General features: G+C 37.6%; 70 protein-coding genes and 1 tRNA gene (1 of these 71 cut by a window edge). 19 read left to right on the top strand and 52 right to left on the bottom strand.

What is annotated here, in order from left to right; translation table 11 throughout:
- The 15 genes from QZU81_RS00665 to QZU81_RS00595 all read right to left on the bottom strand — a co-directional run.
- Positions 1–509 (bottom strand): hypothetical protein (locus tag QZU81_RS00665; RefSeq protein WP_295588939.1); only part of this gene is annotated, 509 nt, incomplete at its 3' end.
- 35 nt (positions 510–544) lie between these two features.
- Positions 545–1,294 (bottom strand): hypothetical protein, encoded by a 750-nt coding sequence (locus QZU81_RS00660; protein WP_295588937.1) that lies wholly within the window; start codon positions 1,292–1,294, stop codon positions 545–547.
- A 428-nt stretch (positions 1,295–1,722) separates the two neighbouring features.
- A complete protein-coding gene (locus QZU81_RS00655) occupies positions 1,723–2,283 on the bottom strand; it encodes a hypothetical protein (RefSeq protein ID WP_295588935.1) in 561 nt (186 codons plus the stop codon).
- 5 nt (positions 2,284–2,288) lie between these two features.
- Positions 2,289–2,483, bottom strand: coding sequence for a hypothetical protein (locus QZU81_RS00650; RefSeq protein WP_295588933.1), 195 nt, complete (start codon positions 2,481–2,483; stop codon positions 2,289–2,291).
- A 425-nt stretch (positions 2,484–2,908) separates the two neighbouring features.
- Positions 2,909–3,871: a hypothetical protein gene (locus QZU81_RS00645; RefSeq protein ID WP_295588931.1), complete on the bottom strand. Its 963-nt coding sequence runs from the start codon at positions 3,869–3,871 to the stop codon at positions 2,909–2,911.
- A gap of 162 nt (positions 3,872–4,033) precedes the next feature.
- A complete protein-coding gene (locus tag QZU81_RS00640; RefSeq protein ID WP_295588929.1) occupies positions 4,034–4,348 on the bottom strand; it encodes a hypothetical protein in 315 nt (104 codons plus the stop codon).
- 372 nt (positions 4,349–4,720) lie between these two features.
- Complete coding sequence (locus QZU81_RS00635; RefSeq protein WP_295588927.1) at positions 4,721–6,412, bottom strand: hypothetical protein; 1,692 nt, start codon at positions 6,410–6,412, stop codon at positions 4,721–4,723.
- 13 nt (positions 6,413–6,425) lie between these two features.
- Positions 6,426–6,929 carry a hypothetical protein gene (locus tag QZU81_RS00630; RefSeq protein ID WP_295588926.1) on the bottom strand — a complete coding sequence of 168 codons (504 nt, stop codon included), beginning with the start codon at positions 6,927–6,929 and terminating at the stop codon, positions 6,426–6,428.
- Between the two features lie 23 nt (positions 6,930–6,952).
- Positions 6,953–7,507, bottom strand: coding sequence for a hypothetical protein (locus tag QZU81_RS00625; RefSeq protein WP_295588925.1), 555 nt, complete (start codon positions 7,505–7,507; stop codon positions 6,953–6,955).
- Positions 7,508–7,541: 34 nt separating this feature from the next.
- Entirely contained in the window at positions 7,542–7,676 is a 135-nt protein-coding gene (locus QZU81_RS00620; RefSeq protein ID WP_295588924.1) for a hypothetical protein, read from the bottom strand.
- Positions 7,669–7,893, bottom strand: coding sequence for a hypothetical protein (locus QZU81_RS00615; RefSeq protein ID WP_295588922.1), 225 nt, complete (start codon positions 7,891–7,893; stop codon positions 7,669–7,671). Before QZU81_RS00615 ends, QZU81_RS00620 begins: the two co-directional genes overlap by 8 nt.
- A 1-nt stretch (position 7,894) precedes the next feature.
- Positions 7,895–8,173 carry a hypothetical protein gene (locus tag QZU81_RS00610; protein ID WP_295588921.1) on the bottom strand — a complete coding sequence of 93 codons (279 nt, stop codon included), beginning with the start codon at positions 8,171–8,173 and terminating at the stop codon, positions 7,895–7,897.
- A gap of 202 nt (positions 8,174–8,375) precedes the next feature.
- The gene (locus QZU81_RS00605; RefSeq protein WP_295588920.1) at positions 8,376–8,534 is read right to left on the bottom strand and encodes a hypothetical protein; all 159 of its coding nucleotides are present in this window, start codon (positions 8,532–8,534) and stop codon (positions 8,376–8,378) included.
- A 674-nt stretch (positions 8,535–9,208) separates the two neighbouring features.
- The gene (locus QZU81_RS00600; RefSeq protein WP_295588918.1) at positions 9,209–9,655 is read right to left on the bottom strand and encodes a hypothetical protein; all 447 of its coding nucleotides are present in this window, start codon (positions 9,653–9,655) and stop codon (positions 9,209–9,211) included.
- Between the two features lie 80 nt (positions 9,656–9,735).
- A complete protein-coding gene (locus tag QZU81_RS00595; RefSeq protein ID WP_295588916.1) occupies positions 9,736–10,332 on the bottom strand; it encodes a hypothetical protein in 597 nt (198 codons plus the stop codon).
- Between the two features lie 63 nt (positions 10,333–10,395).
- Here QZU81_RS00595 and QZU81_RS00590 point away from each other — a divergent pair, with 63 nt between their 5' ends.
- Positions 10,396–10,743 carry a hypothetical protein gene (locus QZU81_RS00590; protein WP_295588915.1) on the top strand — a complete coding sequence of 116 codons (348 nt, stop codon included), beginning with the start codon at positions 10,396–10,398 and terminating at the stop codon, positions 10,741–10,743.
- A 35-nt stretch (positions 10,744–10,778) separates the two neighbouring features.
- Here the strand turns inward: QZU81_RS00590 and QZU81_RS00585 are convergent, their stop codons facing one another.
- The 6 genes from QZU81_RS00585 to QZU81_RS00560 form a co-directional block, all read right to left on the bottom strand.
- The gene (locus QZU81_RS00585; protein WP_295588914.1) at positions 10,779–11,108 is read right to left on the bottom strand and encodes a hypothetical protein; all 330 of its coding nucleotides are present in this window, start codon (positions 11,106–11,108) and stop codon (positions 10,779–10,781) included.
- Positions 11,109–11,122: 14 nt separating this feature from the next.
- Positions 11,123–11,383, bottom strand: coding sequence for a winged helix-turn-helix domain-containing protein (locus QZU81_RS00580; RefSeq protein ID WP_292827564.1), 261 nt, complete (start codon positions 11,381–11,383; stop codon positions 11,123–11,125).
- Positions 11,384–11,431: 48 nt separating this feature from the next.
- Positions 11,432–11,959 carry a trans-aconitate 2-methyltransferase gene (locus tag QZU81_RS00575; RefSeq protein WP_295588911.1) on the bottom strand — a complete coding sequence of 176 codons (528 nt, stop codon included), beginning with the start codon at positions 11,957–11,959 and terminating at the stop codon, positions 11,432–11,434.
- Positions 11,952–12,794 (bottom strand): pantoate kinase, encoded by an 843-nt coding sequence (locus QZU81_RS00570; RefSeq protein WP_295588909.1) that lies wholly within the window; start codon positions 12,792–12,794, stop codon positions 11,952–11,954. Before QZU81_RS00570 ends, QZU81_RS00575 begins: the two co-directional genes overlap by 8 nt.
- Positions 12,795–12,870: 76 nt before the next feature.
- A complete protein-coding gene (locus QZU81_RS00565; protein WP_295588908.1) occupies positions 12,871–13,377 on the bottom strand; it encodes a flavodoxin in 507 nt (168 codons plus the stop codon).
- An 87-nt stretch (positions 13,378–13,464) separates the two neighbouring features.
- Positions 13,465–14,688, bottom strand: a complete 1,224-nt coding sequence (locus QZU81_RS00560) for an FprA family A-type flavoprotein (RefSeq protein ID WP_295588907.1) — start codon at positions 14,686–14,688, stop codon at positions 13,465–13,467.
- Between the two features lie 88 nt (positions 14,689–14,776).
- Here QZU81_RS00560 and QZU81_RS00555 point away from each other — a divergent pair, with 88 nt between their 5' ends.
- Positions 14,777–15,445 carry a histidinol phosphate phosphatase domain-containing protein gene (locus tag QZU81_RS00555; RefSeq protein ID WP_295588905.1) on the top strand — a complete coding sequence of 223 codons (669 nt, stop codon included), beginning with the start codon at positions 14,777–14,779 and terminating at the stop codon, positions 15,443–15,445.
- Positions 15,442–15,906 carry a DUF2115 family protein gene (locus QZU81_RS00550; RefSeq protein ID WP_295588903.1) on the top strand — a complete coding sequence of 155 codons (465 nt, stop codon included), beginning with the start codon at positions 15,442–15,444 and terminating at the stop codon, positions 15,904–15,906. Before QZU81_RS00555 ends, QZU81_RS00550 begins: the two co-directional genes overlap by 4 nt.
- On the opposite strand, the gene QZU81_RS00545 is transcribed toward QZU81_RS00550, so the two are convergent.
- The 5 genes from QZU81_RS00545 to metG are packed head-to-tail and all read right to left on the bottom strand — an operon-like array spanning position 15,898 to position 21,674.
- Positions 15,898–16,566 (bottom strand): 2,5-diamino-6-(ribosylamino)-4(3H)-pyrimidinone 5'-phosphate reductase, encoded by a 669-nt coding sequence (locus QZU81_RS00545; RefSeq protein WP_292825828.1) that lies wholly within the window; start codon positions 16,564–16,566, stop codon positions 15,898–15,900. The two genes, QZU81_RS00550 and QZU81_RS00545, sit on opposite strands and share 9 nt — an antisense overlap.
- Before the next feature lie 8 nt (positions 16,567–16,574).
- The gene (locus QZU81_RS00540) at positions 16,575–17,588 is read right to left on the bottom strand and encodes a glycosyltransferase 4 family protein (RefSeq protein ID WP_295588900.1); all 1,014 of its coding nucleotides are present in this window, start codon (positions 17,586–17,588) and stop codon (positions 16,575–16,577) included.
- A 36-nt stretch (positions 17,589–17,624) separates the two neighbouring features.
- Positions 17,625–18,089, bottom strand: coding sequence for a hypothetical protein (locus tag QZU81_RS00535; protein WP_295588898.1), 465 nt, complete (start codon positions 18,087–18,089; stop codon positions 17,625–17,627).
- 4 nt (positions 18,090–18,093) lie between these two features.
- Positions 18,094–19,671 carry a DUF530 domain-containing protein gene (locus QZU81_RS00530; protein ID WP_295588896.1) on the bottom strand — a complete coding sequence of 526 codons (1,578 nt, stop codon included), beginning with the start codon at positions 19,669–19,671 and terminating at the stop codon, positions 18,094–18,096.
- Positions 19,672–19,682: 11 nt separating this feature from the next.
- Positions 19,683–21,674: a methionine--tRNA ligase gene (gene metG / locus QZU81_RS00525; protein ID WP_295588895.1), complete on the bottom strand. Its 1,992-nt coding sequence runs from the start codon at positions 21,672–21,674 to the stop codon at positions 19,683–19,685.
- Between the two features lie 158 nt (positions 21,675–21,832).
- Here metG and priL point away from each other — a divergent pair, with 158 nt between their 5' ends.
- A complete protein-coding gene (gene priL, locus QZU81_RS00520; protein WP_295588892.1) occupies positions 21,833–23,167 on the top strand; it encodes a DNA primase large subunit PriL in 1,335 nt (444 codons plus the stop codon).
- Here the strand turns inward: priL and QZU81_RS00515 are convergent.
- A complete protein-coding gene (locus QZU81_RS00515; RefSeq protein ID WP_295588890.1) occupies positions 23,161–23,676 on the bottom strand; it encodes a hypothetical protein in 516 nt (171 codons plus the stop codon). The genes priL and QZU81_RS00515 overlap by 7 nt on opposite strands.
- A 168-nt stretch (positions 23,677–23,844) precedes the next feature.
- Between QZU81_RS00515 and QZU81_RS00510 the strand changes: the two genes are divergently transcribed.
- On the top strand, positions 23,845–24,426 hold the full coding sequence (locus tag QZU81_RS00510) for an N-acetyltransferase (protein ID WP_295588888.1): 582 nt from the start codon (positions 23,845–23,847) through the stop codon (positions 24,424–24,426).
- Between the two features lie 5 nt (positions 24,427–24,431).
- On the opposite strand, the gene QZU81_RS00505 is transcribed toward QZU81_RS00510, so the two are convergent.
- Positions 24,432–24,572, bottom strand: a complete 141-nt coding sequence (locus QZU81_RS00505) for a hypothetical protein (RefSeq protein WP_292851758.1) — start codon at positions 24,570–24,572, stop codon at positions 24,432–24,434.
- A 243-nt stretch (positions 24,573–24,815) separates the two neighbouring features.
- Here QZU81_RS00505 and priS point away from each other — a divergent pair, with 243 nt between their 5' ends.
- Together priS and QZU81_RS00495 are read left to right on the top strand one after the other, a co-directional pair.
- Complete coding sequence (priS, locus tag QZU81_RS00500; RefSeq protein WP_295588885.1) at positions 24,816–25,793, top strand: DNA primase catalytic subunit PriS; 978 nt, start codon at positions 24,816–24,818, stop codon at positions 25,791–25,793.
- Between the two features lies 1 nt (position 25,794).
- A complete protein-coding gene (locus QZU81_RS00495) occupies positions 25,795–26,052 on the top strand; it encodes a hypothetical protein (RefSeq protein ID WP_292851751.1) in 258 nt (85 codons plus the stop codon).
- Here QZU81_RS00495 and QZU81_RS00490 read toward each other — a convergent pair whose 3' ends face one another.
- The gene (locus tag QZU81_RS00490) at positions 26,053–26,637 is read right to left on the bottom strand and encodes a thymidylate kinase (RefSeq protein WP_292851748.1); all 585 of its coding nucleotides are present in this window, start codon (positions 26,635–26,637) and stop codon (positions 26,053–26,055) included.
- Positions 26,638–26,651: 14 nt separating this feature from the next.
- Complete coding sequence (cofH, locus tag QZU81_RS00485) at positions 26,652–27,770, bottom strand: 5-amino-6-(D-ribitylamino)uracil--L-tyrosine 4-hydroxyphenyl transferase CofH (protein ID WP_292825858.1); 1,119 nt, start codon at positions 27,768–27,770, stop codon at positions 26,652–26,654.
- A gap of 185 nt (positions 27,771–27,955) precedes the next feature.
- On the opposite strand from cofH, the gene comD reads away from it, so the two are divergent.
- The 4 genes from comD to QZU81_RS00465 all read left to right on the top strand — a co-directional run bounded on the left by comD (position 27,956) and on the right by QZU81_RS00465 (position 30,450).
- Complete coding sequence (gene comD / locus QZU81_RS00480; RefSeq protein WP_295588883.1) at positions 27,956–28,447, top strand: sulfopyruvate decarboxylase subunit alpha; 492 nt, start codon at positions 27,956–27,958, stop codon at positions 28,445–28,447.
- Between the two features lie 4 nt (positions 28,448–28,451).
- A complete protein-coding gene (gene comE / locus QZU81_RS00475; RefSeq protein WP_292851739.1) occupies positions 28,452–28,988 on the top strand; it encodes a sulfopyruvate decarboxylase subunit beta in 537 nt (178 codons plus the stop codon).
- Between the two features lie 105 nt (positions 28,989–29,093).
- Positions 29,094–29,354: a MarR family transcriptional regulator gene (locus QZU81_RS00470; RefSeq protein ID WP_295588881.1), complete on the top strand. Its 261-nt coding sequence runs from the start codon at positions 29,094–29,096 to the stop codon at positions 29,352–29,354.
- 457 nt (positions 29,355–29,811) lie between these two features.
- The gene (locus QZU81_RS00465; protein ID WP_295588879.1) at positions 29,812–30,450 is read left to right on the top strand and encodes a hypothetical protein; all 639 of its coding nucleotides are present in this window, start codon (positions 29,812–29,814) and stop codon (positions 30,448–30,450) included.
- A 48-nt stretch (positions 30,451–30,498) separates the two neighbouring features.
- Here QZU81_RS00465 and hdrA read toward each other — a convergent pair whose 3' ends face one another.
- The 7 genes from hdrA to QZU81_RS00430 all read right to left on the bottom strand — a co-directional run bounded on the left by hdrA (position 30,499) and on the right by QZU81_RS00430 (position 37,831).
- Positions 30,499–32,808, bottom strand: coding sequence for a ferredoxin:CoB-CoM heterodisulfide reductase subunit HdrA (gene hdrA, locus QZU81_RS00460; RefSeq protein WP_295588877.1), 2,310 nt, complete (start codon positions 32,806–32,808; stop codon positions 30,499–30,501).
- Positions 32,805–33,746: a ferredoxin:CoB-CoM heterodisulfide reductase subunit HdrB gene (hdrB, locus tag QZU81_RS00455; protein ID WP_295588876.1), complete on the bottom strand. Its 942-nt coding sequence runs from the start codon at positions 33,744–33,746 to the stop codon at positions 32,805–32,807. The genes hdrA and hdrB overlap by 4 nt, the downstream gene beginning before the upstream one ends.
- Positions 33,743–34,336 carry a ferredoxin:CoB-CoM heterodisulfide reductase subunit HdrC gene (gene hdrC, locus QZU81_RS00450; protein WP_295588874.1) on the bottom strand — a complete coding sequence of 198 codons (594 nt, stop codon included), beginning with the start codon at positions 34,334–34,336 and terminating at the stop codon, positions 33,743–33,745. Before hdrC ends, hdrB begins: the two co-directional genes overlap by 4 nt.
- A gap of 8 nt (positions 34,337–34,344) precedes the next feature.
- Positions 34,345–35,598 carry a methanogenesis marker 16 metalloprotein gene (locus QZU81_RS00445; protein WP_295588872.1) on the bottom strand — a complete coding sequence of 418 codons (1,254 nt, stop codon included), beginning with the start codon at positions 35,596–35,598 and terminating at the stop codon, positions 34,345–34,347.
- A gap of 11 nt (positions 35,599–35,609) precedes the next feature.
- Positions 35,610–36,380 carry a phosphosulfolactate synthase gene (comA, locus tag QZU81_RS00440; RefSeq protein ID WP_295588870.1) on the bottom strand — a complete coding sequence of 257 codons (771 nt, stop codon included), beginning with the start codon at positions 36,378–36,380 and terminating at the stop codon, positions 35,610–35,612.
- A 151-nt stretch (positions 36,381–36,531) separates the two neighbouring features.
- Positions 36,532–36,819: a UPF0058 family protein gene (locus QZU81_RS00435; RefSeq protein WP_292825885.1), complete on the bottom strand. Its 288-nt coding sequence runs from the start codon at positions 36,817–36,819 to the stop codon at positions 36,532–36,534.
- A gap of 283 nt (positions 36,820–37,102) precedes the next feature.
- Positions 37,103–37,831, bottom strand: a complete 729-nt coding sequence (locus tag QZU81_RS00430) for a UPF0280 family protein (protein ID WP_295588868.1) — start codon at positions 37,829–37,831, stop codon at positions 37,103–37,105.
- A gap of 35 nt (positions 37,832–37,866) precedes the next feature.
- Between QZU81_RS00430 and QZU81_RS00425 the strand changes: the two genes are divergently transcribed.
- The 4 genes from QZU81_RS00425 to QZU81_RS00410 all read left to right on the top strand — a co-directional run bounded on the left by QZU81_RS00425 (position 37,867) and on the right by QZU81_RS00410 (position 41,574).
- A complete protein-coding gene (locus QZU81_RS00425) occupies positions 37,867–39,243 on the top strand; it encodes a 2,3-diphosphoglycerate synthetase (RefSeq protein WP_292851720.1) in 1,377 nt (458 codons plus the stop codon).
- Positions 39,244–39,322: 79 nt separating this feature from the next.
- Positions 39,323–40,039 carry a methanogenesis marker protein Mmp4/MtxX gene (gene mtxX / locus QZU81_RS00420; protein ID WP_295588865.1) on the top strand — a complete coding sequence of 239 codons (717 nt, stop codon included), beginning with the start codon at positions 39,323–39,325 and terminating at the stop codon, positions 40,037–40,039.
- A gap of 9 nt (positions 40,040–40,048) precedes the next feature.
- The gene (gene uppS / locus QZU81_RS00415; RefSeq protein WP_295588863.1) at positions 40,049–40,813 is read left to right on the top strand and encodes a polyprenyl diphosphate synthase; all 765 of its coding nucleotides are present in this window, start codon (positions 40,049–40,051) and stop codon (positions 40,811–40,813) included.
- A complete protein-coding gene (locus tag QZU81_RS00410; RefSeq protein WP_295588861.1) occupies positions 40,813–41,574 on the top strand; it encodes a TatD family hydrolase in 762 nt (253 codons plus the stop codon). The genes uppS and QZU81_RS00410 overlap by 1 nt, the downstream gene beginning before the upstream one ends.
- Here QZU81_RS00410 and QZU81_RS00405 read toward each other — a convergent pair.
- From QZU81_RS00405 to QZU81_RS00390, 4 genes are all read right to left on the bottom strand, one after another.
- Positions 41,571–41,939 (bottom strand): hypothetical protein, encoded by a 369-nt coding sequence (locus tag QZU81_RS00405; protein WP_295588859.1) that lies wholly within the window; start codon positions 41,937–41,939, stop codon positions 41,571–41,573. The two genes, QZU81_RS00410 and QZU81_RS00405, sit on opposite strands and share 4 nt — an antisense overlap.
- Positions 41,940–42,224 (bottom strand): hypothetical protein, encoded by a 285-nt coding sequence (locus tag QZU81_RS00400; RefSeq protein WP_295588857.1) that lies wholly within the window; start codon positions 42,222–42,224, stop codon positions 41,940–41,942. It lies immediately after the preceding gene.
- A 151-nt stretch (positions 42,225–42,375) separates the two neighbouring features.
- On the bottom strand, positions 42,376–42,852 hold the full coding sequence (locus QZU81_RS00395) for a hypothetical protein (RefSeq protein WP_295588855.1): 477 nt from the start codon (positions 42,850–42,852) through the stop codon (positions 42,376–42,378).
- Between the two features lie 17 nt (positions 42,853–42,869).
- Complete coding sequence (locus QZU81_RS00390; protein ID WP_295588853.1) at positions 42,870–43,262, bottom strand: hypothetical protein; 393 nt, start codon at positions 43,260–43,262, stop codon at positions 42,870–42,872.
- Positions 43,263–43,359: 97 nt separating this feature from the next.
- On the opposite strand from QZU81_RS00390, the gene cobM reads away from it, so the two are divergent.
- Positions 43,360–44,112: a precorrin-4 C(11)-methyltransferase gene (gene cobM / locus QZU81_RS00385; protein ID WP_292825914.1), complete on the top strand. Its 753-nt coding sequence runs from the start codon at positions 43,360–43,362 to the stop codon at positions 44,110–44,112.
- A 253-nt stretch (positions 44,113–44,365) separates the two neighbouring features.
- On the opposite strand, the gene QZU81_RS00380 is transcribed toward cobM, so the two are convergent.
- The 3 genes from QZU81_RS00380 to QZU81_RS00370 form a co-directional block, all read right to left on the bottom strand.
- Positions 44,366–44,743, bottom strand: a complete 378-nt coding sequence (locus QZU81_RS00380) for a hypothetical protein (protein ID WP_295588851.1) — start codon at positions 44,741–44,743, stop codon at positions 44,366–44,368.
- 54 nt (positions 44,744–44,797) lie between these two features.
- Complete coding sequence (locus QZU81_RS00375) at positions 44,798–44,923, bottom strand: hypothetical protein (protein ID WP_295588850.1); 126 nt, start codon at positions 44,921–44,923, stop codon at positions 44,798–44,800.
- Positions 44,924–44,995: 72 nt separating this feature from the next.
- The gene (locus QZU81_RS00370) at positions 44,996–45,796 is read right to left on the bottom strand and encodes a hypothetical protein (protein ID WP_295588849.1); all 801 of its coding nucleotides are present in this window, start codon (positions 45,794–45,796) and stop codon (positions 44,996–44,998) included.
- 400 nt (positions 45,797–46,196) lie between these two features.
- On the opposite strand from QZU81_RS00370, the gene QZU81_RS00365 reads away from it, so the two are divergent.
- A complete protein-coding gene (locus QZU81_RS00365; RefSeq protein ID WP_295588848.1) occupies positions 46,197–46,640 on the top strand; it encodes a hypothetical protein in 444 nt (147 codons plus the stop codon).
- A gap of 219 nt (positions 46,641–46,859) precedes the next feature.
- Here QZU81_RS00365 and QZU81_RS00360 read toward each other — a convergent pair whose 3' ends face one another.
- Entirely contained in the window at positions 46,860–47,312 is a 453-nt protein-coding gene (locus QZU81_RS00360) for a hypothetical protein (RefSeq protein ID WP_295588846.1), read from the bottom strand.
- A 145-nt stretch (positions 47,313–47,457) separates the two neighbouring features.
- Here QZU81_RS00360 and QZU81_RS00355 point away from each other — a divergent pair, with 145 nt between their 5' ends.
- Both QZU81_RS00355 and QZU81_RS00350 read left to right on the top strand, forming a co-directional pair.
- Positions 47,458–47,982, top strand: a complete 525-nt coding sequence (locus QZU81_RS00355; RefSeq protein WP_295588844.1) for a macro domain-containing protein — start codon at positions 47,458–47,460, stop codon at positions 47,980–47,982.
- A 231-nt stretch (positions 47,983–48,213) separates the two neighbouring features.
- On the top strand, positions 48,214–49,407 hold the full coding sequence (locus tag QZU81_RS00350; protein ID WP_295588843.1) for a hypothetical protein: 1,194 nt from the start codon (positions 48,214–48,216) through the stop codon (positions 49,405–49,407).
- Positions 49,408–49,475: 68 nt separating this feature from the next.
- Here the strand turns inward: QZU81_RS00350 and QZU81_RS00345 are convergent, their stop codons facing one another.
- From QZU81_RS00345 to QZU81_RS00315, 7 genes are all read right to left on the bottom strand, one after another.
- Complete coding sequence (locus QZU81_RS00345) at positions 49,476–49,928, bottom strand: hypothetical protein (protein WP_295588842.1); 453 nt, start codon at positions 49,926–49,928, stop codon at positions 49,476–49,478.
- A 5-nt stretch (positions 49,929–49,933) separates the two neighbouring features.
- Entirely contained in the window at positions 49,934–50,878 is a 945-nt protein-coding gene (locus tag QZU81_RS00340; RefSeq protein WP_295588840.1) for a methionine synthase, read from the bottom strand.
- Positions 50,875–51,189, bottom strand: coding sequence for a DUF1894 domain-containing protein (locus QZU81_RS00335; protein ID WP_292825934.1), 315 nt, complete (start codon positions 51,187–51,189; stop codon positions 50,875–50,877). The genes QZU81_RS00340 and QZU81_RS00335 overlap by 4 nt, the downstream gene beginning before the upstream one ends.
- A 1-nt stretch (position 51,190) precedes the next feature.
- Positions 51,191–51,649, bottom strand: a complete 459-nt coding sequence (locus QZU81_RS00330; protein WP_292825936.1) for a DUF1890 domain-containing protein — start codon at positions 51,647–51,649, stop codon at positions 51,191–51,193.
- 10 nt (positions 51,650–51,659) lie between these two features.
- Positions 51,660–52,742, bottom strand: coding sequence for a hypothetical protein (locus tag QZU81_RS00325; RefSeq protein WP_295588837.1), 1,083 nt, complete (start codon positions 52,740–52,742; stop codon positions 51,660–51,662).
- 40 nt (positions 52,743–52,782) lie between these two features.
- Positions 52,783–52,855 (bottom strand) — tRNA-Ala (locus QZU81_RS00320).
- A gap of 49 nt (positions 52,856–52,904) precedes the next feature.
- Positions 52,905–53,322 carry the 3' end of a DUF354 domain-containing protein gene (locus QZU81_RS00315; RefSeq protein WP_292825942.1) on the bottom strand. It continues 614 nt past the right edge of the window, so 418 of the gene's 1,032 nt are visible here — the last part of the coding sequence; its start codon lies off the right edge, out of view; the stop codon is at positions 52,905–52,907.

Raw genomic sequence — 53,322 nt, 5'->3', positions numbered from 1 at the left:
ATTTCAACACCGCTGTCACTTAAAATTCTCTCACCGACAGGCTGTTCTTCTTCAAAGTTACTTAAATAATTTTTATAGATTTCATCGCCTTCAGCAGTGAGTTCCATAATGTATCTTAAAACATCATCTCTTGAATAGCTGAAATAAATATCCAACGTTTCACTGATTCCCATCAGCTCCAATTGCATGTTCAAAAGCTGATTGCAGTATTTTAAAACCCATTTCTGGTCATTGGCAACATTGACGATAAAACCTGTAATTGCCGAATCGTTAATGTATTCCGCCACATTCTGGTTTGACCTTTCATTACCTGCCTGTGACTGAGGAGTGACGAAAGTCCTTAGAATGTTGTTTCTAAATATTTCAGTCTGCCTTGTATAGTCTGACTGGTAGTTGTTACCCCCTAAGATTTTTGATTCGATTCCTGGAGGTACAATAGCCACATTTGAATTTGCAGTGGTTCCGTAATCTGCATATAAGTTTTCTTTTGCTGTTGAAGAGAGCTCCATGATTATTGGCTGGCCGTTAGCGTCAAGTGAAGGCTTTACTTCAATGATGTTGTCCTTGTTCTTTCAACCTGGTTTCTTTCGAGATTGCATTTGTGGTAGATATCATCAAGACAATTCAGGATAATGCTTTGTGCTTCCGAGTAGATTTCATTGTACATAAAGTTAATGACTTCATCAGGTTCGTATTTAACAGTTAATGTTCCCTCCTCAATACTGACATAATTGTCAAACTCCTCAGCGGGTCCGTTGACAATGTCCTTTGGCATCTCATGCAGGTACAGCTGCACCTCATTGTCATCATTGAACTCCTTTTTCAAACCATAGCCGTGAGCACCGATTTCAAGAAATATTGGCTTTATGTATTTTCCTATGGATTTGTCCCATCTCTGCACCGGTTTGATTAGGCCTTCACCGTCAACCATTCCACCCTGCAGGATGTTTTTAGCAATTTGGCGAATGTCAATTTTTCGAGCCCAAAGAATTAATGTAAGTTTCTGCTCTTGGGAGAGTTTGTTTTCCTTATCAACAAGTACCACATTAACATTGGCCTTATCAATTCTATTTTTCAAAATTCCTGAAGTGTAACCGTCAAGCTTGACAGCATAGCGAGCATTAGCTATTGTTTTGTTGATGACTGGAGGAAGAGCATCCGGCAAATCAAGGCCAGTGTTTATTCCATCGACTCTAGGTTGCCTTTCACTTTCACCCCAATAACTGCGTTTGGTGTTATACTGCTCTACACGATTATTCAATAATCTTGTCCTAATATAATCAGTAATTCCCATGTCAACCATTTCCATTACAATTTTTTATTATATTATTTATTATATTTTTTATATAAATAACATAATAAATTAACTTATCGGCAAAATATGTGAAAATCATCATAATTCAATGATATTAAAAATGAATTTAAACTACAAGTAAACCATTGAATTCAATACATTCTTGAGTAATCTTCAAAATAATATAAATTAACCACATAGTTATAAATCATCCATATCAGAATTATTCACCAAAGGTTCTGAAAGATAATTAATAACATTTAAAATTTTAATTTTACCCCAACCACAGAAAATATCAAAATATTATATGATTGCATTGTAAACTAGTTCCAATGCAATCAATACTTGCTTAAATCATTACAACTATTTACAAAATTTTATTCAGAGACTGTTCCTCTTCTTAAAAAATATCTATTAATCATATCCATTTATAGGAGAGAATCATCAACAACAAAGGACTCAATGAAAGCATCAAATTCATTTGTTGTCATTTCTTTTTCCACATTCTCCAGAACAATATCATTTTCATCAACCCTTAATGTAAATGGAACTAATGCAAAATTCATCAACTCGCAATTTGATAAAATAAATGATTTATCATTATCAATATCCACATATCCAAAATGTTTTGTTAATGAATTGATTATATCAAAATAATCATTCCACTTAGAAATGATAACTCCATACTCTTTGTAATTAGATTCGTTGATTTCAATGCGTGGAAGATCAATATTTATTAAATCATCATCAAACAATCCAAATTTATAATTAATAGATATTTTTTTGCCATCTCCATAAACAAGTGTTCTTTTACATGCAAAATCTTTGTTCAATGGAGCTAATGCAAAATTAGAATACATGTTTATGCAATCATGATTCAAAAATCCAAAATCAAAACAAAATCTTGATGCACCGTGTTTTGTTAATGCTTGTTTTAAGTCAAAATAGTTTGTTTTAATAAATCTATAATTATCGAGTAATATTGCCACGAATATCATTCCCCTACAAATTGTTTTGAAATTTTACTTACAATTGAATCACTTAATGAATCATCAAAGAGCTTTTTCAATCTTAATTCAACAAATACTATCATTAATACGTTAAATATTCCATTTGTTTTAAATACAAATGAATTCAATTTTTCAATGCAATCATCAAACATACTTACAAATAATCCGCATTTTACCATTTTTATCAATCCCAATTTTATGAAAAATAGTTAAATCAATAATTCATGGAACTGATAAAACAATGCTTTCAAAAAAAAGTAGTAATATTTATATTAGTAATTAACTAAAAATAAAATCATGCTTTTAGGTGATTTAATGAAAGCAAAGTTTTATCCAAGTAAGTAATCCCATGTGCCTAATTTGGATTATTTACTTGTTTAAACCAATGATTTTTTTTATTTTAAACTATTTGTTACAAAAATTCTTAAAAATTTTTGCCTACAATTAACTTTTTTTGCTAATTGCAATAATACATATTAAACAAAATATTATATAAATGTTTTGATAAAATAACTGTTATAACCTGTTATAACAATAAAAAAAGATAAATTAATAACAATTTTAAAAAAATAATATGTTATAACAAGTTATAACATAAAATAAATTAATTATTAACTTTCTTATCAATATCAATAGCTTTTCTTAATCTCTTGATTCTTTGTTCCGAATTATATAACTGACGTTCTAATTCTTTTTTATGTTCCAACTCTTCCTTTAATCGGATTTCATAACCAGTGCCAATTTCAATTAACTTATCCAATATTGTAAACAAATCCCCCATATCCTCACAATATTTGTGAACTAACTTAACCAAATCATCATTAGTTATCTTGAAAATATCTTGAATAACAACATTAAAATCTTGATCTAAACTCCAATAATAAATGATTGGAAACGCATCCACATGAAATTCAGTAGCCCCCAGATTAACAATATTAACACCAACATGCTTATTTTCATCAAAAGTTCCATCATCATTTTCAAAACAATAAACATCATTAAAATTTGCATCCAAATTATTATTCAAAGCTATTTCAAGAACAATTGCATCTTCTTCTAATGAATGAAGAAAAGAATGAGTATAATTATTATAAACAAAATCTTTTGTAATTAAATCAACATCACCATATGATTTATCATGAACTAAAGCAGCAATGAGTTCATAATTTTCAACCATTTCATTATCTACAACCTCATCATCAAATTTACTTTTAGCATGCCTATTAAGTATCCCAACTTTATGAATAGGTAAAGGAAAATCTTTAAATCTTTCATAATCAACTGGTTCATACGCATCATCTTCTAATGCATGATGGATTTCACCTTTAGATAACACACAAACAATTGTTTTTTCGTAATATCCTTTTGATTCAAATGCATATTTGAAAATATAATCTTTAACCATTAAATCAATTGCACTACTAACTGAATTAAATCTTTTGTCAATGAATTTCAAGAATGTTCTTTTAAAATCCTCACTTGGTGCATAAGTTAATGGTTTTCTTGTTTTTGCCCCATCGTCATATTTGGCAAATGGTGATTTATGTTTATTCATTTCATCATTCATAATATCAAATCTTTTATTGAAAGTATACCTAAGTGCTCTGAACATTAAATAACCATTTCATTTTTCACTTTTTTCAGAACCTTTTCATTAATATATAAAAATATAAATCTCTTTATATATAATAAATATGATTATTTTGCATAACTCTAACTTATTTATTATTTAACCTCTTAATAATTCTCTTCTGCCTCGCCAGATTAACTGGCGCTGCCTTTTTCTCAACTCCTTATATTGCCAATACATCTGTGATGTGACGTATCCATGCTGCCTTCTAAACTCATCTATCAGGACAATTCCTGCCTGTACAATAGCTGCTTCGCCTTCATGCCAGCAGTAATATGGATGGTGGCAGGCAACATCGTGTTCTGAAGCCAATCCTGTTTTGCAGTTGTTACAGTAATCTACAAACCACATCTCTTCCTCCCTTTCTCTTTTTTCTTTTTTGGCTTCAATTATCTGTTGTTTTATAGATTTCATAATAATCAATTTTTATAAAAACCTTAAAAACCATGAAAACTATTGAGAACTTATGGGATGGTTTTTTTAAAAACTCTTTGAAAATCTTTAAATCAAATAATAATGATTCTCCTTAGTTTTCACAAAAATGAAATTTTAAAAAACCATATTTTTCCAGAGTATGCGGGGACACTTGTTAAACTTGCCCCAGCTTATCCTCAAAACCTTAGTTTTTTAATAAAATCCTCATCATCAAAACCAACACAAAATCCTTCAATTACTCTAAAAACAACTGTAAGCAATTTTTTATAAAAACTTTTTAAAAAGTTTTTTAAAGTTTACATGGTTTTTATAGTTTTTTAGTTTTTTTGGTTTTCATGGTTTTTTCAGTTTTTATGGTTTTTTATCTATCCATGTTGGTTTTTTAACCGTTGGATCAAAGTTCATAATACTTAACCCCTCAACAAATTTATCTTCCTTCATAATGTCTACAACCCATTCGCCAATTTCATAGCAGATGTTTTCATATGTTGAATCGTCAATGTGCTTTAAGTCATAGTTTATGGATTCAACTTCACTTTTGGCCAGATCATATACATTGGATCTGCCGACATGATCAGTAATCTGTAGAAATCCCTTGTCTGCCAGTTCATACATGTATTTCCTTGCTGATGCCTTGCTCAGTCCGAGGCTCTGAAGTGAGAAGTAATCGTTGGTTGTGATTCCCATATCCAGCACTTCCCTATCCTTGCTCATTCTCCACTCATCAATATTATTTCTAATATCGTTGAGGACTTCAACCGCTTTGGGAGCAAGGTTGGCTGATATGCTTTCATTGTATGGCTTAAGCAGGCTCATAAACAGCTGCACATCTGCAATATTTGTCAATATCACCTTCTTGCCACCAATGTCATAGACTTCATGGTTGTAATAGTTCAAGGCCGTTATTGTTTTTAAAAGTCTATTGAACTTGTCAAAATCCCTTTTATAGAAAGAAGAGTTTTTAAGGAAGTTTATGACAAAATACACATATGGATTAATCACCACAATATCTTCAAAGACTTCTTTAAGGTGCAGCAGCATGTATGGCACTAGCTCAGCTTCCCTTTCATATTGTTTTAGAATCTTGTAGCTTCGTCCATGCTTGAATTCCAGTGCACTGTTTCTTTGATTGAATATCTTTTGGTTATCCATTCTTGGAGTGATAAAGATACTTCTGCTCATTTCCTGGTCATCAAAATAATGGTTAGGCACTGTAGTATATGTAAGACAGGGTCTGCCGACAAGCTCCAAATCTTTTACATCCCATCCTCCTTCACCATCGGAAATGTTTAAAGGCTTGTTTAGAAAGCCGTCGGATTGAAGTTCCTTCATTAGGTTTTTAGACTCTTCCATGAATTCATGGTCGTTGCTTCCACCCATATCACCATAGTTAACGATTTTACCGTCATAGAAATATTTGTCCTTTTTGGCACGGTTGAAGAGTGCCGCTTCAGTGATTTTCTTTTCATTGACAACAAATCTTTTAGGAATCAGTTTCAGTGCGGTTTGCTGAATGTGGGATTTGCCGCTGCTTGCCTCACCCAGACATATTACTGATACCGGATTTTGCAAAATGACTTGGCCTGCATATACAGTAAATGCATAAAGGATATTGTTGCGTTCACCTGCTGTAAACCATTCAACAATGCTTCCAATATAAATCAATGGACAGTCCAACGATTGCAGTTTAGTGATAGCCTCCTTTAATTTGGAGGCATCTTTTTCCTGTTCGGCCTGCTTTTTGTCAGCTATTTCCTGCTCAATTACCGATAGTTCATTTTCATAGTTAAGCTGCAATAGCTGTTTTAGTTCACTGAACTGGTTGTTGACCTGTCTGGGTTTGAGGTCACCTTTAGGATTTACGATTTGTTTGAACTGCCTTGCGACATTACTTTGGGAAGATAATGTAGCTGGAGATTTATTAGTATACTCTCCGATTTTATTACCGTACCTGTTTTTAAATACATATGTAACCTTATCATTCTTTCTGTTGATGATTAGGGTTATTGTATCCTTTGTCGGTAATTCAGCTACATTACTCATGTTTATACTCCATTTACTTTACTTGGACATCACGTACAATGAAACTGTAATAGATGTAGCTTCCGGATTTCTCTTTAACCTGTATGGTCATTTCATCTAAGCTATTGACGAATTCACGGTATTCTGCAAGGTTGACGTTTCTATGAATATTGGATCTGCCTACTGAACCTGCATTTTCCAATTCTAAGATAGAGGTTATGAAGTCAAAGAGCACACTTCCTTTTCTGATGTTTTTGTGAAGGTCACCATCATTTTTAAGATTCACGTTTATTTCAACGTATAGTTTTTCGCTGTCTTTGAAAATAAATAACTTGAAACGGTTTACGGTTTTTTCCTCACCGTCATCATCGAAAGTGTATGATGTGACTGATGACATTTCAGGCCTGCCGGTTATTAAAGTTCCATCTTCAAAGTCTCTTAGTTCGGCTTTTTCATATCCGTCCGGTATTTCAACTATTTCTTCAAAGTCCAATTCTGTTCCGGTAAATATGGTTTGTTTTGTGTTTTCAAAACTCATTTTAATTCTCTCCTAAAAAATTTTTAAGAGGAGTTATCCTCTTTTAGAAATTTTGATTGAGTTACAATCTTTTCTGCTGTCATTTCTTCTGCTGATGTTTCACCTGCACCTATCAGTTCAGCTATTGCACGATTGGTTGCACGGGTCTTTGCAGTTGACATTATTGTGTGGTCTGACACTTTGTCTTTTCGTTTCTCAGACCTTGAGCATAGTGCATCTGATTCTACACTTCTGCCGTTAGGCAAGGTTGCGCGCACGCAGTAGTATGCTTCTCTGATTCTGCCCATTTTGGTTCTCTCCAAATCACGGTCAATGATTTCAGTATCAACATTGAATGCACGAGATAGCTTTTGCCATGCTGATTTTTTCTTGAAGTGTCTTTTCACTTTAACGTAGTTTCCGTCTTCGTCTTTTTCCTTGACTATGATTTCCTGATAGTCACTGTCATTGAGTAATCCTTTACAGAGTTTTTGATAAGCGTCCCACTGTTCAATAGCTACACCAACATCCGGGACATTATCAGCAGCAGCGACAATTTCACTCACTTGTGGTTCTTCTATTAGTTCTGCTTTTACCATTTTTTATCACCTTGAAAAATTTGGGAGGATTAATTTATAATCCTCCTGTACTTGTTGCTATTCCAATCCAGCCGATAGCCACGGCAAATAACATGCTTCCAATAAAAATCATTTTTGGATTGGGATCCATCGGTTCTTCTTTTGGATATAATCTAGCTGGTTTAGGCATACTGACCAACTCTCCTGATGCAGACCTCAATAATAAAATTCAAGTTAATTATTGTAGTTCTGCCATCGTTTTTGTGAATAACAACTGTTTTACTGTCCGGAAAATTCAATTCATCTGATTTCATTACCGCACAATACGGATTTTCATTTGCAGATACAAATGCAATGAAATGTCCTTCATCCAAATCCTTTTGCATTTCAAGAATTGCCTTTTCCATGTCAGTCACTCCTGTTTTTCCTGAATCCTACAATGTAGGCTTCTCCTCTTATGAACTTGATGAATCCTGTATCCCCAGCTGTTGCATATTGGATTAACGGCAATAGCTTGGAGTGTATTGCTGTTTGGTATGCCTTTTTTCCACCGTCCACCAATACGATACCCTCATCATCGATATAGAGGATTTCCTGTTCGACATCACCTTTGGCAATTTTGACCTCACCACTGTGAGTTAAAATGCCGCAGAAATTGTCTTCAAATTGATTAATTGAGGTTGTCATAATTAATCAACCTCAATTAATGCAATAAGTGAATAGCCATTCATTTGAATTCACCCAAGTTTTCAATTCTATCAAAGACCAACCATATTCTAGCCCAGATGTCTTTTGGGACTAAAACATGGGTTTCTCCATTTACTTCTTGTTCCAACATTATTTTCAGACTCCCGATTTTATCTTAAATTTTTAGTTCGTCTTAACGTGTTTAATCAAGTTTCATTATCTTGATTCTGTATGACTCGAAGAATTCCCTTTCATTTCTGATGTTTTCTGTTTGTGAAATTTCGTCAATGGCTTCTTCAAGTGCCCTGAAATTATTGAAAATTATTATTTCGTTAGGCCGGGGTTTTATTACTTCACACATGTTTTTGTATCTCCCTTTTTGCCCATCATCTTGGATGGGACTATACTCTCAACAATCTAAAACACACAAGTGGCCAGAAGTCTTTGAAAATAAAAATAGTATGTTGGTAAAATCAATATTCAATTCTCAATCTCAATATTTAGAATAAAATAAGTTTTGCTTTATTTAATTTGAAAATCTTTATATATTCCTTAAAATAAACTAGATATTGGGTTAAGTTTTGAAAAGTATTAATTTTTAGCTTGTTTCGTCGCATGCATAATTATTTTTATTTTTCTACTTGCCCACTTGTATTATACCTATTTTTTCATAATCTTTTTTCACTGTTTTTTTTTGATATTTTACCTCCTTAAACTGGTTTTAAAGCCTTACTAAAAAAAAGTTGTACGAGAGTGGAAAATTGCTCCCACTTCGTAAAATTGCTCCCAGTTAGTAATGGCTAATACTAGTCTGTAATTTTGGCTATTTAAACATTTCTATTTGATAAAATATCAAAATTGTTTAATTATTACAATGTTATACTTGAAGATAAGGCATGTATTTTTCCAAAATTCTATAAACAATTTGACAAAAAAATATGACAAGAAATAGTAAAATATATAAATCAAACTCATGATGAAACCATCATGTTGAAAAATTGTAGTTAAAAAAAATAAAAAAATGGAAAAGAACTTTTAAGTCTTATTTCTCAAAGCTCTTTTGATATAATCAACTTCACTCTTAAGACCATCCAGTTCAGCATTCAATTTTTGATTTTCACTCTCCATTGCCTGAAACTCTGGAGATTTGATGGATAACCTCTCAACATCAAGATTGATTGTGACTGCACCCATATGCTCAATATATTTTTCCCTTAAACGCAAAGGGTCTTCCATGAAATAGGAAGTTCTGGTCTGATCCTTTCCTCTGCCCTGAAGCTCATCGATTTCATCCATGCTCAAACCGTCATTATAAAGCTGGCTTGCATGAAACTTCCTCAGCATGTGGGAACGGAAGCGGTTGTAGGAACCTGCCTTTCCAAGGTTCAGCTTGTTGTTGATTTTGCCGAAAGTATTGTTCATGTGAGTGGAACTGATATTAAAAAGAGGAGTTGAATTTGTAAGTTCCCTCTCATCTATCACAAGATAGTGAATTATTTCTGCTGTGGACTCAGGACTTGAAAAAGTGGTATAGTACTTGTTGGTTTTCTGTCTTCTTAACCTCAGGATGGAACCACATCATCACGACCGTGCAACGCTTCAATAACATCATCTATATTGTCCTTGTGATGATACCCATAGGTTGCATCAATGAAATCCTGAATGGTAATGTTTAAAGTTTCCCTTTTTGCACATCCGCTGCTGGTCATGAAGAGAATTATCGCCTTCATCAACGGATTGACCATCTTCAGGATATGCCTAAGCAGTTCCTTGTCGGGCAAATCATTATAAGAAATAGGCATAGGCTTTTTGACATTTTTCTGATTTAACTTTGGCATTTTGCCGATTTCAATATCAAAACCTTCTTCATATACAGTCATAACCCTACTGACATAATTTTTAACTGTTGTGGCGAGATGACCTTTTTTCATCAGATGGTTTCTGAATGCCAGAAGTCTTGCTCTCAATTTTGAATGTTTCCATTTGACTTCTTCTCGCTCTTCCTTTTCAGCTTCTTCTAACAACTGGTAGAATGGTTTTTTATGGTATCTTGAATACAAACCAATGGCGGTGGCGTAGCTTTCATATGTTACATCTTTAAGACATCTCTCATCACAAAAGCTTCTTAAAAGTTGCTCATCTTTTTCGTGCATATCCATATTTATTACTCCTATATAAAATCTCTTTTTTCCAAGAGCATTTGAAAAGTAATAAATATTTTGATGAGTGTTGCCCGTGAAAGTGGAAATGCTGAAAAAGCATTCTATGGTCTTCGAAACTGCATATGGAAATGCGACGATGTGCAGGACGAACTGGCAGTTGAGATGAGAAAAAGGGCTGTTGAACTGGCAGATGAACTGATTGAAAGAGATACTGAAGATAAGGAGATCCTCATCCTTATGAAAGCTGACTTTTTAAGAAGAAGCGGTCAGTTTGACCGGTTGGTTGAGGAATATGAAAACATTGCATTAGACGGTGAGAATTCAAATAAGGTCCTCCGCTACCAAATCGAAAAGGCCAAAGAAAAGGATGACAAATGCTACACTACAGAAGAGATTTTTTCCAAATAAGAAATCTCTTTTTTTACTTTTTTTTAAAATAAGAATTAAACATCAAGGCTTTCAATGAAAAGGGAATTTCCGCACTCCCAAGCAAAGGCCTCCTGGCCCAAAATGTCATTGTTTGCCCTGAACCACTTTTTGAAGATGTCTTCAGGCAAACTTGATGAGGAAAAAATAGTCAGAAGAAGCTCATCAAAGCATCTTGACTTGTAGAACGATTTTGCCTTTGTAACATACATGCTGTCAAAGCCGTCATTACCTAATTTTAAAACCAGATCATCCAGAAGGTCGTCCAGTTCAATAGGTATCAGCTCGTCATCGGCATATCTGTACTTCGGAATGTGAAAAACGTATTTTTCACTTAGCTCAATCATCCTAACACCAAATTCTAGTCCATATAATCGGCAATGTCTTCGCCGACATCGGTGAGGCGGTAGAGCCTTCCTCTTTTTGCATCCTCGTTGATGCACTCGGCAATGCCTGATTCCTTAAGTTCGCGCAATACTTTTGAAATATGATTTTTTCTGATTCCCGTATCTGCCGCAATTTCGGTCGGCATTTTCACTTCATCCTTTAAAGATTTTACGGCCTTTGACCTGTAGGATGAAATGCTTACATATGCATATTTTTTTAATGCTTCATCATCCATAATAACACATCCTACTCATATTATATTCACAAGAGTATATAAAATTAATCATTTTAGTGATGGGGTCCAAAGCCCGAATTCCTTGATTTGAGGAGGTATTCCTGAGTCATGGTATGAGTCAAGATATCCTTTATCTGATTTGTAGTCCTCTCCGCTGGTTTCAGATGAGTTTACAAACTCAAGTATTCCCCTGTTTCTTATGATGGTGTGTTTTGGCTTGAATGTCGATGACCAGATGTAAAATACCTTGAAGACTGTGTCGGGATGGTATCCTCCGCCAAGATCTATCGCAAGGATGTCGCATTTCGGGATTTTCCTATAGACTTCAAGCAATGTTTCATGAAGGCGGACGTCGGCATTGATGAATTCCATGTTTTCACAGGCAAGTTCATTCATCTTCTCCTCGGCTTCGGGAGAGTTGTCTATCGCTATTATCCTTGAGTCCCTGAAGCTTTCGAGAAGCACCCTTGTGGTGTTTCCGACATGGCATCCCAGTTCTATTATTGAATCGCCGTTTATGGCCGAATCGAGGATTTGCCTCCTGTATTCCTTCACGTCGTAGCAGAGTTTAATCATAAATTATACCATTGTTGTTCAGTTTATCTATATGCAAGCCTTCAACATCCATGTTTTTGAATGCATCTTCATCATATGCAAATGCAAATACTGTATTTCCAAGCATTGCCATGGAACTACCTAAAATATTGTCCATGGAATTAAAATAATCAATTTGATTTTTCACTTCATCCGTCGTCAGTTTTGTCTCTTCGGAAAACCTGGCAGAAAATCTCAAAAAGTTTTCCAAAGTGGGTTCTTCCTCAAACATTTCCAGATACTTCACTCCTGCCTCGGAAATGACTTTTTTGTGCTTTGGGTCACTGATGATTTCGGATGTCTTTATCGGACCGAACGTTTTCCATGCCACATGAACGTCATGACTGAATGACTTTATCTCTCCGATTCCCGGAGCGCCCGGCTTTGTCCTCAATACCATACCATGACCGGTCTGGGCTATGACATCGCCCAATCCGGCGCCCAGATTGACTTCTGCCATGTGGGCAATCTGTCCGCAGAGTTCAAAAGAGTAACTTAAATCCAAAAATTCGTTCAAAGCCAGTGCCAGGCTCAATGCTGAAGCTGCTGATGTTCCGAATCCTGCACCTATAGGAAGCTGGATATCCTGAATGACCTTAAAGTTTTCATCATCCAAATTAAAAATGTTTAAAACCTCGCGGATGACTGTATCGTCTCCCTGATTGACTTCAAAACCAAAGGTATCCGATTCCACAATAGTTGTTCTAACCCCTCTGGAAAGCAAAAATCCAACACCGCAGGAACCGTTCTTTAACTTGGAGTCATGATTTTCAATATTGAAAAAGCCAGTGATATGGCCCGGAACAAAAACACTCATAAATATAATTTAGTCAATTGAAATTTATTAAATTTGTTATAAAAAAAGAAAAAAGATTAAAAAATCTTTTTTAATATCATTCTTTAATCCAGGATTCAACCTGGCCTTTTGCGTCATAGACGTTTGCGCCCGGAATTGAAAGGCCCTTTTTGATTTCAGCACCTTCGCATAACTTGGCAAGGTCCCTTTGGCTGGAGCCGAAACCTGAGCCCTCATGGGTGACGAAAGGCTTTACGACTTTGCCTGCAAAATCCAATTGCTCAAGCTGTGTAAACATCGGCATCGGGAGTGTTCCCCACCAGTTCGGAAAACCAATATATATTGTATCATATTGTGAAATGTCGTCTAGCGTTTGCTTGATTTCAGGCCTTGCATCGGCTTGCTGTTCCTTTTTGGCAACGTCGATGCATTTCATATAGTCTGCAGGATATTCTTCTGCAGGTTCAACTTTAAACAAGTCTGCACCGTCCAGTTCCTGGATGTATTCGGCAATCACTTCGGTGTTTCCCTTTTCGATGTTTTTGAGCACTCCACCGAAGTAGTTTTCACCGCTTCTTGAAAAGTAAATTACTAAGCTTGACATGATATAACCTCTGTATATTAACATATATTAATGTTGTTGATTGCAACAATCAAAAGATTGAAAAAATAATAAAAAAGAATAAGGGAATTATTCTTTAATAGATCTTGCGAGTTCTGCACCTTTCTCGAATGCTTCAGCCAAAACATCCTCATCAGGTACGAACAGTACGTCCAAAGTGTCGGTTACAGTGAATCCTGCTTCCTCAAGGTCACGTTGGAGTTTAGCAATAGCTCCTCCACCCCATCCTTTGGATGAGAATATCAATGCGCTTTTTTCGCTGCCTGTTCCCTTGAAGTTGACGCAGTCAAGCCAGTACATCATGTTTCCTATTCTTGGGAAAGGCTTGTTCATCATTGTAGGGGCACCAAGCGCAATGGCTTTGGAGTCCAAGATGTCAGTGATTACGTCATCAGGACCGTCTTCCTGCATGAAGTACATTGCAACCTCAACGCCTTCGCTCATGATACCTTCAGCGATTTGGTAAGCCAATTTCTCGGTTGAGTGGTGCATGGTGTCAAAGATAACGGTAATCTTGTCCTTGCATACTCCTGATCCCCATTCGGAATATTTCTCAACGATTGGAGCAGGGTTTTTCCAGATTTGACCGTGACATGGAGCAATCATTTTGATTTGTTCCAGAAGACCACTGTTGGTGAGCTCATCCAATTTCATTCTGAGCATCGGTGAGCCTAAAGTCACAAGGTTTGCATAGTATTTCTGAGCTTCCCTGAGCAGGTATTCTGTATTGTAGTCTTCATCGAACCTTTTGGAGTGAGCCACATGCTGTCCGAATGCGTCATTTGAAAATAAAATGCCTTCTTCAGCCAGGAATGTGAACATGCTGTCAGGCCAGTGAAGCATAGGAGCTGATACGAATTTCAGGGTTCTTCCACCGATGTCCAGCTCATCGCCTGTTGCAACTGCATTAATTTCTAAATCACCAAAATTGTGATATTGTGCTTCTAAAAAGTTAATACAATTTTGTGATGCATAGATTTCTGCATCAGGGTTGTATTTGGCAATTGTGTCTCTTAAAAATGTGGAATGGTCCATTTCAGAGTGGTTTTGGACAAACACGTCAATCTTGAAGTCTTTTCCTTCTTGCTCGAATGCGTCTTTTACTCTTGCATCGAACTGCTCGAACATTCCTCTGTAAACGTTATCGATCAATACAGTTTTTTCCTCACCAAATACCAGATAAGCGTTGTATGTAGTACCTGGGATTCCATATCCGTGGAAGGTCCTACTGTGCCAGTGGATTACTCCGACCCAGTAAACACCGTCAGCCATCTTTACTGCTTTTGCTTTCATTTTCTATACCTCAATATAATTTAAGTTATATAGATTTATATCCTATGTATTATATAAAATATTATATTTAATGCTAAGAGGTTATATTTTGAACAAAAGAATCGATTTACATATGCACAGTCTATTCAGCGACGGGGAACTACTGCCCTCAGAACTTGCAAGAAGAGCTTTGAAACTGAACCATGAGGCCATTGCCATCACAGATCATGTCGATTGGTCAAATGTGGATACAATTCCTGCAATTCAGGATGCCATTGACGACATCAATGCCAACTGGGACATCACTGTCGTTTTGGGAGCGGAAGTGACACATGCTCCCGTCGAATCCATTGACGGAATAGCTGCAAGGGCAAAGGAATTGGGCGCAAAGATAGTAGTTGTTCACGGTGAAACTTTAAACGAACCTGTGACTCCGGGAACCAACCGCGCTGCAGTCGAATCCGAAAACATTGACATTTTAGGACACCCTGGCCTGATTACAATTGAAGAGGCCGAGCTTGCAAAGGAACATGACATCTATCTTGAGATTTCAGCACGAAAAGGACACTGCCTCGGAAACGGACATGTAGCAAACGTCGCACGCGAAGTGGGAAACAAGCTCCTGGTAAACACAGATACCCACTCACCGGACAACATCATAACATTCGAAAAGTCCTATGAAATAGCTTTGGGAGCTGGACTTACACATGACGAGGCGATGAAGGCTATTGTCGACAATCCCCGCGAACTTCTAAAAAGCAAAGGAATAAAATTATGAAAGCATCCAAACTTCTAAAGATAATTCGTGAAAACCTGAAGGACTATCCTATCGACTATCTCAAAAACAAGGTAACCGATGAGAGATACAAAGACCCCTTAACCAAGAAATTGGCAAAATATAACTCCGGCGTTTATGATGAAATATATGAAATAGAGATAACAGACGATTTTGAAGTCAAGGACAATGTCATAAAAAAAATGCGCTCAGACATCGGCTTTTATTTCGACAGGTATGGTGGAGGCGACGATGAAAACAAGCGATTCACAGAATACGTTTCACTTTACCTGGCCCTGATAGCAAAAAGGCCGCTTCACCCATACAGCAAAGACAAAAAGGATGACGTCTACTATTTTGACGGAGACTTCTACTGCAAGGGCAGAATGAAATATATCCATGACGAAAAGTCACTCTGCAGATACTGCGTTTGCAAGACTGTGGGATTCAGTGGATTATTTTAAAACTTTATATTTTAAAATAAAGTCTTTATCCAAAGAATATGAGTCAATCAGCTCCAGTCTAATGGCTTCATCCATCGTATCAAAGCCGTCACCATCAAAGAATGTCTTTGCATTTGCCCCTCCGACAATCATCGGAGCTACACAGATGCTTATCTCATCTATAAGGCCTGCCTTGATCATTGAAAAGTTCAAGGTCGATCCGCCTTCAAGCATTAGCTTATCTATGCCCTCTTCATGAAGATAGCTCATCAATGCGACAAGGTCAACCCTTTCACCGCCTGAAAAGAAAAATTTCACTCCCCTATTTTTAAAGGTTTCATACTTTTCTGACTGCTTCAGGTCATCCTTATATTCATTGGCGACTGCAATGATTGTTTTTGCATCGGAATTTGTGATTCTGGCATCGATTGGGGTTCTGCATTTGCTGTCGACCACAACCCTGACCGGATTGTCCTCGGGCTTTGCATCAATCTTATGCACTGTAAGCCTCGGGTCATCCGCAAGGACTGTTCCGATACCAACCATTATTCCGTCACATTCCTTTCGGATTTCATGAACCCTTTCCAAATCCTTCTTTCCGGAAATGTTTGAAGAGCCTGTTGCGGTTGCGATTTTACCGTCCAGTGTCATTGCCGCATTCAATATTACATATGGCCTCATCATTTCACCTATATGTGATAGAACATCTCCTTGATGTGCAGGAAGTTTGCAAGGGTCTGGTTTTCAAGGACTCCAGGCATTACCAATGCCACGATTATACCTATTATACCACATAGCAATCCTATTGCCCATATTATTTTAACAGCATCCTTTTCGGCAATAGGTTTTCTTAAAATAAGTCTGATTAATGATTTGAAACCTGTTTCAGGTCTTACCAGCTTTCCTTCGTCATTAAGTTGGGTCGGCTTTTGCTGCTGGCGGTTCATGACTCCTGCGGAATAGAACTTCAATGCAGCATCAATTATGTTAGGCATCAGTATTATGAATGCAATCAGCTTTACACGCCCGATGAATGCGATACATACGACAGCTGCTCCGATAATAAGGGTACCAGTGTCTCCAGGGAAAATCTTGGCAGGATATCTGTTATAGTACAGGAATGCAATCAATGCTCCGAGCATGCTCATGGAAATGATTGTAACGTCATATTTTCCTAAAATAAGACATGCAATGGTAAGTGATGCCATTGAAATGATTCCAAGCCCTGATTCAATTCCATTCAAACCTGCAAGCATGTTTGTCAGGTTTGATCCGATTGACAATGCTATTGGGATTGTAATCAGATACAATAATCCGACATTAGGCGGTGCCGCCCATATTAAAGGAAGGCCTGCTAAAAACAGTAGGAAAAACTTTTCCTTTGATGAAAGTGCAAGCAGGTCATCGACAATTCCTATGATTCCGACAAGCAGAATAACCACAAGGACGATTGTCAATTTGAATGCAAGCAAATCATGCATGTAGATTCCGGAAAACATCCCTATGGTAAATCCAAAAAGAATACCGAATCCACCCATCTCAGCGACAACGGGTCTCCATGATTTGTGAATGTCCTTTCCGACAATATCTGCCGCTTCAAGTTTTCTTATTATTCTTGGCATAGATAATCGGGTTACAAAAAAAGAAAGCAAACCACAGATTAAGGCTATCGCATACAATGGAAGTTGTGGTAAAATCATCATGATTAAATATATGACATTCCTTATTAAAAAAAGTAATTATTTTTTGTTTAAAATATAATAGACACTTCTAAGGGGAATATCCAATTTCTGGGATATCTCCTTTGCGGACAGGCCTTCCTCTTTGAGGCGCCTGACGCTTGAGTGATTATGTTTCCTTTTTGTGTTGTCGAAGCTGGCCTTGCTTTTGCGCAGCAGATAATAGACCCTATTAAGCGAAATGTCCAGTTTATCTGCAATCTGTTTGGGCTTCAGTCCCTTATTGGACAGTTTCAACACTTTCCATTCGGCGCCCTGGGTCTGGCTTTTTGCTCCCCAATTGTATTTTTTCCTGACCTCTATGCCTAATTCATTAAGCGCATCAATATATGTATCTGAAGTTCTTTCATAAACGCTTGGAGCACAGGTTATCACCTTCAGATTGGGATATTCATTTATAAGCCCCACAATCATTGAGGATGTCAGCGCCTTTGTTATATGAATCGTTTTCTTATTGCCATCCATATAATCACTTTTTCTGGATTAGGTCCAAAAATCTCTTGGATTTATCGCTTGGATTCTTGATGCTTTCAATGTTTTCTATTTCCTCGTTGACTCTTGATTTGTTGATGTTTAATGCGTAGCAGATGCTTTCAAGCGGGATGTCGGAATTTTCATGTATCAATGCAGCTCCCAATGCGACATGATTGAACTGAATGTGTGAATTCCTTGCCTGTTTTTCGAACTTGAACTTCTCATACAGCAGCAGGTCCATTTCCTCTACAGGGATTATCTTGAGGTCAGTGAAATTGTTTAATGTTTCTATTACCTTGAAATAGGTTGTCTGGAATGCCTTTCTCTGTTCCCTGTCCAATTCGACTCTTATATACGGAAATGGCCCTATATCAATTTTTCTGGAGTTGTTTGATGTTGTCATGTAATATCGGAAAATGTCCCACATTATGAGGGCAGAGGCTATGTTTTTGAATATGTTCTTGTATATGTTGTCCCTCTTTTTCAAATCCTTTCTCAGAGACCTATTCATCTTGCCGTATCTGTCATAATAGCCCAGATTCCTGAACCTTTCCTCAATCTGTGATTTTCTCCAGGATTCGATGGCCTCGGCATCATATTCATCTATAAAATCTGGAATCTGGTTTTCATATTCGGCGATGGTCTCATCATATTTGTTGATCCTTTTGAAGTCTGTCAGGTTCCTTTTAAGAATGTCATCACGAATTTCCGCTATGATCTCCTCAGCATATTTAACATATCCGATTGCCAGTGCAGTTCTTGCATTGTAGTCGTCAATTATTGCAGGCTTTGTTCTGTTGAATGTGACCTTTTCAATCCGGACATGCTTTCCAAACCTGTTTCTGGCTTCCTCTTCATATTTATCCTCATATTCAGAATCCAGAGTAATATTTCTTCTAATCAGCCTATTGTTCTTATCTTTGAAGCGGATGCGGAGAGATATTGTTTTTACAACACCTTGACGTTCCTGTTTGAGCAGGTTTAAAACTTGCTTAAGGGATTTTCGGCCATAATCGCCGAATTGATTTCGAAGCACCATGTAATTTCCGGACAATGGCAGGTAGGGGATTATTCCTATCCTGTGTGTTGCTTCCCTTCTGATTTTGAATGCAAAGCCCTGATTGCCGCAGGTGCACTTGCCTTCCATCTGCTTATATTCGCTCATTGAGTATTTCTTGTAGCATGAACTGCATTTCACATACCCAAACTGCTCAAGATTGCCTATTGCAATCCTATGAGAATCAATAGCTGAGTTGACCCTGTCGAGAATGAATTTCTTGGCATTGGCATTGGCTCTGTAAATCTGGTTATGGTGGCTGTTATCCTTGATTTCATCCACTGCAACATCAGCCACAGCCTTTGTTCCGTATTTATTCAAGGCCATGAAGGGAGTGGTGTATCCTTGCGCATCCATATCCTCTTTCAAGCCTTGCAAAAAGTTTAGTCTGTCATCTAGTTTAAAGTAAAGGTTTTTGAAATTATCAAAATCTTCAATATCATCCAAGCTAATTGAATCGTTTGATATTTCATTAAGGTATTTTTCTGCTTTGTTTACCAGGACAGACTCTGTCATTTTAATCTAATCTATTGAATTCTTTCGCCGACTTTTCCGTTTTCATCCGGTGAGAGCAATGCGCCTGATTCTCCGGTAGCTAAAATCATTCCTTCGGATAAAGTTCCGAAGAGTTTTGCTGGCTGGAGGTTTGCAACAACGCATACTTTTCTGTCTACAAGTTCATCAGGAGAATAGAATTTTGCAAGTCCTGCAACGATTTGCCTTGGCTTTTCTTCGCCGATGTCGACCTGCAGTTTTAATAATTTGTCGGATTTTTCAATTTTTTCCGCTTCTAAAACTTGACCAATCTTTATTACTACTTCATCAAAGTCATCAATGCTAATTAAATCACTCATATTATCGTCCTCATTACTTTCTTTTAGGTTTTCTTGCAATTTCGCTTTTTCAGCTTCAATCACGTCATCATCAATCTTTTTGAATAACGGTTTTGCCTTGTTTATCTCATATCCGCTTGGAAGGAATACGCTTGCATCTTTCCATTGGGACAAATCATCGATATTCATTATGCTGGCTATTTCATCCGCTTTGGTTGGCAGGTATGGCTTTAATGTGTAAGCCAATGTTTTGGCCAGCTGGTTTGAAAGATAAAGGCAGTTTGCCGCTTTCTGCATGTCTTCCTTGACCGCTTTCCATGGTTCGGAGTCATTGAAATACTTGTTTCCTTTTTTTGCTACCTTGAATATTTCAAGCAGGCCTTCCCTGAATTCAAAATTGGAGATGTATTCTCCGGCTTTTGCAGGCAATTCCTCAATGGCCTTTCTGAATTCCTCATCTTCATCGGTAGGATTTGTATATTCGGGAATCTTGTTGTCAAAGTTCTTGCGTGTGAATGTGAATGTCCTGTGAAGGAAGTTTCCGATTACGTCGGCAAGTTCATCATTGTTTCTTCTTTGGAAATCATCCCATGAAAAGTCGGAATCTTTATTTAAAGGAGCGTTGATTGTCAAATAATATCTTAAAAGGTCCGGTTCATAGTCTTTAACAAAATCGGCAATCCAAATTACCCAATTTTTACTTGTAGACATTTTTTCTCCTTCAAGAGACAGGAATTCTCCGGCATAAATCATGTCGGGCAATTTGCATCCGTATGCCTTCAGAAGACCCGGCCAGAATATTGAATGGTGGTAGATGATGTCCTTTCCTATGAAATGAACCACAAAGTCGTTCCAGTACTCTTCCCATTTCCTGCCAGATTGCTCTGACCATTGTGATGCTGATGAGATGTAACCGAGGAATGCTTCAATCCAGACGTACAATACTTTGCCTTTGGCCTCTTCAAGCGGTACTGGAATACCCCAATCCATATCTCTTGTCAAAATCCAGTCGTTCAATCCGTCATCAAGCCAGTTTGACGCGTAGTTCTTAACGTTTGCAGGAAGGTTTTCATTATTGTTGATATATTCCTTCAGGTCATCTTCAAGTTCGGATAATTTGAATGCATACTGGAAGGTGTCCTTGATGATTGGAGTTGTTCCGCAGGTAATGCAGTGTGGCTCGTCGAGCTCTGTAGGGTCCAATGCCCTTCCGCACTTTTCGCAGTGGTCTCCCCTTGCCTCTGATCCGCAGACAGGACATAATCCTTCCACATATCTGTCCGGAAGGAACTTGTTACAGTTCGGACAGTACAGCTGCTGGATATCTTCCCTGTATATGTATCCGTTGTCATACAGGTCCTTGAAGAAGTTTTTAGCAATTTCATAATGCTTTTCATCAGTGGTTCTTGTAAAGTTGTCCAGTGATATGTTCATTGACTCTACATCTTTTACAATCAGGTCATGGTATCTTTTTGAAATTTCTATAGGTTTTTTGTTTTCCTTATCTGCCTTTACTGCAATTGGAGTTCCGTGCTCATCAGTTGCACAAACGAGCAGCACGTCGTTGCCGACCATTCTGTTGTATCTTGCGTAGATGTCCGCCGGCAAGTATGTTGAGCGGATATGTCCCAAATGACACGGTCCATTTGCATAAGGAAGTGCACATGAAATAAAAATCTTTGACATTTATCTAATCCCCTTTATCATTTTAAACATTATATAATTATATCATTAATATATAATAAAGTATTATTTTTAACGGTGTTATAATCCCATGAACTGAAATAAAAATTGTTTTTGAAAATGAGCAATCTATTTAAAATATGAAATAAAAAGTAAAAATCATGTCTGAAGTTTCTTATATAAACCCATTATCCGACGAAGGAAGAGGAATAATCAGAAAATACGGGGATTTGAATCAGATATTTGATGAAGACGAATACCTGATAGACATCTGCACCCACACCACAAACCAGAAGATTTCAGATGACTCCCTGATTCCGAAATCCTACCACGATCTGGCCATCAAGCGCATTCAATGGGCAATAGAGAAAAAGAACAACACCAATTTCAGGCAATCAGAATTCGAATACATGACAAACAGCGACCTCTTCCAGCAGGACGTCGTGACATTCCACATCCTATGCCAGGCGATTGCAATCCAGTTCAACCTAGGATCACGCGAAACAAGGCTTTTCATCGAATCACAGGGAGCGCTTATTCTGGAAAGGCTTGCAAAGATACCTCCAATGGCAAGGGCAGACATAATCGATGAAGTGCTTGATGAGGTAAAGACAGACGGCTCAATAAAATGGAAATCCCTCAGGGAAGTTGTAGCAACCAAAAAGCTGAAGCTGACAGAACTGCTAATCGATGACGGAGACATCATCCTTCAGCAGGACGACTTTCTGGAAAGATTCAGTGGAGAATTCCACGACAGAAACCCCGACAGGATGTACAACATACTGATTGGAGACAGCGTCAAAGAACAGATTCTCTCCAGACTCATCATGCAGAAGACCGAAGAGTACATCCAAAGAATCAAGGAAATGTCCCAAAGAATTGAAATCCATCCGGCAATAATCAGGATTGGTGAAGAGCTTAAGGATTTCATACCTGAAGAGATAAGCAAATACAACCAGTACTATGCCGGAAGCGGAGGAATCTACGGTTCAGTTCAGGCCGGGAAACTAAATCCAGATGCTTTCCCGCCATGCATAAAGGCAACAGTTGAAGGCGTGTCCTCAGGCGGACGTAACGATGCAATCGTGCTTCTTTTGACATCATTCGCATCATATGCAAGGCTCTATCCGAGAATATTTGCATCAGACGAGACAATCAAGGTATCTGATATGGACCCTGATTTGTCAATTACCGAAAATGAGATTCTGCCGCTGATTTTTGACGCCGCAGACAACTGTACACCGCCTCTGTTTGAAGACCAGCCGCAGGAAAAAATCAACATCATATCAAAGCTGGGCTTCGGAATGCACGAAAGGGTTGACATAAACCATGAAGGCGAAACCAAATGGTACACACCTATGAGCTGCGAAAAAATAAAGATACACCTGCCTAACCTGTGCCATCCCGACAAGTCATGCAAAGGAATCAACAATCCATTGTCCTGCTACGGACGCAAGAAATATCAGCTGGACAACGCCCAGGACAGCAATCAATAGCTGTTTTGCGAAAACATGAAAGGATTGTGGTCCTCATATATTGCATCATAATACTTGTTTAAAATAGCTGTTTCCCACATGTTATAATTGGCCTGCTCTTTCTTTTCAAAGTTATATGCCAAAAGACCAATTTTTCTTTTATCCTCATCAATTCCATTAATTTCACAGAATTCTGTTATTATGTCCGGGATATATTCGCAGGGGTCGCTGCTGCTGAACTCCAGAAACTCCTCATATTCCTTTTCAGAAAAGAATTCCTCTTCATCTATCGGATCCTCGTGGGATTCTATTGTAAAAAGTTCAATGTAGATGTCATCGGCCAATGGCAGCTGGTTGAATTCTATTCCAAGACCTGACACCCTGCCCGTTTCCAGGTTCAGAATAGTATGGCCTGTTCTGATGCCCGCCATCCAGTTTTCATAGGCCGGCTTTACAATGTCTTCAGGTGTTAATCCGGACAGGATTACCTTTAAGTGTTCGACCCCAATAACTTCAACTATTTCTTCCATAAATTTATATTTTTCAATATTAAGTAATAAGCTTATTGAATATAAAATAACAACTATAAATCAATTTTTTAATAATATAACAATTTTTAATTGTTAAAAATCAAAAATAATAAATAATCTTTAGTATAAATAAAAATAAAAGGAAATGAATACTAAAAAGATGATAAAATGGATATAGAATACATTAAAAATAATTATAAATTTGAAACATTAACTGAAAAACATGACTTAAGTAAATTTAAATGTGATTCTAAAGATTTAAATGAATTTTTAAGAAAAGATGCATTAAATCAACAAAAAGAAAAATTAAATATTACAAAATTAATGATTTGTGATAATGAAATAATTGGATTTGTTACTTTACTTACTGATTCATTAAAATTAAAAGTTGTTAGAGATGAAAATATTAAGGAACTAATTAAAAATGAGCTAAACATATCCGAAAAAAACAACATTGCATCAGTGAAAATCGGAAGATATGCAATAGATAGCAAATATTCAAATAAAGGTTTAGGCTCATTTATATTACGAAATATAATAGACAATATTAATGATTTATCCAAAAGAGATGTGGGAATACGTTTTATAATTGTTGAAGGTTATGCAAAAGCATATTATTTTTATGTAGATAAAATGGGTTTTATTAACTTAAAAAAAGATGATAAAATTCTTAAAAATATAGATTTCATCACCAAAAAAGACCCTGAAAGAACATTTTTTCTATACCTTGATTTAAAAGCAATAAACTGATACATCTAAAAAGGAACTTTCCTTTGGTTTTTTATTTTCTGAGCTAACTCTTTCTGTTTTTCAGTAGGAGGTTCTTTCATCCTTTTTAAAACAACAACAGCATCCTTTTCATATAAAGTGGGTGTTTCACCTATTGGCTTTGCCATAAAAAATCACCTCATTATTTGATTTAAATATAGTTTAGTATCTAATGGTTAATAAATTTAATAGATAATATTAAAGCAATTTTAAAATATGAACTAAATATTTCAATTTAAAAGAAATAAATCTATATAAATCTAATTTTTCAAAAAATAAAGTAAAAACATGATTTTAAATTGTGCAAAAACATACATGCGCAAATGCACAATTACCTTAAAAATAAATACTTTAAAAATAAACCTATAATCATGTTTTCTAAAGCTACACTTAAAGAGCGAAGACAATACTATCGTGAGGAATGGGACCCTAAAGACTTGCCTGACTTCATAGCTACCGACATAAAGAAAAGGGAGTTCGGTTTTGACCATAACGGCAGAGGCCCTAACGATAGGTATAAAGTCTTTAAAGGAACAGAATCTTTAAGGAAATTCCTAAGATACAAGGCTCCTTTTGCGGCATATATCTCTGTAGCATTCTATAACAATCCCAGAAGAAGGGAAGACTGGCTGAAGGCCGAATACATTTTCGATGTGGATGCAAAGGACATTCCGATAAGGTCCTGCCAATGCGACGGAGTGTGCGAAGTCTGCCTTGGAGAAGCTTTAGAAATCGTTAATTCTTTAATTGATACTTTACAGTCCGATTTGGGCTTGAAAAATATTCATCTAATCTATTCAGGAAGAGGATATCACATAAGGATTCTTGATGAGGAAATGATGCTTGCAAGCAGCGAGCTCAGATCAGAGGTTCTGAAATATGTTGCAGGAGCTGAAGTTCCAAAATCCCAATTCATTAACTCAGAAATCTCTAACCAAAGCTTTAACTTCGAGCACTTCACAATTCCTGTGGGATATTCAAGGATATTTACCGACAAGGTCAAGTTCAACATCCAGCACCTGGTCGGGAACGAAAAGATTGATGGAATCAACCCAAAGCTGATGAAGGACATTATGGCTTCAAGACACCATCTTGAAAATGACAACTGGGGCTATTTCAAAAGGGACATCGGTCCAAGACGCTATAAGAATCTTGTTGAAGCCATGGCACGCGTCAATCTTGCAACAATAGATGCGAAGGTGACAATAGACTTGAAAAGGATTTTAAGACTCCCTTCATCACTGCATTCAAAGGTAAGCATGAAATGCATGGAAGTCAAAAACAGGGAAACCTTCGATCCTTTCGACAAGGCGGTTCCGAAATTCGTTTATGAAAGAAAAGGTGTTTAATATGGATGATGTTTTAAGGGGAGTATTGAGAAACAACCAATATTTTGAAGAGATTAACCAGGACAGGTTCGTTCCTGCATTTTTGGGACTGATAGTCAATGGCGTGGTCATCTATCACGTTAACTGGATTGACATTGTCGATGAGGAGATTGTCTTCATGCACAAGGACATACAGACCCATCCGATAGCTTCACTATTTTTAAAGAATCTCAATTCATTAATGATTATAACCAACGACGGAATAAAAGAAGTATTATAGTCATCCGATAAGCTTGTCCGTTTCAAGGCAAATCTTTTTAATCTTTTCGGAAATGACTTCGGGAGAATCATCGCCGGGTATTACGTTCCAGTTGTATGTGAACTTCTGTGATTTCAAGCGATTTTCCCTTAAGGATTCTATGTTTTCAAACATTTCAGTGTCTTCATTACGAGACCCTATTCTTCTCAGGGACTCTTCAGGGCTGACATCCAAAAAGAACATGCAGTCTGATGTCGGAAGAACGAAAGATACTATCTTATAGACAATCGTATTGATGCCGTCCGGAAGATACATTACGGCCAGGATATACCTTGAAAAAATCAGTACGTCAACATCGTCATTGCGGGCATACTTGACGACAGACCTGATGGCGTCAAGCCCGAAATAGATGGTTGCCTTCAGATGATTAATCTTTCCGGTCTTCAAAAGTGCTGCTTTTGATTTTCTGCCAAACTTATTGTCTGAGCATGGGTGGGACCTGATAACGACATTGCGGCCTTGCTTTTCATACATTTCGGCAATCATTCTAACTTGCGTATCCTTACCTGACCCGTCCAAACCGTCTATGACAATAAATTTTTTCATTCAAACACCAAAAATCATTCGATAGGATAGAACTCAGTGTATGTGGAATTTCTTTCAATTGGGTTTCTTCCCAAATCCTTGACCATTTTGCTTAATGTGCTGATTGATGCTTCAACACCGTCCGGTGCTCCTGAAGCTTCAGACAATTCATCTCCTCCCAATGTTCCTCCTAAATCATTGGTTCCTGCCATGAGGGAAACCTGTGCGAATCTGAATCCCATCTTTACCCATGAAACCTGAATGTTTGGAATCAAATCCCTAAGCATCAGTCTTGATACGGCATAGAGCTTCAGGTCCTGTGTTCCGGTAGCTCCAAGATCGGACTGGCCTTCCAAAAAGATTGGGGAGTATTCATGCATGAATGTCATTGGAATGAATTCCGTAAAACCACCTGTATCCTCTTGTATCCTTCTTATAATGTCGATGTGCTCTACCCTTTCCTCTAAAGTTTCAACATGCCCGTACATTATTGTTGCAGAACCTGGAATTCCTACTTCCTGGGCTGTCTTGACTATATCAATCCATTCTGCCACACTTACCTTTTCGGGACATATTATCTCCCTTGACCTGTCTGTGAGAATTTCGGCAGCTGTTCCCGGCAGTGTGTCAAGACCTGCTTTTTTAAGTATTTCAAAACCTTCCGCAATATCAATTCCTGAAACCCTACATGCATCCCTGACCATTGTCGGTGAAAAACCGTGTATTGCAACATCAGGATGATTGTCTTTCAGCAATGTAAGCAGATGCTCATAATATTCAATGTCGGCATCCTTTAAAACGCCGCCCATCAATGTGAATTCCCGAGCGCCGTTTTCAACAGCCCCTTTGGCCTTCTCCAGAATCTGTTCGTCATTCAGGATGTAGGCTTCAGGGTCATCGGCATCCTTTCCGAATGCACAGAATCCGCATCTGACTGTACATATATTTGTAAAGTTGATATTACAGTTATTAATGAATGTCACGTTGTCTCCAACGATTTTCTGTCTTAGATAGTCTGCAGTTGATAGTAAAGGGAAAAATTCCGCTCCCCTAATATTCATTAAATGATTAGCTTCCTCAACAGTGATTGATTCATCAAGGGATTTTGTTAAAATCCTTTCTGTTTTAGAAGAAATTGGTAGTTCATCAAACATGATTTTATATTAGTTATAAGATAAATAAAAAGGTTACTATTAATCTTATTGAATGTATTAAAATGTGGATTAACCAAATCAAAAATATGAATGTAATATTCACAATAATAAAATATCAGTAAATTAAATAGCTTTTTATAATAATTTCTACATATTAAAATAATATAATTAATTGAAGTGATATGATGGACAGTAGCGAAGCAGTTTTTGACGGGCTCAAGGATGCTGGAATAGACCTCATCGTCAGCGTTCCCTGCGTAAACCTGTCAAAAATATTGAACATGATTGATGAGGATGAAGACATTATCCATATTCCCGTTACACGCGAAGAGGAAGGCATCGGAATATGTGCCGGAGCATATCTTGGAGGCAAAAAGCCTGCAATCCTTATGCAGAATTCAGGGCTTGGAAATTCAATCAATGCATTGAAATCCCTCACCGAACTGTATGAAATGCCTCTTCTCATGATAATGAGCCACAGGGGAACCGAAGGGGAAAACATATGCGGACAGGTGCCTATGGGCGAGTCAACACCACTCATATTGGAAGCCATGGACTTTCAGTTCTTTAAGCCTGGAACTCCTGAAGGGGCATATGAGGATATCCTGAACGCATGGGACTTGTCTGTTGAAGAGGGAAAACCCGTAAGCGTACTTTTAGAAATCAAATACTGGTGATAAAATGGTTAGAAGGGAAGCTATTGTGGATATAATGAGATGCATAGACGACGAACTGGTCGTCTGCAATATAGGATTTCCGTCAAGGGAACTCTATGATATTGAAGACAGGGAAAGGAACTTTTACATGATCGGATCAATGGGATTGGCTTCATCAATCGGTTTGGGCCTTGCGCTTGCAAAGCCTGATGAGGATGTTGTCGTGATTGACGGGGACGGTTCACTCCTTATGAATATGGGCTCGCTCGTCACAGTATTTGCAAACAATCCAAAAAATCTGACATGGATTGTAATAGACAACGGAGCCTACGGCTCAACCGGCAATCAGGATACCTATGCGCAGGTGCTTGATTTGGTTGACGTTGCAAGAGGTGTCGGATTCGAAAACAGCTACAGATTTGAAGAAGTTGACTTGAAGGAAATCATAAAAAGCGATGAGGCAAGCTTCATAGTATATGAGACAGGTCCTGGAAATTCAAAAGCGCCAATCATAGATTTGGACCCTGTTGAAATAAGGGACAGGTTCATGGATGCAATCTGATTTTGACTGTCGCTTCAGTTAATATGTTTAAATTATTATTAAAAAAATATAAAAGTACATAATAAGTATAAAAAGATTAGTTATTTAAGTTTAACAAATAGTAGTATGAAAAATAGTGAAATGTATAAGATTCTTGGATATGTCAAGGTATCTCCATACAGAACAAATACTCTAATAACAATCGGCAATGATTTGATGATGCCATCGGAAATTGCCAAAAAGCTTGACATCAACACCAGCCAAGTTTCATCCGCACTATCTGACCTGAAGGAAAAGAATCTTGTAGTCTGTGTAAATGAGGAAGTGAGAAAGGGAAGGCTCTACAAATGCACAGACCTTGGACTGGAGATAATTGAAAAGTTATAGCCAGTGCTTTTTTTTGAAAATTATAATTATTACTGATTTTCCAAAAATACCATCTATTTTTTATTAAATATCCATATTCACAAACTTAAAACAAAAATATAACATTGAATTTATTTATCATTAAAATAAAATTATATTACAGGATTATATGGATATACAATTAATATTCATAGTCCTGATTTTCATGATTCTTATATGCGAAATCTATCATCAATTGCTCAAAAAAGACTTATACATACCTATTTTGATGAAATGATTACTAAGGGTCATAGATTCAAGTCTTGATGATGTTCAGTTTTTGGAAACTTTAAAGAATTTGAAGTAGAATATTAAATGATAATAACTTATCCCATATGTGAATGAAAAAAATTAAAAGGAATTGTTTGATATGAACCATAAAATTTTAATAATAATATTAAGTCTAATTATAGTTTTATTAAGTATTTCCATAGGTGTTATGTTTTTAGACAATATGCATAATAATAATGGAATAAAATATGAAAATTATTCCGTGAATGGAACTGGAACAACAATTGAAATCCCTGTAAACTCTAAAATAGTGGAAAATAAAAAATTAATAAACATTACTAATGATGAGAATATTCATGTGCTGATTTACAAAAATACTGAGGAAAGCAAGACAGGATTAATGGATGCAAACACTGATATAATGGATGAAAAATTAAATAAAGAAACTAAAGAGTTAGTTCAAGTATTTTCTTATGATTCTGAAGCTAGAAATCATATAATTAACTCTATCAAATTTGGTAAAGCAATTAAAACTGATGAAAATAAAACAACAGAAACAACAACCCCCGAAGTGGACCATAGTAAAGACCCAGTTTACTGTGCAATCTGTGGAGCATATGTTGCAACAAAATATGAAATAGATCATGCTCCTGGTGCAGGGTATTTCATTGATCCTAATACCGGCAAAATAATCTGTGATAACTGTGCATCAAAACAAATTGAAGCCGAAAATGAAAATTATGAGAACTATGAAGTAGGTGAACAAGCAGATGGAAGTTACATAGACTTTGATGGGAATGTCTGGGAATCCTATGATGAATATCTATATGAAAATAATTTAGAATAAAATTAGATAGTTTAGAAATAAACTCTAAACTTTCTTTTTTTAAAGTAATTATGATTCAACTTCATCCAATTCCGCAATCTTTTCGTCGAAATCATTGAATTTGCGGGCAAGACCTGAGAAGTATGGGATATATACCTTTGAAAAGGTAATCCTTTCAGGATTCTGACCCATTTCAGAAATTCTGTCCTTAACCCTTTGGATTTTGCGTTCGACTTCATCATACATCAGGTCTCCAGGGAATTCACCGATGAATACGCCATCCGCACCGTTTTCAAGCGCATATCTTATGTGTTTTGGCCTTACACGATTGACTGAAATGACCTTGATGATGTGTATTGATTCCGGATATGACAGTCTGTTGACACCGATATTGTCGGCTGCAGTATATCCAATATTGTCCAGGAATACAAGAATCATGCGTTCGCCTTCCTGCTTTTTGGAAAGAACGCCCTTGATGGTGGACAATATCTTCTCATCTATGTTACCGTTGACGGTGATTGCCCTTTGGTTACATCCGACAAGACATTTGCCGCATCCGGTACAGCTCATTGGGTCAATGTAGACTTCATCTTCCTGAATGCTCATGGATTTGTATTTGCATCTGCTTACGCAGTCTCCGCAGACGATACATTTTTCATTGTCGATTTCGGCAATGAACGGCTCGATTTCAACACCGCCATAGTTGTATTCATTTACCTTTGCGGCCGCCGCTGTTGCCTGCATGATTGAGTCTGTGATGTCCTTTGGATCATGTGCTGTTCCGCAGACGAATATTCCCTGAACGTCAGTGGCAATAGGTTTGATTTTAGGATGTGACTCCTTGATGAATCCGTCCTCTGTTGTACCTACATTCAGTATTTCTGCAATCTCCTTTGTACCGTCTGACGGTTCCATTGCAGTTGACAGGACAACCATGTCCGCTTCGATTTCAACAAATTCCCCTTTAAGTGTATCTTCGGTTCTGACAATGAAGTTGTCTCCTTTCTTGACAACCTCCCCAGGACGTCCGCGCATGAACCTTACCTCATTTTCCTGAGTGTGCTTGTAGTATTTCTCAAACATTCCAGGTGTTCTGATATCAGTATAGCAAATCAGAACGTCAGTATCAGGGTATTTGTGCTTGATGATGTTGGCGTTCTTCAATGCCACTGTACAGCATATCTTGGAGCAGTATCTGTGTCCGTCAGGCTTTTCATCCCTAGATCCTACGCACTGTATCATCACGACACGTTTTGGAACTTCACCGTTCGCCTTTAACAGCTTGCCTTTTGTCGGTCCGTTTACGCCTGTGATACGGCCAAGCTCTGATTGTGTTATGACATCATCATAGCGTGTGTATCCGTATTCAGGCCTTTTTTCCATATCGAAGAGCTTATGGCCTGTTGCCACGATTATTGAGCCGACCTGAAGGAGTGTCTTTTCAGGCTTTCCCTTGAGCCTGATTGCCCTCATGCTGCACTGTCTGAAGCAGTCCCCGCACTTGTCGCAGTTGTCCATGTCGATAACGTATGCTTCGGGATATGACTGCCCGAATGGCCTGTAAATGGCTTTTCTTAATGAGAGATTATCGTTCCAGTCATTTGGAACTTCAACCTGACAGACTTCAGCGCATTTTCCACATGCAAGACACTTTTCAGTATCGACATATCTTGGGGATTTCTCTAAAATAAGGTTATATGTTCCTGCACGCCTTTCGGCTTCGATGACCTTGGTGTTTGTCATGACCTCGATGTTGTCGTTCCATACAAGCTCATTCAATATAGGGTTCAAAAGGCACATTCCGCACTCTTCGGCTATTTTGACCGGAGAAAATACCTTACCTATCTTTGCCATGTGCCCTCCGATTGAAGGGGACTGCTCTATGATGGTCACCTTTGTTCCCTGCTTTGCAAGGGACAGTGCTGCATTCATACCGGCTATTCCACCACCTATTACGGCTACCTCATCAGGAGTCTGGCAATAGATCGGATCCACTGCATCTGACTGCTTTACCTTTTCGATTGATGCATTTATTAGGGTAATGGCCTTGTGGGTTGCCTTTTTTCGGTCCGAATGCACCCATGAACACTGTTCCCTTATGTTAGCCATGTCCATCAGATAAGGGTTCAGAGGCTTTACATAGTCCTGGAATGTCTTCTCATGGCTTATCGGTGAGCATGCGGCAACCACGACCCTGTCCAGGTCATGGTCAAATATTGCATCACGGATTATCTTACGTCCATTAAGGGAACATAAGTTTTCAAACTGTCCCACAAACTCCACATCAAGTGAAGCCCTCACTTCATCCAAATCAACCACATCTGCAATGTTTCCTCCACATTCACATAAAAATACGCCAACTTTCAAATCATCCCTCATTGTTCAACCTCCTTCAACTCCTTAATAACAGAATCGATTGGTACAGTGTGAGCCTTAACACCGATTACCTTATCGAAGTCTCCCCCCATAGCCAGTGCTATGAACTGTGCTATGTTCAGGTGTATTGCTCTGAAATTTCTCCCTTCGCGTTCGCCGATCAGATGCTGATACCTGTCAAACTGTATATGGCAGTTCGGACACAAATGCACCATGATATCAACGTCCTCATCCGCAATTGCATTCATCTTATCGGCTGTTGCTGTAAAGGAAAGTTCAGGATTGGAATACCTTTGCCTGAAACCTGTTCCGCAGGTAGCCCTTTTATGGTCATACCATCCGATTGTCTTGCATCCGCACTCCTCAATAAGCTCATCGAGGATATTGGGATCCCTTACCCCACCGATGGTGTCCTCATAGTGCACCTTGCAGTAGTGGCATCCGTGGTGGGTTGCAATGGTATAACCGCTCAGGTCATACTTTATATGGTCCTTGATTTCATCCTTTTTGCCGTATAAAATATCCACAACATGGAAAATGTTTTCTGTCGGTTTCAGGTCATCCTTTTCATATTTAAGGTGTGATAATCCATTATCGTCAAATAGTTTGTTGATGTGCTCTCTCAAGTCATCCTTCTTGTTTAGAAGCTTGACTGATTTCTTGTTGATTGCATAGCATGTAGCGCACATCATCACAAGATTTGGCCTTCCGATTTCACGGGCAATCCTGAAGTTTCGAGCGCCTATTGCGGTTGTGTCAATCTGGTCGAATACGTCTGAGTAATGCCCGAGTCCTGTGCAGCAGGTCTGCTTTTCTGAAATCGCATAGTCTATTCCTAGCTTGTCGAATACGAATTTTGTTGATGCCTCCACTCCCGGATATTCAACGCTTACAAGGCAGCTTCTGAACAGAAGGATGTCCTTATCGGGAACTGATTTCATTTTTCACCCTCCTGAGCCTCTCTTATATTTTCAATTTTCTTCTTGAATCCTGTTATTGTAAGTATTGTGCTTACCTCATCGATGACATCCTTTGGTGGCATCAACGGAGGGTCCAGTTCAAGTTCGTTTCTGATTTCATCCAAATGCTGCCTGAAGTCCCACCATCCCGGAACGTCACGGTCAATGTCTGCGAAAAATATTTCCGGAATCGCTCCGATGGCTGCAGTGAAATATGAATCTGCAAATCCCATGTATTCATATAGCTTTTCATAGCCTATTCCGTTTTTGATTGCGAACTGCTTTAGAATCTGATTTACTTCGCATACGCTGTTTCCGACAGGGCATACGCTGTGGCAGGTATAGCAGTAAAAGCAGTTCCATATGCAGTCATCCTCAAGGATTGTAATGTCTCCCTCCAGGACCCTTTCAATAATGTCTCTGGGGTTATAGTCGGAATGCCTTGCTGCGGGGCATGTTGATGTGCACATTCCGCACTGCACACACTTTAGGACGCCTTCCTCCTTTGAATTTTTAACATCATGAATGATGTCCTCTGCAAAGTCGATTGGTGAATCGGTTATCTTCTGCATCATTTCACCTATAATTTAAACTCTTTATTTTGAATCATTTTCTTTAATTTCAATGACATCTTATTTGCCCTCAACCTGTCGGATTGGCGGCAAATGATTGGAACATCAACATCCTTTCCGTTGATATTTAAATCAACGCTTCCCGTATTCATGTCAAATGCGTCATTGCGGCAGTAGTTGGCGCACATTCCGCATCCGAAACAGTATGTGAGGTTCAGTCTTCCTCTTGAAAATGCATTTGTAGGACAGATTTCCTCAACCACACATTTATCGCATGCCCTACATTTTGAATCATCATATCTTGGCCTCAGGTCATGGTCTGCCCATAGCTTTCCATAATCAGTATTGTCCAGCGGCAGGTGACGTCCCTTGATGTCTGATACCGGAATGTCGACCATGTCATCGGTTACAAGCAGATTGTTGTAGATTTCCTCATTCAATACAGGTATTGGAATGGCTACGGTATCGTAGACCTCTCCTCCCTGGCCGGTTTTGAATCCTCCGATATAATATGGATCCATCTGTGTCAAATCAGCTGAAAGCATAAGGTTTGGCTTTTCTGTGCTTGACCTTGTTCCGTTTCCTAAAATATAGCCTTGAGCGCCATTCAAAAGAACCCGTCTTCCCTCTTTTATAACGTTTTGAGGCACGTCATTTTGAAGAGGGTTCAAATCGCCGCATCCTGAGAATGTCAATCCCCTCAGGTTTCCTTCAAGAGGTATTGCGGCAAATATTGATGCCACTTCCTCATTGTTAGGATTTGTGAATGCTGTGTAGTTCTTGAATGCCATACGGGCACCGACAATTTGGGCCCTTGTGACGTCAGCCATTGTAATCGTATTTTCTATTGTCTTTCCGTCTGCGCTTTCAACCCTTACGTCAATTTCATTTCCTTCAAGCAGGTCCTTGAGCAGGAATCCTCCTCCGTAATTCTCATCATGGATTGAATGTGCAGTTCCGTGCAGTATGACGTCGACTGAACCGAGCCATTCATTCGGACATGGTCCTGCATAGGCCGGAACGCCGTTTAGATATACTTCGTTTGCTCTTATGAATTCTCCAGGCTCTGAGACAATGAAGTTTAATATTGCTGCAGTTCCGCTCATTACGCCGCATGTTCCTGCAGTGACCACATCCACTTCATCGAAACTTGGAGCATCATCCGCCTTGATGAGCTTTTTGAATTCTTCTGCTGTGTATATATGGGCTTCGCCATCGTTGATTTTCTGATTTATTTCATCAATGCTGCGGTTTTTTGTCAATTGAATGCACCTTAAATCTTTCCTAATGTGTCTCCTCTCAAACCTCTTCTCAAGGTTTCAAGGGAAGTTATGTCATCGCTTGAGACATTACCTAAATTAACAGTGTTGCCGAATTTCAATATGAAGAATACCTGCTGGTCCTTGTTTGGAGCTTCCCATAGAATCTTTTTATTGTCTATCCTGTCTACAATTACATCGATTTCATCTTCCTTTGCATTTCCTGACTTGTCGAAGATGCCTATATTCTTTCCGCCTTCACGGGCTTCGACAATAATCAATGAGGAGCCTGCCTTCAATTCGTCATTCATCTGGGATATCCTTTCATCAAGGGTGAGTTCCCTGTCCAGGGTAGGGTCCTTTTTGCCCACTTCAGAAAGCACTTCAAAGCCTTCAAGCCTGGCCCTTTTGATGCAGTTCAGCTTGTCTTCATGGACTATGCTTGTGGAGCCGTCGGATATTTCAATGGCTGGAAAGCCCAAGCTGCGGGCTTCCTCGAAGAATTCCTCCAGCTTGTGATTCATGTAAGCCAGCTCGAAGAGTGTTCCTCCGGTATATGGGGTGATGTCATAGGACTTGTACATTTCAACCTTTGCCCTGATCATGTCCTGTTCATGGACTATGGATGTTCCCCATCCGAATTTGAGATAGTCGACATATTCTCCGGAGATATTCATCAGGCTTTCTGCAGTTTCAAGGCCCAAACCTTTGTCAAGAACCATTGTGATTCCGCAATCTCTCGGTTTGGATTCTCTTTTTTTGGATAAAAATTCAAATGATTTCAAGATATCACACGTGTTAATTTTTGGTTTTAAATATTAAATATGCAATTATAGTATTTAAACATTATTAACACTTTCCTTTTAAAAGCAAATAAAAGGCCGTTATGTAAAATCAAAAAAAGAATAACAATGATATAAAAAAAAGTAAAAAAAATTAGTGGGCATTTATTTCATTTTCAGATCTGGTGACTAAATCCGAAAGTGAATTGCGAACATTTTCAGGAATGGAATCGTTTTCCTTATCAGCAATCACCTGCGCAATTATTTTGCATAGGACAAATATCGCATGCTTATGTTCGGCTTTTGTCTTATGAATATGATGTGGGCTAATCTTAAGTGTAATGTATTCGCTGCAATCATTTGTAATCTGGTCGTCTTCTGCTAAATATTTTAAAACATATACTAAAAATTGATGTAATTGTATCATTTCGTCCTTATACATAGATATCTAACCCATTTATTAACTAAATAATTTCAGTTAGGTAAAATTAACTCCCCTTTTCTATACACTAATATTTAATAACTAATCATATTTAAATATTGCATTCAAATTGGCCTATTAATGGAATGCATTAATCAAAGTTTAAGGAATTTTAAAATATATTTTAATTAATTAAAACATTTTTGAGTAAATGCACAGAAATTGAAATGTCATTTTATACAATGAATGAAATCATGAATATTATTAAAAATATAATATAACGAATTTTCATATTTCAACTTTTTTATTCATCTTCAGGCTGGAAGTTCACATCAAAATCTGCGGTTTCGACAAGTTTGGGAATTCTGCCTATCGATCCGACATGCTCATCCGAAATAATGAGAACCCCATCGAAAAATTCCCTGTAGTTTTCGCAGCATTCCAATCCGTTTGAAATCTTATCCTCGCTTGCCTCACCACTGATTTCATTGGCGATTCTAGTTGCCAATCCGTCAGCTATGGAACATGAGCCTGAAATGACCGTGACGCTGTCCGCATCTCCAAAACTGATTGAATGGCCTATCCTTCCTGAAGAGCTGCAGATTCCAAGAGGCTTCCTTCTGGCCTTTATCTCAAAGGCAATGTCATTTCCCAAAACCGGATTGTTCGAATAGATTCCGCACAACACCTTAGTGTCATTGATGAGTGCGATGTCACCGCCGTTTTCTACAATAGAATATCTTGAGTCCATGCCCATCAGGTAATCCAGGGACATCTGTGAAATTGTGCCCGCAACGCATGCCATCGGGCCGACATCGGCAGCCCTTGACGAATCCGCCATGGTCCGGACAATCAAGGGAGAATCATCATCAACATCAACAGGTTCAAATGACAACTGGAAATCCTTGTTCTTCAATATATGGTTTTTCAAATCATTTCTGATGGAAAGGACAAATCTTTCCAGTCCGTGCCTCTCCAAATCTGTCGTAAGGCGAATGTGGGTTTCATCCAAATCAATCTTTGAGAAATTCATATGTTAATATATATCATTAAAACATATTAATTATCATGAAAGCCCTAAACAAGATGCTTTGTTTAGTTGATGGTGAACACTATCTGCCAGTCACTCAAGAAGCAATAGATACCCTGAACAATTTGGAACACATCGATGTAATTGGAGCCGTCTTTATCGGAGGAACAGAAAAGCTTAGGGACGATTCTGAAGACACATATTCAGAAAAGCTGGGAGTTCCTGTCCAGTTTGCAAAGGACAAGGACATCCCCTACGACATCATTGTCGAAATGATTCGAAAATATGATGCGGACACTGTCTTTGACCTAAGCGACGAGCCGATACTCGACTATTCGAAAAGATTCAGAATAGCCTGCAGGGTCCTGAATGAAGAGATAACCTATCAGGGTCCCGACTTCAAATTCGAACCTATATCACAATACGACATAATGGAAAAGCCGTCAATCACAATTCTCGGAACCGGAAAGAGAATTGGAAAAACAGCGGTTTCAGGATATGTATCAAGGCTCATCGACAGGAACGGCTATGAACCTTGCGTAATCGCAATGGGTAGGGGAGGACCTGAAGAGCCTGAAATCGTCCACGGGGAAAATCTTGAAATCAATGCGGAATTTCTCCTCGAGCAGTCAGAAAAAGGAGTCCATGCAGCAAGCGACCATTGGGAAGATGCCCTGATGAGCAGGATACTTACCATAGGCTGCAGGCGCTGCGGAGGAGGAATGGCAGGAGAAGTATTCCTCACCAACATGAAAAAGGGAGCCAGACTGGCCAATGGAGTCGATTCCAAATTCGTCATCTTTGAGGGAAGCGGAGCTGCGATACCTCCAATCAGGACAGACAAAAAAATTGCCCTTGTAGGTGCCAACCAGCCGATTGAAAACCTGACAACATTCTTCGGACCGTACAGGATAGCCCTTGGGGACCTTGTCATACTGACAATGTGCGAAGAGCCGATGTGCTCCGATGAAAAAATCAGGAAAATCGAGGAATTTGTGGATGAGGTCAATCCGGATGCAACCGTAATAGCAACAGTCTTCAGACCTAAGCCTTTGGATGACATATCCGGCAAGAAGGTGCTCTTTGCAACAACCGCACCTGAAGACGTAAAGGACAAGCTGGTGGATTATCTGGAGGAGAACTTCGGCTGTGAAGTCATAGGCACAACAGCACACCTATCAAACAGGCCGCTTCTTAGAGAAGACATGAAAAGATACATGGACAAGGCAGAAGTGATGCTTACTGAATTGAAAGCTGCGGCAGTTGATGTCGCCACAAAGGATGCGATAGCTGCAGGCCTTGAAGTCGTCTACTGCGACAACATTCCGGTGCCGATAAGCGGCTCATATCCCGACCTGTCCCAGTCAATCCTGAAACTTGTGGATTCGGCAATCGAAAACTTCAATGACAAATGAAAATGTTATTCGGGATAGCCCTGAATTATGCGAACAATAGAAAAATTAATTTATATATGAAAATACAAATTATAATCTAATGAAAACAATAGCTATTGGTGTTGGAGAAAACGAAAATATTATACAGGCTTGTCATATTTTTAAAGAAAAACACCCAAAAACAAACTTAAAACTAATATATCGTGACAAAGACTTAGTCAACGCTGTTTTAGATGATAAGATAGATGGAGTAGTGAGAGGATCCCTTCCGGCTTCCAACATTATGAAAGAACTGAAGGAAAGCTATCCCCGCATTTCAAGGGCGACTTTTGTCAGCGGAGATGAATTCGAATTCCTTTTGACCCCTGTTGGAATAGATGAAGGAGAGACTGTCGAAGAAAGATTCGAAATTGTTGAAAACTGCATCAGATTTTTAAAAAGACTAGATAAAACTCCTAAAATTGCTGTTCTTGCCGAAGGAAGAAAAGACGATTACGGCAGAGGCGATGAAGTAACAAAATCAATAATCGAAAGCAAAAAACTGACAAAACTCATTGAGGAGAACACTTCTGAAGAAGTCAAAAACTACTATATATTGGTTGAAAAAGCGATTCACGATAAATGCAACATCATTGTCGCTCCTAACGGAAGGGTCGGAAACATCATATTCAGAACATTGGTTCTGCTTAATTCCTGGCCAAGTTACGGAGCAGTAACCTTTGGAATGGACAAGATATACATCGATACAAGTAGGGACCAAAGCATTGAAGGTTATGTGCGCAGTCTTATTCTGGCCAATAGCTTGGATGATTTTTAAGTGATGAAAATGGCAGAAAACATACTTTACAGAATATATGAATGGTACATCTCAAGGGATTTGGTGCCTGAAAAAATGCCAAAGCATGTTGCTATAATCATGGATGGGAACAGAAGGTATTCTAAACTCCAAGGAAACATGGACGTTGTCAAGGGACATGAAATAGGAGTGGACACCTTGGAAAAGGTTTTGGACTGGAGTATCGACTTTGGAATTGAAATCATTACCGCTTACGCTTTTTCCACAGAAAATTTCAACAGGCCTCAGCATGAGGTTGAAGGACTGATGAATCTATTCGTTATCAATTTCAAGAAAATCGTCACCAATGAAAAGGTTCACAAGCATGAAGTTAAAATTAAAGTTGTCGGAAGAACAGAACTGCTTCCGGACAATGTAAAGGAAGCCATTAAGGAAGCAGAAGAAGCAACAGCCCACTATAACAAAAGACTTCTCAACTTAGCTATTGGATATGACGGCCGTCTGGAAATCATTGACTCATTCAAAAAGATTATCAAGGATGTGCAGGACGGGAAGATTTCCATTGACGATGTGGATGAGGACCTTGTAAGCAAAAACCTCTATACCGGAGGGCTTGATGACCCTAACCTCATCATAAGAACAAGCGGAGAAGAGCGCTTAAGCGGATTCCTGCTCTGGCAATCATCATACTCAGAATTATATTTCTGCGAAACCTTATGGCCTGAACTCAGAAAAGTTGATTTCATAAGGGCAATCAGATCATATCAAGCAAGAGACAGAAGGTTCGGTGCATAATGATAGACACACATTGCCATATTGATTTTGAAGACTTTGACGACGACCGTGAAGACGTCATCAAAAGGGCGAAAGACAAATTAGACCATGTTATTGTTTCAGGATACAGCAATGACAGCAACATGAAAGTGCTTCAGCTTTCAAAGGATTATGAGGATTTCATTTATCCCACTTTCGGATTCCACCCTGTAAGCTCACAGAATGCAACTGAAGAAGAGATTAAAACAGCACACGAAAATGTCGTCAAACATCTCGATGAAATCGTAGCTGTCGGTGAAGTCGGAATGGACTATTTTTATGTAACAGACAAGGCATTGCGCGAAAGGCAGCAGGAAATCTTTACAGGTTTTTTAAATCTTGCAAACGAATATGAAAAGCCGATTGTGATGCATGTGAGGGACTGTGAGAAAAAGGCAGTCAACATCATAGCAGATTATGACAACATCCCCTATTTCGTTTTCCATTGCTATGGGGGAAGCTTGAAGACCGCAAAAAGAATAAAAAATATGGGAAATGCCTACATGAGCTTTTCCACCATGCTATGCTATTCCCAAAAGCATCAGGATTTGATTAAAAAAATAGATTTGGATTATATTTTAACAGAAACTGACAGTCCATACCTTGCAATGACAAAAGAAGACAGGAATGAACCTGCAAATGTTGTAAATGCAGTTTATAAAATTGCAGAACTTAAGAACATGGACGTTGAGACTGTTGATGAAGTAACCACCAACAACGCCCGCAAAATCTTTAAAATCTAGTAATGCAACGTGAAATTAAGATTTATCAATACATCCTTATTTTCTTTAACGGCTTCGATTTCAAGTTCAAAATCCGTTAAGTCCTGCATGACCAAATTGATCAAATGCCAATCCAGCAGCGAATCATTTAAAAATATTGTGAACTGATTTCTATCGATGATGACCTTTTTTCTGCAGAATAGCTTGAATGCATAGAAATAGAGCTCTATTCTGAATATCAAATCCTCCTTATCACCGTTTCCATTGATAAAATACTCCTTCAAGTCTTCCTGAAGTATCTTTCCCTCATCGCCGACATCGGCCTTGAATGTTTCCATTTCCTTTAAGTCATCCATCAATTGCTTCTTTTCTTCATCGCTATACATCTAATCACACAAACTAAACCTTAATTTTATTAAATTATATGGATTGGGCATGAAAGTAACCTTAAACTTATCAAAAGCATCATCCAGCTTTCTAAGCAAGTCAAATTCCAAATCATCAGGAATTACATACAGGACAAATGAATCATCACAAATTTCAAAACCTATATCCTCAAACAAAGGCACCTTTAATTCGCTTATGAAAATGTACTTGTACATTATCAGCTGATAGTCATTGACGTCAATGCCACTTTTGATGATGTCAACCAATTCATCCTGCAGCTTCAAAGCTATTGCATCAAAAGTTTCTTCCGTGATTTTAATCCCTCATTCCATCAAATTTGTCCCTATCGTCAATAGGTGCGAATATTTCATCTAAAGACTTGTCTTTCAAAACAGTTTTTTCCATTTTCATTCAGACATCAATAATATTTTGGACTTAAACCCATTTAACATTAGCTGTTGTGTAGACATAATGGGGTGAAAAAACCGGATTGTACAGCCTGTTTGTTGATTTGGTTGAATTGAAGCTGACGGCAATTGACTTTCTCAAATCATAATTTATCCTGTCGCCTATCGAAACCAGATCTTCATTGTCGAACCTGTCCGAGGTTCTGGCATATACCTTGAACTGGATTCTTTTCTTGCCGTAGTTAGCATCCTCTCCAATGTCTGAATATGAAACGTTTATGATTTCAACCGAATAGGGATGCAGCAGATTGGTTTTCGAATTTGAATAGTCCCTAAAGGCATCAGCCGGATAGATTGCTCCTGAAGAGGATGATGCTCCTTCAATCGCCCCGCTTTTTGCGGCACTCATTGCAACGTTCAGCTCATTTTCTCCTGCAATGAACACGATTGAAATCATTGCTGCGGCTATCAGAATCCCGAAGAGAAAGAGAAGCTCCGCCGACATCTGGCCTCTGCCGTCCATCATGATATCACAATCCCATCACCTGTTTTTGTGATGCAGTAGCTTCGCCCGCTGATGAGCCTATATTTGGAATCTGCATTTGCAAGCGGAAGGAATGTTTCGCCCTTTTTGCCGTCGTATTCTATTGTCGCTTTTGATTTGTCTATTGTGATTTCAAAGTATCCCATATCGCCCGGTAGTTTCAAATTCTTCGAATATCCGACGCCGTTCGAATTCACCTGGCAAATCCTGTATGCGACATCATCCAGAATTATCCTGTGGGTTATGCTATCTTCAATATTGAAACTTGAACCAACTGTTGATTCGCTATAAAACAAAAGGCCGCAAGCAATAGTTATGATTATGAAGAATGCAAAAATGTATTCAACTGAAATAAAACCTTTATCATTCATATTTTTTAATTATTCTTGAAATTAATAAAGTTTTCTTAGATTAAAAGTCAAATTTGATACAAAATTATTAAATAATATTTGAAATAAAGAATTAATCATGAAAGGAAAAGTTATATTCATTGGTGCAGGTCCGGGAGATCCTGACTTAATAACCGTCAAAGGAAGAAAAGTTATTGAAGAGGCTGACGTAATCATCTATGCCGGTTCACTTGTAAACAAAGAGGTATTATGTCCTGCAAAGGAAGGGTGTGAAATTCACAACAGCGCATATCTCAATTTGGATGAAACCGATGCAATCATTACTGAAGCCGTTAATGAAGGCAAATTGGTTGCCCGTGTACACACAGGAGACCCTTCAATCTACGGAGCAATAGCCGAACAGATACGTGAGCTTAAAAAGCATGACATCGAATACGAAATCATTCCTGGAGTGAGCTCCCTATTCGGAACAGCAAGCGTATTGGAAGCTGAATTGACCCTGCCTGAAATCTCACAAAGCGTAATCATCACACGTCCTGAAGGAAGAACTCCTAAGCCTAGCGGCGAAAGTATTGCAAGTTTTTCAAAGCACCACGCAACAATGTGCATCTTTTTGGGAATTGGTATGATTGACAAGGTGGTTGATGAACTGCTTGAGGGCTATGAAGATACAACCCCAGTTGCAGTTGTCAAAAAGGCAACTTGGCCAGACCAGCAAATAATTAGAGGAACCCTCAAGGATATTGCAGAAAAAGTTAAAGATGCCAATATAACAAAGACTGCAATGATTGTAGTGGGAGATGTCCTAGACCCTGGCGACTTTAATGCATCCAAGCTATATGACAAAAACTTCAAACATGAATATCGTTAAATGAGGAAACCACCCTCATTTTTTTCATGATTGGACAATGTCCTCAAAAATCCCTGAAAAGAAGGTTGAAACTGTCTTCGACTGTATGATTTTTGAGGAAACCTACCTCCATTTAAGGGCATAAAAATGATGTCCTCACAACTTTTTTTGAAGAAGAATTTTTAAGTGTTTAATCGGTTAATATAAGGAAAAATAAGTGGTGTTTCTAACGAATGTTTTGAAAGAAATTATTCTAAACAAAAATAGTAAAAAATTAAGCACTATAATAGTAAGGTTCTTCTTGTTTCCATGTAGAATATGCTTGTTGATTTTTAATTAATTTAGAAAATTCAGGATGCTTTCTAAAGAAATCATCATAAACAGAAACATGTTCTTGCCAGGTAGTTCCAGCAGCACCTTGATCTAAAATTTGTTTGGTGTGAAATTCATTATCAATTAAATAGTCATGATTATCTAAAAAGGAGGATCTCAATTCATAGTCTGGTAAAAATAATTCTATATCTTTTGGAACATAATCCTCTAGATTGACAATTTCATCAGATATTTCATTTAAATAGTTTATATCTAACCAACATTCTATTTCAGGCATCTCTGACAATAATGAATCTAATTCTTCAATATAGTTAACCATGGAAAACCTCCTTCAATTTTATAGTTAAATATATGTAAATCAATCTATATAAAGTTATATCAAATCAATTTCAATAATCTGATTAACAGTGTCTACTTTTTTAGTTACATATTTTTGACCATCATTTAATAACCATTCATAGTTTCTAACGAATGTTTTGAAAGAAATTATTCTAAACATAGCTATGACCTATCGAAGAAGATAAAAAAAAATTAAAGGATTTTTACAATAGCGTTGAATAGAATAAGAATATTATTTCCGATTCATATCCTTAATTTTTCGTATATAAAGTATTGCTATTATAATTCCCGTTCCCCAGACAATAGCTTTTCTTGCAATGCCTTCAAATGACAAATCAAGATTGACATCACTTAAAAAGACTCTCCCGGCAGTAATGGAGAAAAGCAGCGCATAACATAATATCATCAAACAGGCATATGCCAAAAAGCCTTCTTTTCTTCTAACTTCAAAAAACAGGATCTTGTTCAATTTGTCCGGAATCAAAAGCAGTATCTGAAACATCAGTGTTATGATGAATAATGCGATTGCAAGGTTAAAATTTGAATTCAATAATTTATCCACATTCAAATAGCCATAAATGCCTAAAATTAAACTCAATAGCCCATAAATTGTTGGATGATATCCCAAAATGATTTCCTCACCTTCAACAGAACTGTCATCGTTAAAAACATCAGTCCTGAAAAATAAAGCTAAAAAGGGAAGTACGAATGCAAAAGCTATTAGGGAGGCTTTTGTTATGTTTTGCAGTATTAATCCTACAAATAGAATATTTATTATCAGTCCAGGAATTAGATAAGAAAGGGTTTTGGACATAATCTGATAGGTAGATCCCAACCTTATTTTGGAGTACCATCCGTATTTTTCCTCATATTCTTCAAAATAAATCAGCGGATAATCCAAACCGATGAAGAATACCCAAATCCCCAACAGCCACAATAATATCAAAGGTTCATGGGAAGTAATTAACATGTGCAATAACAGGCATGTGATAAAAATTAAAGGAATAAGAATGATGCCTATCCTCTCTTTCATTGACAAACTTCCAGGATCAGTCAGAATAAAATATTTGAAAAATTTAGAATCCCTTTTCATGATATCAGAAGCAATTATAATCTATAGAATAAAAGACATGTAACTTATTTTTATCAACATTAATTTATTAAGATACAATTTTATTTAAATTTTATGCAAACATCCAGTTTTGCTTTTAACGAAACTTTTTGAGGCAAATATTCAAAACTAAAAACCATCCATAAGATTACAATATCCTAAAATAACTCATCCATCACTTCCGCGCAATTAATAGAATACATAATGGCAAATAAACATTACATTAATAAAAATTTCATTTATTTCAATATTATTCAAAATATAAAATGATAAATATAATAATGTACATATTATCCATTAAATAATATTTAAGGGTACAATTATGAAAAAGAAATTTACATTAATACTGGTAATTGCAATAGCGGCAGTTATTGGGCTGTCTGCGGCATATGCAATAACTGAAAACAATACAACAAACAGCACAACACTATCTATTGAAACCAAATCACCCATGAAAGTTTCCGAAATGGTCAGCATAATACCGATTGAACCTTTCTTCAAAACCTATAATCATACTACTTTAAACTGGTTAAAGGAATTTGATTCAAATTATGTTATTTATACAACTGATGAGTATTACCTTGTAATGAATGCATCTGATGCAATTAAAATAAATGAAGATGTGACTACAGGCGTGTCAGTTTCAAACAATATAACCTGCAATGTACTGGAAAACAGGACATTTGGCAGCGGACTAAGCAATATCCTTCATATTGAGAATGTGGAAGTAATATCCACCGACATAGACCCAATTTTCTTTAGCTAATTAAATCAGATTAGGAAATCTTTCCTAATCAATCTTATTTTTATAAAATATCCTTAATTCATTAGAAATAGCCTTTCCAGATGAGATTTTCATCAAAAAAATAATGTGAAACTCGCAGATTTAAATTTTAAAAAAAAAGTTGTTGATCGGCAATCCCGCAAATTAAAGAATTTGAAATTGCCAACCAAGCCAGAATATGATAAATTAGAAACAAATCAGTTATGACTTGACTAAATCTATTACTGTTTTGTCCATATTTCTGTTATCATCCCATTTGTAGACATTATAGGTATGATTATTTTTAACAAACCAATAATGGACATTGTAAGGGTGTTCATCATTGCTGGATTTATATATGTCCACATTATCAATGTTCATGTTTGAAACTTTTATTGATTGATTCTGTGTTTTAAGGTAATCCTGATATCCCTTGATGTGTACATTGACGTCAGTTCCGTTTAATTCGGTTAAGTAAATCTCATTAGTACCATTGGACATGGAGACATGACCCAATTTATTGGGAGCACCTTGATGATATCCTTCAGGTGCCTTGAATTCAGTTGAACCTACCTTAATCACATCACCGCCAAATGATCCTCCGAAAAATAAGAAACCAGCAACGCAAGCAATGACCAGAACTGCCAAAATTGCAATTATGGAACTCCTATTCATGACCTATCCCTCCTTTTATTTTTAAATAAAATATGTATTAATTATATTTAGATTGAATAATTATTTAAATTTTATTGGATTTTAGATAAAAATGACTAAAAATAAATAATAGCTAACAAAAATGATTTAATAGGGACTGATTAAAATGAAAAGAAATATTGAAGTTAAAAAAATAGACATAACCGACCTTGACGTTGATGTGATTGTAAATGCCGCTAACAGCAGGCTTCATGAAGGCGGAGGAGTATGCGGAGCAATATTTCGAAAAGCAGGAGCAAACGAGCTTGCAGATGCCTGTTCCGAAATCGGACATTGTGAAACCGGGAATGCCGTAATCACCCCCGGATTTAATCTTAAGGCAAAATACATCATCCATGCAGTCGGGCCAATCTGGAGCGGCGGAGATAGCAATGAAGCGGAACTTCTGTCAAATGCCTATAGGCGCTCATTGGCCTTGGCTAAGGAAAACGGCTGCCATACAATTGGCTTTCCATTGATTTCATCAGGCATATACGGATACCCTAAAAGGCAGGCATGGCAAAAGGCTATTCAGGCATGCGATGATTTTATAAACGACAATCCAGATTATTCCATAAGAATCACCTTTGCCGTGATGAGTGACGGGTCCAAGGATATGGGTGAAAATGCATTGGATGAATTCTACGGATGAGCAAGAGGCTTCATTTTAAAAACAAACCTGTTTGAAAAAGAATATCTACATTAATTTTCCGTTCATTTCACACAACTATTTATAAAATTTTCAGAAAAACTGTTAAATTAAACAATTTCGTTTAGCAAAATTCTCATACCCATGTAATTTTTGCTTTGAATAACTTAAAATAATATGAAAACATATTATTAAGTACAAGCAACTTTTTATAAAGGAAAATTAGGGATTGAAATGTTTAGGAAGAAACACATACCAATACTGATATTGGTAATTGTAGCAATCGCAGCCATTTCCTCCGTCAGCGCAAGTGACGTTAATGCAACGGATGAAACGGTTGATACAGACACCAATACTGAAATAACGACTGACGATGCCCCTGACACAGAGGCTGAAAACGGAAATGTTGAAGTTGATTACACCAACGAAACCTATGAAGATGAAAGTGATGAGGAAGATGATTCGTATGACTCTCAAATCACAGTCAAACAATCAGGAAAATACATCCATGATAAGGCATACACAATTACATTAACTGATTTGAACGGCACTCCAATGAAAAATAACCTAGTTAACTATTTCATTTATTCCGACACCAGTTCCAATTATGATTGGGGCATATTGGAAACCAATGCAAATGGAATGGCTACATACAAATGGAATTACAAAAAACTTCCTGCCGGCACTTATAACGTGGAATTCAATTGCTATGACACCTACTTTGAAGATGTGATTTTTGAAAACGTCAAGGTTTCAAAGCAAAGCGTTAAAATCAATCCGAAAGCATTGACAACCATTTACAAGTCAGGAAAAACATTTAACATCAAAGTTGTCGATTCCAACAATAAGGGGGTTAAAGGCGTAAGGCTGACTTTAAAGGTATATACTGGCAAAAAGTCCAAAACAGTTACACTGACTACCAACACCTATGGTAATGCCAAATATAAGGCCTCAACACTATCTAAGGGTACACATAAGATAATAATCAGCGCCGTTAATGCAAAGGCAACCAAAAAGACTTCAAAGGTTGTCATCAAGCCAAGGTCCCTGACCATTAAAACAAAAAGCTATAAAATAAAAACCCGTGATTTTGCCGGCGGATGCGTGGACATTCAAGTTAAGGACAAATCCAGCAAAAAAGGACTTAACGGAGTTGGATTAACCTTGAAAATATATACCGGCAAAAAATACAAGACCGTAAAGCTTGTTACAGGCTATGATCCGGATGATAAAAAGAACGGTATTGCCGGAATTTTGACAAACCAATACTCTGTAGGAACACATAAAGTTAAAATTACTCCAACAAGCAAAAATTATAAAGGTTCTGCAACAGCAAAAATCGTGATTACAAAAATAGCTAAAAAGAACTATTATAATTTCCACATCTACTTTACAAAAGGAAAAGTAACTTCTAAAATTTATAAATAGATTATTTTTTCCTTTTTTCTTTTTTTATACTGAACTGTTTATCAAATATAATTACAAAAAATTAATGATTAAAGATTTCTTCTGTGGTCCAGATGGATGCCTATGTGGCCAATAGCTAAAATTATAGAAGATGCTATCAAAAATATGTTGCCTGAAACAATCCCCAATATCAAAAATGCCAAAACGGGCAGGCAAGCAATAGGGACTGGAATCCTAAGAAAACTGGCGAGCATATCCTTCATTGTCTTATCGCTTCTGAAATACTTCATCCATGCAAGCTCATAGATAATCAGAATGATAAATCCTAAAATCAGCAGAAAGGAAAACTGAAAGCCAACACCGCAGAACAGAGAAAGCACAGTAACCAATACTTCACCGATTCTTTCAAAAGCAAGCAATAACCTATTTTCACTTTTGGAATATTGCTCATAATCTTTAGGCTGGTTTTTTGACCATATGATATTTGGAACAAAAAGCATCAATAAAAACAGCAAGCCGACAGGAGAAAAACCGAAATTCATTTTATCTAAGAGTACTTATCCTTAATTTCGTTCATTAACCTTAACTTTTCAAAGGCAACATCTTTTGGAGCTCTTCTAAGTCCGCAATCAGGATCTAGAATCAGGTTATCCTTTCCGACTATGTCAATGGCTTTGGTTACCAACTCTTCGATGTCATCAATATCATCGACAGTATTTACAGAAGAATCAACGCAACCGAAACCCAGTTTTTTATCGCGAATCAATGAAGCGTTTTCTTCCAAAACGCCTAAATTTACATTGTTTCCGGCGAATTCAAAATCAAGGATATCCACATTGAACTTGGCAATGTCCTTAAAGGCATCCTTTAATATGCCACAGACATGCATTCCCAAAGGCACTTCAAGACCGTCCTTGATGATTCCGATAGCTTCGCGTGCGGTATTCATATCAACCATTCCTGTTGACAGGAAAGGTTCGTCAATCTGAATGTAAGCGGGCTTTACCTTTTTGGCTATTGCATCGGCTTCAACCTTCAGGCTATGCGCCAAATCGATTATCGCATCTTCCTTGCTTTTATAAAAAGAGGTTATTCTGGATGAATGGACAATAGTATTCGGTCCGGTGATTATTCCCTTAATGCCTTTTCCTTCAGGAATCTTTCCGCCGTAATATTCTGCCATCACTTTCTTTGCATATTGCAGGTCCTTGATTGAAATTTCTTGAGTCGGATTTCTTATTTTGCCTACAATGAATGTATTTCCGTCTTCAATTTTCATTCCAGGAATATATTCAGTGAAAATGGATACCATATCGCCTCTGACCTGGCCGTCGGATATGATGTCGACTCCAGCATCAAGCTGAGCTATTACGCTAGTTCTGATAGCTTCCTTGAACGGGTCATAAGACCCGAAAGTATTCAATAGCTTATCCTTAAAATTAGATGGTGAGCTTTCCTCGGCCGGAAAACTACCTACAACAGTTGATTTCATTTTTTATTACCAGTGTCTAACTTTCTGATTTTTTCAATTTCCTCTTCGTCAATTGGAAGCTCCACAACGGAAGTCCCATGACAAGGTTTTGTGTAAGGTAAAAAAACAGTTCCCTTTTCATGGTCAAATCCAATTGGAATTGGAGGAATGCCAATGACTCTAACTCCCAAGACTTCATCGCCCGGTTTAATGTAGACAATATCATTAGCCTTGAAACGGATAATCATTGCACAGTCTTTAAAACCAGCTCTTGCTGCATGAATTTCATAGTTATCAGATTGTTGAAGATAAGTATCTAAACAGAATGACATCTTATTCAAACTCCTTTATCGCTTTGTCGAATTTGACTTTGATTGGTGAAGGATTATGGAAAGCTCTGACAGCTGCTATTTTAGCATTGCTTCCACTCTCTTCAATCATGTTGACGAATTCCGCAACCTCATCAGCATCTCTTGAAAATACCAATGCCAATGATTTGGTCTGTAAAATCTGATCGAATGTTACGAAGAATGAAGCGGCCGCATCCTTGTGTACGAATCCTACTAATAAATCATAATCGCCTTCATTAATGTCTCCCAAAGCCCTTTCCAAATCGACAAGGTTAAGTTTGTAAAAACCTTCAGGGTCTGATATCCTTACTAATTTGGAAGCTGCAGGATTGGCTGCGATTGTTACATCATAACCAATTTTTGTTAACTTGTTGAATACATAAACTGCCATTGGAGTTTGTGATGGAGTTTCAGGGCATCCAAGCAATACCAAAGCTTTCATATAATTACCTCTATTCTCTTGATTTAAGTGTGACGACATTAGCCAGTATCAGTGCGCCTACAAATATGAATGTCAAAAGAGCCATACCGTTGATGGACCTGTTGAATACAAACATACCGATTAATGCCTGTGCGCAGAATGCTGCTAATGCTCCAGTTAATAATACTTCCCTTCCTAAGTATTTCTTGTTGTTCTTTTCTCTTTTCTCTCTGTAGATGTTCAATATCTTAAATCCTATAAGGATTGTTCCAAGAACAAATACCATCAATCCTACAAGACCTAAAATACCGAAGTCGAATCCCCAACCGAAGATACCCGGAAGCATATAATCGATTGTATCCTTTTGGTTAACCAATACACCGAAAAACATTGGGAACGGAAGACCGAAGAACAGTACGAATTGCATCGGCAGTGTAATATACCCTTCAGCAAATGCCGTACCTTCAGCACCCCAATAGGAAGCCTTTGCATTATGTCCAATCAATTGAATGTTGTTTAATACAGTTTTGATACTTGATAAAGAGTATTGTTCAATCCTACCCATCCTCAAGAGTGGAGAGAAAATTGTCATTCCACTTACACGTGCAATTACTTCCAGAAGGATGAAACCTACACAGGCTGCTCCGATGAATATTAAAACTCTTCTAAGGGTGAATACGGACTTTTCCCTGAATGATTTGGAAATCATCAGATAACCTAAGAATAATCCCAATAACCATAAGACTAAAAATGACCTGTGCATCAATCCACCGAATATGGTGATACATCCGATGAAGAGTATGACAAATCTTCTAAGAGGTCGTATGTCCACTCCCGATTCCTTCATCACTTTCAGCGAAGCAAGTGCAGTTACTGCACCGAGCAATGCCAATGGCCCGAATGGGTGAGTAAATTCCGCCTGACTTGAAGATATTACAAGAAGTGCAATATCCGCTCCGAAAAGAAGTGTGAAACCTCCCATTAAGAACAATGATAAGAAGGTCACTACACTCAGTGATAACGGAATCAGGTTAAGGAAAAATACCAAAGATACAAACAGCATTAACCCGACTTCTACAATTAATTGTAAATGGTTCTGAGCAATTAATAACATAATTTAATCACAATTCTCTTTTATTTTAAAAATTAATAAGTGGACTGACCGGGATTTGAACCCGGGGCCTCCGCCATGCCAAGGCGACGATCTACCATCTGAGCTACCAGCCCAATAAAATATACATATGTATAAAATATTTAAAAGTAATACTATAAAAAACTATTTACCATTTTTAGCTAAATCGTATAAGTTATCTATAATAATTTGGAACAAGTCATCTGTCTTGATATCGATTTGCTCATGAGGATTGACTATGAACTCCAAAGCCTTGTGGATAACCTCATCGGTATCATTAGACCTGTACATCAATCCATGATTGATATAATACTGATCTACAGACAATGTTTCACCAGGATAACATGAAATAACCGGAGTCTGCAAGATTGCAGCTTCCCTGTTCATTGTACCACCGGCACCTATTACAAGGTCACATTTCTTAATCAGACTTGAAGTGTCGACAGGAGGTTTCAATATTGAAACATTATCGATTCCCTCAAAGATTTCAGCCTGTTCCTTGAATCTTGGAAGAATGAGAATGTTTGCCACATTCTTCAATTCATCAACGATTGGAGAGAGA

This window comes from uncultured Methanobrevibacter sp. (assembly GCF_902770715.1).
Classification (GTDB): domain Archaea; phylum Methanobacteriota; class Methanobacteria; order Methanobacteriales; family Methanobacteriaceae; genus Methanocatella.
This window is presented reverse-complemented; position numbering and strand designations above follow the sequence as displayed.

Excerpts from the sequence above, each read along its gene's own strand:
- QZU81_RS00660 (WP_295588937.1), bottom strand. The coding sequence starts at position 1,294 with ATGGGAATTACTGATTATATTAGGACAAGATTATTGAATAATCGTGTA.
- QZU81_RS00650 (WP_295588933.1), bottom strand. The coding sequence starts at position 2,483 with ATGGTAAAATGCGGATTATTTGTAAGTATGTTTGATGATTGCATTGAA.
- QZU81_RS00645 (WP_295588931.1), bottom strand. The coding sequence starts at position 3,871 with ATGAATGATGAAATGAATAAACATAAATCACCATTTGCCAAATATGAC.
- QZU81_RS00640 (WP_295588929.1), bottom strand. The coding sequence starts at position 4,348 with ATGAAATCTATAAAACAACAGATAATTGAAGCCAAAAAAGAAAAAAGA.
- QZU81_RS00635 (WP_295588927.1), bottom strand. The coding sequence starts at position 6,412 with ATGAGTAATGTAGCTGAATTACCGACAAAGGATACAATAACCCTAATC.
- QZU81_RS00630 (WP_295588926.1), bottom strand. The coding sequence starts at position 6,929 with ATGAGTTTTGAAAACACAAAACAAACCATATTTACCGGAACAGAATTG.
- QZU81_RS00625 (WP_295588925.1), bottom strand. The coding sequence starts at position 7,507 with ATGGTAAAAGCAGAACTAATAGAAGAACCACAAGTGAGTGAAATTGTC.
- QZU81_RS00620 (WP_295588924.1), bottom strand. The coding sequence starts at position 7,676 with ATGCCTAAACCAGCTAGATTATATCCAAAAGAAGAACCGATGGATCCC.
- QZU81_RS00615 (WP_295588922.1), bottom strand. The coding sequence starts at position 7,893 with ATGGAAAAGGCAATTCTTGAAATGCAAAAGGATTTGGATGAAGGACAT.
- QZU81_RS00610 (WP_295588921.1), bottom strand. The coding sequence starts at position 8,173 with ATGACAACCTCAATTAATCAATTTGAAGACAATTTCTGCGGCATTTTA.
- QZU81_RS00605 (WP_295588920.1), bottom strand. The coding sequence starts at position 8,534 with ATGTGTGAAGTAATAAAACCCCGGCCTAACGAAATAATAATTTTCAAT.
- QZU81_RS00595 (WP_295588916.1), bottom strand. The coding sequence starts at position 10,332 with ATGGATATGCACGAAAAAGATGAGCAACTTTTAAGAAGCTTTTGTGAT.
- QZU81_RS00590 (WP_295588915.1), top strand. The coding sequence starts at position 10,396 with ATGAGTGTTGCCCGTGAAAGTGGAAATGCTGAAAAAGCATTCTATGGT.
- QZU81_RS00585 (WP_295588914.1), bottom strand. The coding sequence starts at position 11,108 with ATGATTGAGCTAAGTGAAAAATACGTTTTTCACATTCCGAAGTACAGA.
- QZU81_RS00580 (WP_292827564.1), bottom strand. The coding sequence starts at position 11,383 with ATGGATGATGAAGCATTAAAAAAATATGCATATGTAAGCATTTCATCC.
- QZU81_RS00575 (WP_295588911.1), bottom strand. The coding sequence starts at position 11,959 with ATGATTAAACTCTGCTACGACGTGAAGGAATACAGGAGGCAAATCCTC.
- QZU81_RS00570 (WP_295588909.1), bottom strand. The coding sequence starts at position 12,794 with ATGAGTGTTTTTGTTCCGGGCCATATCACTGGCTTTTTCAATATTGAA.
- QZU81_RS00565 (WP_295588908.1), bottom strand. The coding sequence starts at position 13,377 with ATGTCAAGCTTAGTAATTTACTTTTCAAGAAGCGGTGAAAACTACTTC.
- QZU81_RS00560 (WP_295588907.1), bottom strand. The coding sequence starts at position 14,688 with ATGAAAGCAAAAGCAGTAAAGATGGCTGACGGTGTTTACTGGGTCGGA.
- QZU81_RS00550 (WP_295588903.1), top strand. The coding sequence starts at position 15,442 with ATGAAAGCATCCAAACTTCTAAAGATAATTCGTGAAAACCTGAAGGAC.
- QZU81_RS00545 (WP_292825828.1), bottom strand. The coding sequence starts at position 16,566 with ATGAGGCCATATGTAATATTGAATGCGGCAATGACACTGGACGGTAAA.
- QZU81_RS00540 (WP_295588900.1), bottom strand. The coding sequence starts at position 17,588 with ATGATGATTTTACCACAACTTCCATTGTATGCGATAGCCTTAATCTGT.
- QZU81_RS00535 (WP_295588898.1), bottom strand. The coding sequence starts at position 18,089 with ATGGATGGCAATAAGAAAACGATTCATATAACAAAGGCGCTGACATCC.
- QZU81_RS00530 (WP_295588896.1), bottom strand. The coding sequence starts at position 19,671 with ATGACAGAGTCTGTCCTGGTAAACAAAGCAGAAAAATACCTTAATGAA.
- metG (WP_295588895.1), bottom strand. The coding sequence starts at position 21,674 with ATGTCAAAGATTTTTATTTCATGTGCACTTCCTTATGCAAATGGACCG.
- priL (WP_295588892.1), top strand. The coding sequence starts at position 21,833 with ATGTCTGAAGTTTCTTATATAAACCCATTATCCGACGAAGGAAGAGGA.
- QZU81_RS00515 (WP_295588890.1), bottom strand. The coding sequence starts at position 23,676 with ATGGAAGAAATAGTTGAAGTTATTGGGGTCGAACACTTAAAGGTAATC.
- QZU81_RS00510 (WP_295588888.1), top strand. The coding sequence starts at position 23,845 with ATGGATATAGAATACATTAAAAATAATTATAAATTTGAAACATTAACT.
- QZU81_RS00505 (WP_292851758.1), bottom strand. The coding sequence starts at position 24,572 with ATGGCAAAGCCAATAGGTGAAACACCCACTTTATATGAAAAGGATGCT.
- priS (WP_295588885.1), top strand. The coding sequence starts at position 24,816 with ATGTTTTCTAAAGCTACACTTAAAGAGCGAAGACAATACTATCGTGAG.
- QZU81_RS00495 (WP_292851751.1), top strand. The coding sequence starts at position 25,795 with ATGGATGATGTTTTAAGGGGAGTATTGAGAAACAACCAATATTTTGAA.
- QZU81_RS00490 (WP_292851748.1), bottom strand. The coding sequence starts at position 26,637 with ATGAAAAAATTTATTGTCATAGACGGTTTGGACGGGTCAGGTAAGGAT.
- cofH (WP_292825858.1), bottom strand. The coding sequence starts at position 27,770 with ATGTTTGATGAACTACCAATTTCTTCTAAAACAGAAAGGATTTTAACA.
- comD (WP_295588883.1), top strand. The coding sequence starts at position 27,956 with ATGGACAGTAGCGAAGCAGTTTTTGACGGGCTCAAGGATGCTGGAATA.
- comE (WP_292851739.1), top strand. The coding sequence starts at position 28,452 with ATGGTTAGAAGGGAAGCTATTGTGGATATAATGAGATGCATAGACGAC.
- QZU81_RS00470 (WP_295588881.1), top strand. The coding sequence starts at position 29,094 with ATGAAAAATAGTGAAATGTATAAGATTCTTGGATATGTCAAGGTATCT.
- QZU81_RS00465 (WP_295588879.1), top strand. The coding sequence starts at position 29,812 with ATGTTTTTAGACAATATGCATAATAATAATGGAATAAAATATGAAAAT.
- hdrA (WP_295588877.1), bottom strand. The coding sequence starts at position 32,808 with ATGAGGGATGATTTGAAAGTTGGCGTATTTTTATGTGAATGTGGAGGA.
- hdrB (WP_295588876.1), bottom strand. The coding sequence starts at position 33,746 with ATGAAATCAGTTCCCGATAAGGACATCCTTCTGTTCAGAAGCTGCCTT.
- hdrC (WP_295588874.1), bottom strand. The coding sequence starts at position 34,336 with ATGCAGAAGATAACCGATTCACCAATCGACTTTGCAGAGGACATCATT.
- QZU81_RS00435 (WP_292825885.1), bottom strand. The coding sequence starts at position 36,819 with ATGTATAAGGACGAAATGATACAATTACATCAATTTTTAGTATATGTT.
- QZU81_RS00430 (WP_295588868.1), bottom strand. The coding sequence starts at position 37,831 with ATGAATTTCTCAAAGATTGATTTGGATGAAACCCACATTCGCCTTACG.
- QZU81_RS00425 (WP_292851720.1), top strand. The coding sequence starts at position 37,867 with ATGAAAGCCCTAAACAAGATGCTTTGTTTAGTTGATGGTGAACACTAT.
- mtxX (WP_295588865.1), top strand. The coding sequence starts at position 39,323 with ATGAAAACAATAGCTATTGGTGTTGGAGAAAACGAAAATATTATACAG.
- uppS (WP_295588863.1), top strand. The coding sequence starts at position 40,049 with ATGGCAGAAAACATACTTTACAGAATATATGAATGGTACATCTCAAGG.
- QZU81_RS00410 (WP_295588861.1), top strand. The coding sequence starts at position 40,813 with ATGATAGACACACATTGCCATATTGATTTTGAAGACTTTGACGACGAC.
- QZU81_RS00405 (WP_295588859.1), bottom strand. The coding sequence starts at position 41,939 with ATGTATAGCGATGAAGAAAAGAAGCAATTGATGGATGACTTAAAGGAA.
- QZU81_RS00395 (WP_295588855.1), bottom strand. The coding sequence starts at position 42,852 with ATGTCGGCGGAGCTTCTCTTTCTCTTCGGGATTCTGATAGCCGCAGCA.
- QZU81_RS00390 (WP_295588853.1), bottom strand. The coding sequence starts at position 43,262 with ATGAATGATAAAGGTTTTATTTCAGTTGAATACATTTTTGCATTCTTC.
- cobM (WP_292825914.1), top strand. The coding sequence starts at position 43,360 with ATGAAAGGAAAAGTTATATTCATTGGTGCAGGTCCGGGAGATCCTGAC.
- QZU81_RS00380 (WP_295588851.1), bottom strand. The coding sequence starts at position 44,743 with ATGGTTAACTATATTGAAGAATTAGATTCATTATTGTCAGAGATGCCT.
- QZU81_RS00375 (WP_295588850.1), bottom strand. The coding sequence starts at position 44,923 with ATGTTTAGAATAATTTCTTTCAAAACATTCGTTAGAAACTATGAATGG.
- QZU81_RS00370 (WP_295588849.1), bottom strand. The coding sequence starts at position 45,796 with ATGAAAGAGAGGATAGGCATCATTCTTATTCCTTTAATTTTTATCACA.
- QZU81_RS00365 (WP_295588848.1), top strand. The coding sequence starts at position 46,197 with ATGAAAAAGAAATTTACATTAATACTGGTAATTGCAATAGCGGCAGTT.
- QZU81_RS00360 (WP_295588846.1), bottom strand. The coding sequence starts at position 47,312 with ATGAATAGGAGTTCCATAATTGCAATTTTGGCAGTTCTGGTCATTGCT.
- QZU81_RS00355 (WP_295588844.1), top strand. The coding sequence starts at position 47,458 with ATGAAAAGAAATATTGAAGTTAAAAAAATAGACATAACCGACCTTGAC.
- QZU81_RS00350 (WP_295588843.1), top strand. The coding sequence starts at position 48,214 with ATGTTTAGGAAGAAACACATACCAATACTGATATTGGTAATTGTAGCA.
- QZU81_RS00345 (WP_295588842.1), bottom strand. The coding sequence starts at position 49,928 with ATGAATTTCGGTTTTTCTCCTGTCGGCTTGCTGTTTTTATTGATGCTT.
- QZU81_RS00340 (WP_295588840.1), bottom strand. The coding sequence starts at position 50,878 with ATGAAATCAACTGTTGTAGGTAGTTTTCCGGCCGAGGAAAGCTCACCA.
- QZU81_RS00335 (WP_292825934.1), bottom strand. The coding sequence starts at position 51,189 with ATGTCATTCTGTTTAGATACTTATCTTCAACAATCTGATAACTATGAA.
- QZU81_RS00330 (WP_292825936.1), bottom strand. The coding sequence starts at position 51,649 with ATGAAAGCTTTGGTATTGCTTGGATGCCCTGAAACTCCATCACAAACT.
- QZU81_RS00325 (WP_295588837.1), bottom strand. The coding sequence starts at position 52,742 with ATGTTATTAATTGCTCAGAACCATTTACAATTAATTGTAGAAGTCGGG.